The organism is Sphingomonas asaccharolytica NBRC 15499, assembly GCF_001598355.1.
In the GTDB taxonomy this organism is placed as follows: Bacteria; Pseudomonadota; Alphaproteobacteria; order Sphingomonadales; family Sphingomonadaceae; genus Sphingomonas; species Sphingomonas asaccharolytica.
Genome location: NZ_BCYU01000013.1, coordinates 1 through 53,643, shown reverse-complemented (window position 1 = coordinate 53,643; position 53,643 = coordinate 1). Strand labels below are relative to the sequence as shown.

Below are 53,643 nucleotides of genomic sequence, written 5' to 3'. Positions count from 1 at the left end.
CCAGCGCTTCGGGTGACGGAAATCGCACGGCTGGCGGTTGGCGGCGCGCACGGGATCTAAGTCGCGCATCCCGCAGGTCGGCAACGGCGCCCCGGATGAATTCCGCCGACGCGTCGTCGATCAAGTTTCCAGCCACCATCGCAAACGCCACCACTGTTTAACAAGGGAAGCGGCCCGGCTGCTGGGGAACGGCCGGGCCGCAGTTTGTGTCCAGGGAGCGGACCGCCTCTATCTAATTCATAGTGTTTTGATGGGAAATACAGCTCTGCTTGCCATCGCCCAAGGATCGCTTGTGCGGTGCGGGGATTCCTCCGGCCACGCGATGGGATAACATTGCCCCCGTCCCTCGCCGTCATTATCGTGCCGCCATGCGCCAGCGAATCCTGATCGGTCTTGCCCTCGTCCTCATCCTGGTGGGCGGTCTCTATCTCTATTTTGCCCAACCCGATGAAGCGCGGCTCAGCATCGCCGCGGTCAGCGGCGGCAGACCCGATATTACGCCCGCGCGGGCGCAGATCTGGCCGACGATCAAGGTCGCCAATGCGGTGGGATGGAAACAAGGGGAGACGCCGACCGCGGCGGCCGGGCTCAAGGTCAACGCCTTCGCCTCCGGACTCGACCATCCCCGCTGGCTTTACCGCCTGCCCAATGGCGACGTGCTGGTTGCCGAAACCAATTCGCCGCCACGCAAGGGCGGCGGGATCGCCGGCTGGGTGATGAACTATCTGCTCGACAAAGGCGGCGCCGGGGTTCCCTCGGCCAACCGCATCACTTTGTTGCGCGACGCGAACGGCGACGGTGTGGCCGAGGTGAAACAGACGTTCCTGACCGGGCTCAACTCGCCTTACGGCATGGCGCTGCTCGGGCAGTATCTCTACGTCGCCAATACCGATGCGCTGGTGCGCTATCCCTTCACGCCAGGGCAGACCAGGATCGACGCCAAGCCCGAAACGGTGATCAAATATCCCGGCGGCGGCAACCATTGGGCGCGCAACGTGATCGTCGCCGAGGACGGCAAGACGCTGTATTTGGCGGTCGGCTCCTCGAGCAACATCGCCGACAACGGCCTGGACGCGGAGAAATTCCGCGCTAACATCCTTCAGGTCTTCCCCGATACCAAGACCTTCCGCGTTTATGCCGCGGGCACGCGCAATCCCAACGGACTGGCGCTCGAACCCAAGACCAAGGCGTTGTGGACGGTGGTCAACGAACGCGACATGCTAGGATCCGACAGCCCGCCCGATTATCTGAGTGCGGTGGAAGCCGGCGACAATTTCGGCTGGCCGTGGTTCTATTGGGGCGGCTATCCCGATCATCGCGTGAAGCCGGAAAATCCCGGGCTGCAGGAATATGTGAAGCGCCCCGATTACGCTTTGGGCCCGCATGTGGCGGCGCTGGGGCTGGCCTTCGCCGACGAGGCCCGGCTTGGCCCGCAATTCGCCGACGGCGCCTTTATCGGCGAACACGGGTCGTGGAACCGGCAGCCGGTGTCGGGTTACCGCGTCATCTATGTGCCGTTCGGCGATAATGGCTTTCCCACCAAGGGAGCGAAAGCGGTCGACGTGCTGTCGGGATTCCTCGACGCCAAGGGGCAGGCACGCGGCCGTCCGGTCGGCGTGATCTTCGATACCACCGGCTCGTTGCTGGTGGCGGACGATGTCGGCAATGTCATCTGGCGGGTGAGTTCGGCGACGCCGGCTCCGGCGCCCGCCCCGTCGCCAAGCGCGGCTGCGACTCCGAAGGCGTCTCGCTAAATCCTGTTTCAGCAGAGCTGAAACGGCTGCGGTACCGGCCCGCTCCCGCGCCCGGGCGCCCAACCCCAACAGGGTGTTCTATTGGGGCCGGGTGGGGAGCGGGCCAGCACCGATTCAGCGAAGCTGCCAAGGCCTTTAAGGGGCGGGCTGCAACTGGCCCCCCGACCGCGCAGCCCGCACACCCGTACGACACCGAAGGGTCCACGCTTCGACGCGTATCTTTTCCCTCGATTCCGTTGCTTTACACCAACTTGCTCGATTCATGCGTTGACGATTTCATTTTAACTGCCCAAAATGGGTCACTTGCGGGGGCGGGAGTGAGTCATATGGCTGCTGGCGACCGCGTCGCGACGGTTCCCGAGGGTATGAGCGATCATTGGCGCACCGCCATGTTCGCGCTAACCAACCTGTTCCTGTCGATGCACCGCACCTTCACCGGACATGATGGCGAAAGCCCCACGGCCGTGCTGATTTATTGCACGGTATCGGTCGGCAACATCCAGAAATTGATGCGCGAACGCAGCGTGCCGCGCGAATTCACGGCAACTGCCATATTGCCGCGCGAATGGGTCGTGCCGATGTCGCGCAGCGCGATCGCCGCCGCGACCGGACTGGCGAGGGAAACGGTGCGCCGCCACGTCGCGCAAATGATCGAGACGGGGCTGTTGATCGAGGATCCGCGCGGCGGCGTGACGGTCGTGCCCGGCGCCATTCAGACTCGCGCGCTCGAGCCCTTGCTCGAAACGTTGGTCACCGAATTCTCGCGCACCGCGGACGCGTTGCTGCGCGCCGGGGTGATCGAAGTGCAGACGTCGTGACGAGCAAGCTTATTCAAGCAATTTGGGCGCTTCCTTGGCGAGCTTCGCGCGGATGCGGTCGGCGAACAGCGCCAGGAATGGCGGCAGGTCGACGGTCGCGACTATGCGGTCGCCGCGTACATCCAGGCTGGAGGCGACGCGCTGCCCCATCGCTGCAATGGTGAAATGGAGCACGTCGGCCGTCCAATGATGCTCGACCTCGGCTCCGCCGGGAAACCAGCCTGACAATTTGCCGATGCCAGCATCGACTCGCCGCCGCGCCTCTGCCAGTCCCAATTTGTGCGGCACCTCGACAACGATCGGATCGCTCATGCCGTAAAGAACCCCGTCGTAATCATGTTACAAACAATTGCGCGTCATCGGCGAACGCCTTGAACTCCAGCGCGTTCCCCGATGGGTCGAGGAAGAACATCGTGGCTTGCTCGCCCGGTTGGCCGACGAAGCGGATATGCGGCTCGATTCCGAAGGTGATTCCCGCCGCCTTTACGCGGTCGGCCAGCGCCCGCCAGTCGTCCATCGTCAGCACGACGCCGAAATGCGGCACCGGCACGTCGTGACCGTCCACCGGGTTGGACACCGCGACCGGTTTCGCCGCGGGATCGAGATGCGCCACGATCTGATGCCCGAACAAGTCGAAGTCGATCCAGCTATCCGAACTACGCCCCTCCGGACACCCGAGCGTGCCGCCGTAAAAGGCGCGCGCGGCGGCGAGATCGTGGACGGGAAAGGCGAGATGGAAAGGTCGAAGCATAATTCCTAGCTACTGCCCGTAGAACCAAACGTCACCCCGGGCGTGTTCCGGGGTCCAACCATCCCATCGGAATTAAGTCGTGGTTGCACGTTGGTGTTCGAGCGAGGTCGTGCCCCCCGGACACGATTTTTGCTTGCCGGGGGCAAGCCAAAGCTCGAGCACGGAACAAGCCCGGCATGACGATTGGGGCTAGCGCGCTTCGTCATTTCGCAGCCATAGCGCGAGGCGATGCGTCGTCTCCTCCCGCTCCTGCCACTCGCGCTTGGTGCCATATCCGCGCTCGGCTTCGCGCCATGGAACTGGTGGCCGCTGACCTTGGCCGGGTTTGCGGTCTGGCTGCTCCTCATCCATGGTGGCGGCTCGATCAGACAAGTCTTGGGAATGGGCTGGCTGTTCGGGCTCGGCCACTTCGCCGTCGCCAACTTGTGGATTCAGCAGCCGTTCGAATTTCAGGACGCGATGCCGCCTTGGCTCGGCTATGTGGCGGTAGTCCTTGTCGCTGCCTATCTCGCGCTCTTCCCGATGCTTGCCGCCGGGCTGGCCTGGCGACTCGCGAGCCCAGCAGCAAAGGGCGATCCGGCACCTCGCGTCGATACCGCCTTCGTGCTGGTCGCGGGCGTTGCCTGGATCGCGACCGAATATCTTCGCGGGACGATGTTCACGGGCTATCCTTGGGACCCGCTCGCGGCAGCCTGGGTGTCGATCCCTGTGGCAGGCCTCGCCGCCTATGTCGGCAGCTATGCTCTGTCGGGGATCGTCGTGATCGCGGGCGGTTGTCTCCTGGTCATCGCCAGCGACCGTCGTGCTTATCTGCCCATGCTCATCCTGATCGCCTTGGTCGGCTATTCGTCCGTCCCGGCTGAACATCTTTCCCGCGCGCCCGACCTCGCCACCCATGTGCGCATCGTCCAACCCAACCTGGCCGAAGAGGCCAAACCGACCGCCGATTACGCCGAAGCCAATTTCCAGGCACTCGCGCGGCTGTCGGGAAAACCCGACGCCAACCATCCCCGCCTGATACTGTGGCCGGAGGGCGCGATCCGCTTTCCGGTCGAAGACGGCTATCCGCGCTATGTCTACGACCTGATGGGCAGCGCGCAGACCGCGCGCATCCGGATGGCTTTGCTGCTTGGCGACCACGACGCGATCCTGACCGGCACGCAGGGGATGTATTTCGACAAGCGCACCGAGAATATGATCGCGGCGACCAATTCGATCGCGGTGATCGGCCCCGATGCGCAACTCCACGGTCGCTACGACAAGGCGCATCTGGTTCCCTATGGCGAATATCTGCCGATGCGCCCCGTATTGGAAGCGATCGGCCTGTCGCGCCTCGTTCCTGGCGATGTCGATTTCATTCCCGGCCCCGGCCCGCGCACGATGGTCATTCCCGGCTTCGGCAAGGTCGGCATGCTGATCTGCTACGAAGTGATCTTCTCCGGCCATGTCGTCGACCCCGCCCATCGACCCGACTTCATCTTCAACCCATCGAACGACGCGTGGTTCGGCACGCTGGGTCCGCCCGCGCATCTCGCCCAGGCGCGGCTGCGCGCGATCGAGGAAGGTCTGTCGATCGTCCGTGCGACGCCGACCGGTATCTCAGCGATCATCGACCCTGACGGCGTGGTACGCCAGAGCATCCCGATGGGCCGCGCCAGCGCGATCGAAGGCTCGGTAATGCGCGGCTCCCCCACCCTCTTCTCGCGCCTCGGCAACTGGCTGGCGGGAATCGCCTCGGCGATTCTGCTGATTTGCGCGATTGCCATCCGGCGGCTCGCTCGCTAGGACCCGCAGCCTCATATAAGGAAAGCTTTATATGGGCATGGCAACGGCCCGGCTTTCCGCCAGACCCCAGAGGAAACTCAATGCGTTCCAATTATCTCTTCACGTCCGAATCGGTCTCCGAAGGCCATCCCGACAAGGTCGCCGACCAGATTTCCGACGCCATCGTCGACCTGTTCCTGTCGAAAGACCCCGAAGCGCGCATCGCCTGCGAGACGCTGACCACTACCCAGCTCGTCGTGCTGGCCGGTGAAATCCGCGGCAAGGGCATCATGGACGAGGCCGGCAACTGGGCGCCCGGCGTCCGCGACGAGGTCGAGAAGGCGGTGCGCGATACCGTGAAGCGGATCGGCTATGAGCAGGACGGCTTCCACTGGGAAACCTTCCGCTTCGAGAACAATCTGCACCCGCAATCGGCGCATATCGCACAGGGCGTGGACGCCAGCGGCAACAAGGACGAAGGCGCCGGCGACCAGGGCATCATGTTCGGCTATGCCGCCAACGATACGCCGGATCTTATGCCAGCGACGCTCTATTACAGCCACAAGATCCTCGAGCAGATGGCCGCCGACCGCCACTCCGGCAAGGCGCCGTTTCTGGAGCCGGACGCCAAGAGTCAGGTCACGTTGCGCTACGAGGGCAGCAAGCCTGTCGCCGCCACTGCGATCGTCGTCTCGACCCAGCATGGCAAGGGCTATGACGAAGGCGACAAGGAAGCCGAGCTTCACGCTTATGTGAAGCAAGTCGTCGCCGACGTGATCCCCTCGGCCTTGCTCAGCGACGAGACCGTCTATCACATCAACCCGACCGGCAGCTTCGAGATCGGCGGCCCTGATGGCGACGCCGGCGTGACTGGCCGCAAGATCATCGTCGACACCTATGGCGGTGCGTCGCCCCACGGCGGTGGCGCGTTCAGCGGCAAGGACCCGACCAAGGTCGACCGTTCGGCGGCCTATATCACCCGCTATCTGGCGAAGAACATCGTCGCGGCCGGCCTCGCCCAGCGCGTGACGATCCAGCTGGCCTATGCGATCGGCGTTTCGAAGCCGCTGTCGCTCTATGTCGATACGCATGGCACCGGCACGGTCGGTGACGACGAACTGGAAGCGGCAATCGGCAAGATCGAGAAGCTGGGCGGCCTGACCCCACGGGGCATCCGCACGCATCTCGGCCTCAACAAGCCGATTTATGCGCGCACTGCGGCATACGGTCACTTCGGCCGCAAGCCCGAAGGCGACTTCTTTCCGTGGGAGCGCACCGACCTGGTCGACGATCTCAAGGCCGCTCTGGCCTGATCTCGATCATATCGGTTGAAATGGCGAAGGGCCGGGGAGCGATCTCCGGCCCTTCTTCGTTGGCCGCGATTGGCTTTCGGCGGATCACGCTATAGTCGGTCGCACGATGAACGATCCGACGACCATCCGGCGCCTCTATGGCCGGCGCCAGGGACATAAATTGCGCCAGGGCCAGTCCGCCCTGGTCGAAGAGCTGCTGCCCGCCGTCGAGGTACCGGAAACCGGCCCGCTCGATGCGCGGGCCTTGTTCGGCGACGCCGAAAATTCTGGGCGCCCGCTCGAGCTGGAGATCGGCTTCGGCGCCGGCGAGCATCTTGCGGGACAGGCGACGGCGCGGCGCGATCATGGCTTTATCGGCTGCGAACCATTCCTCAACGGGGTTGTCGGCGCGCTCGGTCATATCCGCGATCAGGGACTGGAGAATGTCCGCCTGCACATGGGCGACGCGCTCGACGTGGCCGAGCGGTTGCCCGATGCCAGCCTGAACCGCGTCTACCTCCTCCATCCCGATCCCTGGCCCAAGGCGCGGCATGCCAAGCGGCGGATGGTCAATGACGGTCCGCTCGATCTGATCGCCGCCAAGCTCAAGCCCGGCTGCGAGTTCCGGCTGGGCACCGACGATCCGACCTATTGTCGCTGGGCGATGATGGTGATGAACCGCCGCCGCGACTTCGTCTGGACCGCGCAGACGCCGCGCGACTTTTTGACGCGCCCCGACGACTGGCCCGAGACGCGCTACGAGCGCAAAGCACGGCGACAAGGGCATGAGGTCTGGTATTTCCGCTATTTACGGGTCTGACCATTGCTGGCCGTCCGGAACGCTGGCGGCGGCGTCAAACCCGGACTATCGTGGCGCGCAATGACCGAGCGTCGCGACAAGCCCAGCTTTGCCAGCCTGTTCAACCGCGCGCGCGCCGAGGCTGACGGGACGGCGTCCATTCCCTCCCCACCGCCCGCCGAGCCGGCGGTCGTTCAGTCGGCGGAGCCGCCGCCGGTCGAACCGCGTCGCCGCGACGAATGGGCCTATGAGGCGATGCAATTCCTGGTCGATCCGGCCCGCGTCCGCATCTGGCCGGGCAATGCGCGCATCTATCACGACCTCAATCCCGACAATTGCCGCGATCTGATCCAGTCGATCGCGACCGAGGGAATGCAGAAGGTCGCGGCTGTCGTGCGTCCGGTGTTCGACGATGCGCTGTACGAATATGAAGTGATCGCCGGCACGCGGCGCCATTTCGCGGTGTCGTATCTGCGTGCGACCAGTATGCCGTCGCTGCGCTTCCTGATCCAGGTCGAGATTCTCGACGATGAGGCCGCCTTCCGCCTCGCCGATCTGGAAAATCGCGCGCGCAAGGACGTGTCCGACATCGAACGCGCGCGCAATTACGCGGCCGCGCTTCACGACCATTATGACGGCCATCTGACGCGGATGGCCGAGCGGCTGGCGCTGTCCAAATCCTGGCTGTCCAAGATGATCCGGGTCTCGGCCCTGCCCGATCAGTTGCTCGCGGCGTTCGGGTCGCCGGGCGATCTCCATCTCAAGCCCGCCTATACGCTGGCGCAGAAGCTCGACGGACCGGCCGGGCCGGTGATCATGGCGACCGCGATCCAGATCGCCCGCGCGCAGATGGCCCGCCGTACCGACGGCCTCGCGCCCTATCCGGCGGCGGAAGTGCTGCGGCAGTTGAACGACGCGTCGAGTCCCGCGCCGGAACAATCCGCCGAACTACGCGGCCCCACCGGCCGGTTGGCGATGAGCGCGAACGCCAACAAGAACAGTTTGACCCTGAAGCTGCACGCCGGCTCCGGCGTCACCCGCAAGGCAATCACCGAGGCGGTGCGCGCTGCGCTCGATGCCGCCGAGGCGAAGGGATTCTCGCTGGGTCTGTCGTCGCGCGACGACGAGAGCGATTAATCGGCGGTGTCGGTCAGCCTGGGCGGCTGGTCCGGCGCCTGTCCGCTCCGCCGCCACATCCCTTGGAGCACGCGGCCGAGCATCGATGGCGCACCGGGCCGGAGCAATAGCCAGTCGCGGATCACCGGTCCCGGTTCGGCGCCGATCGTGCTCTTGTAGCCGCTGTCGCCCGCACCCCAATCGACCTTGGTCATACCCTGCTGCAACGCCCGGACGAGATTGCGATAGTAGAGCAGCCGGCCCGGCGAATGTTTGGCAAAGGCGGGGTCGTAGCTGTTGGCGACGGCGTATTTCAGCGCCCCCAAATTGAGATCGAACGAAAAGGCGGCAGGAGCCCCGTCGACCGTCAACAACGCCGCCGACATCATCTCGGCGATCACCGGATCGGCGGCGGCCTGGCGCCAGAACGCACCATGACCGCGCTTGGTGAATTTGGCGTCGCTGCCATCGGTGCGTGCGGCGATCCAGCTTTTCTGTTCGACCGCGGCCAGCTGATCGAACCCTCCCGCGGCTAGGTCGGCGCCACTCATGAAACGCCAGTCGAGCGCGCCGCGATCCGCTAGATGCTTTTGGTGGAACCGGTTCTTCTTGAGCGTCGACGCGCGTGGCCAGGCGGCCTGGCTTTGTGCCGCGGCCATGTCGAGCAGATAGGAATCGGCCACGAAGCGGTCCAGCACGACCCAGCGCCGCCGCCTCGCCGCCGCGATCAGCCCGCTAAGTGCAGGATCGCCATCATAAGACGGGCCGATGCGCAGACCGTTGACCTCTTGCCCCAGTCGATCGACCAGCACGTCGAACGCGGCGTCGGAGGCATCGGTGCAGGCCGGAAAGCCGCGAAACGGCCAATAGCAGCCGGGGATCGCGGCGAGCCTCGCCGCCTCAGGCCCGAACCCGGCCAGCGGCAGCGCGATGACCGGATAGCCGTCGCGTTCGACGATCAAGGTCCGCGCGCGACCGCCATAAGCGGCCAGCGATGCGGCGAACCATTGATAGCGGAGGAATCGATGCCCCTCATCCGCCTGCTCCGCGACGGCATCGATCAACGCCGACAGCCCGTCGAACGCAGTGGCGCGCATCGCGGGGGGCAGGCGTGTGAACTCGCTGAGCAGCATCGGCTTGGTCATGATCGCCGGCTATACCGGTCAGCCGTTACCAAGCCGTTTTTAGCCGGCGCGCCTCGCGAACTAGGCGCTTACTCCTACCGCTTCCCTAATCGCCGATAGCCCGCCATGATATCAGACGATGCAACCCAATACCGTCTCGACGATCGCCCAGACAATCCAGCTCTCGCTGTCGCCGGTGTTCATGCTGACCGGCATCGGCGCCTTGCTCAACGTGCTGGTCGGCCGGATGGCGCGCGTGGTCGACCGGGTGCGGGATCTCGAGAAGCTCCATCCTTTGTCCAGCGGTCCGGACCGCGACCGCTATGTCTCGGAGCTGCGGATCCTCGACCGCCGCATCCGGGTGATAAATTTCGGGCTGTTCCTGGCCGTATCGAGCGCGGTGATGACGTGCCTGGTCGTCGCGCAATTATTCGTCGCCGAACTGATCGGGCTGCGCATTGCGACGATCGTCGCCCTCACCTTCACGCTTGCGATGCTTCTGTTGATCGCGGCTTTGGTCAGCTTCATCGTCGAGGTCCGCACCTCGCTGCTCGCGGTCAAGGTGCGCGAGGAATTGCTCGAGGAGCGATGAAAGCTAAAGGCTGATTGAGTTGGGTTGGCAAAGGCGACTCAGCGCGCGCCCTCGACCCTCTCCCCCGCATCGGCCGTCACGGCATAATTCGGGGCCACCCGCGCCTTCGACGCCTGCTCATAGACATACCCCGCCTCGAGCAGCTTGCCGTCGCTATAGGCCGGGCCGATGAACGACAGCCCGGTCGGCAACCCGCGCACCAGTCCCATCGGCACCGTCAGATTGGGATAGCCGGAAATCGCCGGCAGTTCGGACGAGCTCGGCCCGTTATATTGATCGCCATAGATCGGGTCGCTCAGCCAGGCCGGGCCATAAGTCGGCTGCACCAGGATCGTCGCATCGGCCTGTTTGAGCATGCCGTCGATCGCCCCCTTGGCGAGAGCCAAGGATTTGTCGCGCTGCGCCTGATAGGTCGGCTCGTCCGTCCCCTTCGACTTCGCCGCCATGTCGAAAATCTCCTGCGCGAAATACGGCATTTCGGCATCGGCATTGGCGGTGTCGAACGCGATCACGTCGTCGATCGTGCGGGTCTTCACGCCCGGCGGGGTCGAGGCGAGATATTTGTTGAGGTCAGTCTTCAGCTCGAACTTGAACACGTCGAACTCGGCATCGCCCATGCCGTCGGTCTTGGGCCGCTGGACGTCGACCAGCACCGCGCCTTGCGCCTTGAGCACCGCCAACGCTTGATCGAACCGCACGGCGACCAGCGGTGACATGTCGGGGCGATAAACCGCGATCCGCACGCCCTTGAGCGATGCGGCCGTCAGTCCGCCGGTGAAGTCCTTGCGGTATTTGCCGGCATCCTTGGTCGCCGCATCGGCCGGGTCGCTGCCGACCATCGCCGAGAACAAGGTCGCGACATCGCGGACGCTGCGCGCCATCGGCCCGGGCGTATCCTGGCTATGACTGATCGGCACGACATAAGTGCGGCTGACCAGCCCAAGCGTCGGCTTGAGCCCGACCAGTCCGTTGATTGACGAGGGGCAGACCACCGATCCGTCGGTCTCGGTCCCCAGCCCCGCCGCGGCAAAACTCGCCGCCACCGCCGCACCAGTCCCGCTCGACGAGCCGCAAGCTGTACGGTCAAGCCCATAAGGATTGCGCACCAGCCCGCCTATGCCGCTCCATCCGCTCATCGCCTTGGTCGAGCGGATATTGGCCCATTCGCTGAGGTTGGTCTTGCCCAAGATCACCGCACCCTGCGCGCGGAGCAAAGCGATCACCGGTGCGTCGCGATGGGTCAGATTGTCCCTCAGCGCCAGGCTGCCCGCGGTGGTCGGCACCGGGTCTTTCGTCTCGATATTGTCCTTGATCAGGATCGGGATGCCGTCGAGCGGGCCTAGCAGCTTCTTCGCCTTGCGCCGCGCGTCGCTCGCCTTAGCCTGGGCCAGCGCATCGGAATTGAGCGCGATGATTGCGCGCAACGCCGGGCCCTTGCGGTCCATCTCCGCGATGCGATCGAGATAGGCGCGCGTGATGTCGGCGCTGGTGTCCTGTCCCTTGTCCATGCGCGATCGCAACTGATCGATCGAGACCTCGGTCACGGCATGCTGCGCCGGCGCATCCTTCGCGATCGCGGGCAACGGTGTGGCGAGCAGGATCAGAGCGGCGAAGCGGCGCATGGTGGTCCCCTTTTATGGCGCGCCTTCATCGTCCAACTCCTCCCCTTCGACAAGCGGGATGCGCACGTTATGCTATCGTCATGGCTGCCCCGCTAGAAACCCAGGCGATCATCATCGGTGCCGGCATGTCGGGGCTGCTCGCCGCTATCCGACTGAAACAGGCAGAGGTCGATTTCGCCGTGCTCGAAAAGAGCCTGGAGGTCGGCGGAACCTGGCTCGACAATTGTTATCCGGGGTCGGGTTGCGACGTCCCCAGCCACCTCTACAGCTATAGCTTCGCCGGCAATCCGCATTGGTCGCGCATGTTCGCGCGCCAGCCCGAGATTCTCGATTATTTCCGCGACCAGGCGAACCGTTTTCGCTTGCGACCGCACCTTTGCCTGGGCGTCGAGGTCACGAGCGCCGATTGGGATGAGGCGAGCGCGCGGTGGACGGTCACCTCGACCGACGGCAATCGCTGGCGCGCGCCGGTGCTGATCGTTGCGACCGGCCAGCTCAACCGCCCGCGCACGCCCGATTTACCCGGGCGCAAGAGTTTTGCCGGCACCCAGATCCATACCGCGCGCTGGCATGAAGACGCCCCGATTGCCGGCAAGCGCGTCGGAGTGATCGGCACCGGCGCCAGCGCTATCCAGATCGTGCCCGAAATCGCCCGCGAAGCCGCGCATCTCACCGTGTTCCAACGATCTCCGCACTGGATCATTCCGCGCATGGACGCGCCGATCGCACCAATGGTGAAGCGGCTCTTCGCGAACGTCCCGTTGCTGAGAAAGGCGTTTCGCGCGCTGATCTGGCGACGGCTCGAGGCGATCCATCCGGCAATCGCCAATCCGGGTGGCGCCAAGGCACGCGAGGTCGAAAAGATCGCGCTAGATTATCTCGCCGCGACCATTCCCGATCCCGCCTTGCGCCAGGTGCTGACGCCGGACTTTCCTATCGGTTGCAAGCGCACGCTCGTATCCGACGATTATTATCCGGCGCTGCTGCGCGACAACGTCACGCTCGAAACGCGCGCGATCGACCGGGTCGAACCGGCCGGCGCGCGGCTTACCGACGGCACGCTGATAGAGCTCGATACGATCGTCTGGGCAACCGGGTTCGAAACGCACGGCTTCGTCGCGCCGATCGCAATCAACGGACCGAACGGGAGCCTGGCGCAGACCTGGACGAACGGCGCCAGCGCGTATCGCGGCACCACTGTCTCCGGCTTCCCAAACCTGTTTCTGCTCTATGGCCCCAACACCAATCTCGGGCACAATTCGATCATCTTCATGGTCGAGCGCCAGATGGAATATGCGCTGCCCGCGATCCTCAAGCTGGCACGCGGCGATGCACGCCGGATCGCGGTCAAGCCCGATGCGCACCACGCCTATAACCGGACGCTACAGGCACGGCTGGCGACCACCTCCTGGGCAGCGGGATGCGGCAGCTGGTACAAGACCGATAACGGCGTGATGCCCAACAACTGGGCCGGGAACACCGCCGAATTCGCTCGAATGATGAAGCGCTTTGACAGCGAAGCGTACGAGATCGCCTGAGCGATTCGGGGCGAACCGTAAGACCTCAGCCGGACGTGTAGCCCAGTGCGGCAAACGTGTGCTGCAGCCACCAGAAGCTCAGCCCGGAAATCACGGCCACCACTGCCATCAAGGCCCAGCCAGCTGCGGTCAGCTTTCGGTTCTCGGCGTCGCGATAGCTCCAGCGTGCGCCGCCGATCAGGAAGAACAGCCCAAACACCAGCAAGGCGGGGACGAGCACGAAGATCTTGAGCGAATAACGGACTTCGGCGGCGTGCGCCTGCGCCGCCTGCAGCGGCAGCCAGATACCCCACCAGCCAAAGCCGACAAAGGCGATCAGGCAGAGCAACCCGCCCAGGCGATATTTCACATCCGCGGTCATGACGTCCCCGTTTTTACCGTTCGATAGGCTATTAAATGAAAAGAGGCTGCCGGGGATTCCCATCCCCGGCAACCTCCTAACATGGTCAGCGGCCGGAAGCTCCAGCCCGGAGGACCATGCGGACCGCTATTCCTGTGACCCTAAGCGTTGATTGAGGGAGGATACCCCCCGCAAAGGATCGGCGGACTTAGCGGCGCGTCCCCCGAACGAACTGAACCGACCCCACTGCTGAACCATGAGACATCGGATCACCTCCTTTCGCTTGTTGAAACACCGTGACCAACACTGGCCACGACCTCAATGTGAATCGTACGGACTCGTAATTCAAGTCTTGTAATGTTCGAGAAAATCGACGATTCTCTTCGGCCTGTTGCTTGTCAGCGCCCGAACGCGGCGCGGAGCTCTTCTTTTGCCTTTTCCAGCACCTTTTTCTGCTTCGCCGGCAGGTCCTTGCCCGCGCGGTTGATATAGAAAGTCAGCATCGACATCGCCGATTGGAACGGCGACCCCTTTCGGCGATGGCTATGCTCGGCGGAGCGCTTGAGCGAGAGCGCGATCAATTTTGGGTCGTCGCGCGTAAAAACGTCCCGCTCGAGGTCGAGCGCGTTCGAATGTTTGGTGACGTCCTGCGACCACTTCTTTGCGGCTGCCATCGCATCAATGCCGCTTGAAATATTGCACTTCACGTTCGTGCTTCTCGGCGCCCTCACGCGTGTCGAACGTGCCGAGGTTGCGGCGCTTATGCGTCTTGGGATCGACCTTGCGTGAGTAGAGCCGGTATTCGCCCGATTTGAGCTTGCGGATCATGTGTCATCTCCTCGCGCTAAAAACGTGCGAGGCGACGAACTTATCCCCGGCAATCCTCGATCACACGACCAAGTTCGGCATAAGGCGGCACGACCAAAGGTGCTCCGCCAACGCGATCGACGACGAACCGCCCGCGGCTGAACACCATCGCGTCCAGCATGGCATCGCTCGGTGCGAACTGGCTAGCGACATAGCCGGCATCGCCGCCGGTCGCGCGCAACGGGATCGAGCGCGTCAACGTCGTCGTGCGGATCGTCGCCGCATCGCCAGCGCCCTGGACCGACAGATACATCGCCCCCCGCGTGCGGTCGCAGCGCAGCGTCAACAACGCGTCGGCGCCGACCGGCCCGAACAAGGCGATCGAACCCACGCCGTCCTTGCGATAGGCCCAGTCGCCCGGCGTGAACGGCCATTGGTTCCAGTCGGACGCGAGCGGCGGCGTAACCGCCGGTGACGGGCTCGGCCGACCCACGGGCGGCGGTGCAGGCCGCGAGACCGGCGGCGGCGCGGGCGGCGGGACGCAGCCGGCGAGCAAGAGGGCGGCAGACGTTGCGACGGCGGCGAACTTGTAGCGCATCGCCCGACCATGGCCGCGAGCGCTGCGCGCCTCAACCCCAAAGCGCCATTCGGGCGTGGATCGGCGACGTACGTCGCGCTACGATCGTTTCGCATTCAACCGCGAAAGGGCAAAAGTGGCCGAGACGAGCATCCAACCCCTGGTGGCGGCGAGCCTGGATACGACGATGAAGGTCAGGGGCCGCGACGGCGGCAAGACGATCGGCACGCTCCACGCCTTCATGGTGCACAAGAGATCGGGCCGGGCGATGTACGCGGTGCTGAGCCTTGGTGGCTTCCTCGGCGTCGGCAAGCATTTCTACGCGGTGCCGATCCAGCTCCTCGCCTATGACCTCGCCGCCGACGCCTATGTCGCCAGCGTCGAACCCAAGACCTTGGAGGGCGGCCCCAATTGGTCCGGCGCCGCGCCCGATTTCGATCAGGCCTATGCCGACCGGCTGGCCAGCTATTACGGAGCGGACAAGCAGGACCTGACGGTCGGCTGACTCAACCGGTCAGGCTTTTCGCAAAGGCCTGCCAGGCGGGCGTCATGTTGAGCACGATGCGGATAACCTGGGTGAGCAGGAAGAATGCCCCACCCCATTTGGTTGCCGCGTGCAGCTTGCCCGTCGTGCGCAGATCGTAGGCTACCAGCACCAGCAATAGGAGGTCGGTCAGCACCATCCCGCCCAAGGGCGGGGTAAGCGGCAAATGCGACATCCGAGTCACCCGCGCCAACGGCGTCGTCAGCAGCGCGAGCGTGCCGAGCAGCATCAGACGCTTGTGCCAGGCGGCGCGCCGGCGCATCGCCACGGCCCAGCCGGTCAGCACCGCGAAGGTCAGCACCGCGCCGAGCGGGAAGGCCAACGGCGGACCCGATGGCGGCAAATGCGCCGCGGCGGCGGCCTGCTTGGTGATGATCGCGGTAGCGATGCCCAGCGGCACCATCGCCACGGCGACCAGCACTGCCGCCGACCCGACGATGCGATGCACGTCGGTGCGTCCGGCGGAGATCAGACCGGTCTGGACCACGTAGAGCAGCATCCACAGCGTGAAGATGGCGCCATGGACATGGACGAGGAGCGACAGGCGCGGGCCGGCGAAGATGGTGGATAGGTAGTACGATGGTGCAAAACCGATGAAAGTCAGGACTGCCATCGCCGCCGCCATGCCTAAGAAGAATCGCCTTTCGGCGACTAGCCGTCCGCCCACCCGTCCCGCGATTGTCGCCATATCGACCTTCCCTCATTTTCGGGCAGGAATCGGACGACGGGCGATAGATCGACAGGACGGAAACGACGCAGCTGGCCAAATTACCGCTAAGCTGATTCGAAATCAGCGATCTACCGCCGACTCCCGCTCCCGAACTTCTTCTGCACTTTCCCGTAGCGCGTCTTGCGCGTGCCGGGCTTGCCCTCGTTCGAGCGTCCCATCACGGGCGGCAACACGCGATCGTCCGCGGGCAGTCCGAGCTCCTCCGCCTCCAGCGCGCGGATTTCGTCGCGCAGGCGCCCGGCTTCCTCGAACTCGAGGTCGGACGCGGCCTTGCGCATTTTCTTCTCGAGATCCTCGATATAGGCGCGCAGATTGTGCCCGACCATGTGCGGTCGGGCCTCGTCGATCGGGACGGTGACCTGATCCTTTGACGCGACATGCGCGATAATGTCGCCGATGTTGCGCTTGATCGTCGTCGGCGTGATGCCGTGTTCGAGATTATACGCTTCCTGCTTCTCGCGGCGGCGATTGGTCTCGTTGAGCGCGCGTTCCATGCTGCCGGTCATGCGATCGGCGTAGAGGATCACCCGGCCTTCGACGTTGCGCGCGGCACGGCCGATCGTCTGGATCAGTGAGGTTTCCGAGCGCAGGAACCCTTCCTTGTCGGCGTCTAGAATCGCGACCAATCCGCATTCGGGAATGTCGAGCCCTTCGCGAAGCAGGTTAATGCCTATCAGGACGTCATAGACACCAAGCCTAAGATCGCGAATCAGCTCGATTCTCTCCAGCGTCTCGACGTCGGAATGCATGTAGCGGACCTTGACCCCGGCCTCGTGCATATATTCGGTCAGATCCTCGGCCATCCGCTTGGTCAGCGTGGTGATCAGCGTGCGATAGCCCATCGCCGTGGTCTTGTTGCATTCCTGAATGACGTCCTGGACCTGCTCCTCGACCGGGCGGATTTCGACCGGCGGGTCGATCAGGCCAGTCGGGCGGATGACCTGTTCGGCGAAAACGCCGCCGGTCTGCTCCATTTCCCAACCGCCGGGAGTCGCCGAGACATAAGTCGTCTGCGGGCGCATAGCGTCCCATTCGTTGAACCTGAGCGGCCGGTTGTCGATGCACGACGGCAGACGGAACCCATATTCGGCGAGCGTGATCTTCCGGCGATGGTCGCCTCGCGCCATGCCGTTGATCTGACCGATCGTCTGGTGGCTCTCATCGACGAACAGCAAGGCATTTTCGGGCAGATATTCGAACAGAGTGGGCGGCGGCTCGCCCGGGAGGCGTCCGGTCAGGAAGCGCGAGTAATTCTCGATACCCGCACAAGATCCCGTCGCCGCAATCATTTCCAGGTCGAAGTTCGTGCGCTGTTCGAGCCGCTGCGCCTCGAGCAATTTACCTTCGATCTGTAGCTCCTTGAGCCGCTCGGCAAGCTCGTGCTTGATCGCTTCCATCGCCTGTTTGAGCGTCGGGCCCGGCGTCACATAGTGCGAGTTAGCAAACACGCGGACGTAATTGAGACTGGCGACCTTCTTCCCGGTCAGCGGATCGAACTCGGTGATATCCTCGATATCGTCGCCGAAGAACGACACCCGCCAGGCGGTGTCCTCATAATGCGACGGGAAGATTTCGAGCGTGTCGCCTTTCACCCGGAAATTACCGCGCTGGAACGCCGCGTCGTTGCGCTTGTACTGGAGCGCGACCAGCTTGCGCACGATCTCGCGCTGATCGACCGTCTGGCCTTTCTTGAGGTCGAAGATCATCGCCGAATAGGTCTCGACCGAGCCGATACCATAGAGGCAGCTGACCGAGGCGACGATGATCACATCGTCCCGCTCGAGCAGCGACCGCGTCGCCGAGTGGCGCATGCGGTCGATCGATTCGTTCACCGAGCTTTCCTTCTCGATGTACGTATCCGACCGCGGCACATAGGCTTCGGGCTGGTAATAATCGTAATAGCTGACGAAATATTCGACCGCATTGTCGGGGAAGAAGCTTTTGAACTCGCCATAAAGCTGCGCGGCGAGAATCTTGTTGGGCGCGAGGATCAGCGCCGGCCGCTGCAGCGTCTCGATCACCTTGGCCATGGTGAAGGTCTTGCCCGACCCCGTCACGCCCAGCAGCACCTGATCGCGCTCGCCGGACAGTGCCGCTTCGGTCAGTTCCTTGATCGCGCTGGGTTGGTCGCCGGAGGGCTCGTAATCGCTGACCAGCTTGAACGCCTTGCCGCCTTCGACCTTTTCCGGCCGTTCGGGACGGTGCGGAACGAAGGACTGACCGGTTTCGGGCTCGGCCAAGCTGGTGCGAATCTGGATTGCCATAGAACGTGAATATGGTGACTCTCGCGCCAACCCGCAACAAAGCGGGAACGGGCAGCATAAAGTCTATAACAGGAGAAAAAGCGATGCGAACCAACACCCTTATCCTGATCACTGCCGCGTTGGCGCTTGCTGCCTGCGGGCAAAAGACCAGTTCGACCACCGTCACCACCAATTCCGCCACCGGCGCCGTGACCACCACGGGCGATGCCCCACCGTCCGCTACCGCATTGGGCCTCCAACCGGGCAAATGGGAGACCAAGATCGAAGTCACCGATCTCAAGATGAGCGGAATGCCCGCAGGGATGACCGTGCCCAAGCCGGCGCCGATGACCACCACCACCTGTATGACTCCCGAACAGGCGTCGAAGGGTCCGGGTGATTTGCTCAAACAGGTCAAGGCCGACTGCACGATCAACAGCAGCACCTATGCCGGAGGCAAGATCGCCATGGAGATGAACTGCAAGCTGCCAACCGGCACGATGACGACGAAGACTACCGGCACCTATTCGGCGACGTCGATGAGTTCGGACGCCGAGGTCAGCATGACTGGCAAGACGTCGATGACGCAGAAGGTGCATACCGAGGCGCATCGCGTCGGCGAGTGCAGCTGATCTGATTGTCACGGACCCGTGGCACGGCGATTTTCCGCATTGCTACGGGTCGCGATCCGGTGAAGTACATACGCAACCCGCAATGACGGGAAGAATACGGTCGCATCATTCCAGTCGAGAGGACCAACATGCGCCGTGCTTTCTATTTTTGCCTGATCACCCTGCCCCTCGCCGCCTGCAATTCGGGTGGCCCGACCGTCACCGCCACCAACGCCAGCAGTGCCGAGGTCGGCGCCAAAGTCGCCGCCGCGACCGACAATGGCGCGATGGTTCAGCCAGGTCGCTGGGAAGGCACCACCACGATCGCCGACATGAAGATGCCGCTGCTACCTGCGGATCAGCAGGCGTCGCTGGCGGGCAAGATGGGCAAGCCCGACAAGATCGTCTCCTGCATCACGCCGGAAGACGCCAAGGCCAACAGGGCGTTCTTCACCGGCAATGACGACAAGAGCTGCAAGTATGATCATTTCACCATGTCGGGCGGCAAGCTCGATGCAGCAATGAGCTGCGCGCAGGCGGACGGCAGGATGTCGGCTACGATGACCGGCACTTATAGCGCGACCAGCTATCACATGACGATGGCGTCGAACACAGAGGGCCGCAAAGACAATCCTTATGGGACGATGTCGGTGAAGGTGACGGTGGATGCCCAGCGCGTCGGCGAATGCCGCGGTACCGAGAGCAAGGAATGAGCAGGCGACTGCGCTGACGGTTATGCCGGCTCCGCGACCAACGACGCGGAGCCGACTAATCCAAACGCCGATACGCGACGCGCCACATCACCACTGCGATACCGGCCGACATCATGGCCATGACCAGAGCGGTGGCGACGCCGCTCGCCCAGCGGAACAGCAAGGTCCGCGCGTCCATCGCCGGCATTGCGACCAGGCCGTAGATCCAGGTTTGCCCGCCCAGGAATACGACGAAGCCGATTGCCGCCCCGAGCAAAGCCGCGCTGACGGGCCCGCGGCGGCCGGCCGCGTGGAGCAGCATCCAGGGAAAGGCTGCCAGCGCGGTGACGGCGAGCGCCGTCAGCACCGATCCGATGACCAAGGCGATAGCCAGCGTACCGATCGCAAAGGTGCCGCCGAATAGCATTAGCAGCACGGCAATTGCGCCCCCCATCAGCCCACCGGCACCGATCGCCAGGCCGATGCGATCGAGCGACGTTTCGTAGCGGCGTCGTTGCGCCATTGTTCGGGACATTGCGACACCCCCTCCCCGGCGCCTCATAGCATCGGGTGCGGCCGACCCCAAGCGGTCACGCAACCCATTGCGATGCATCAGCGGAGCGCCGAAACCGCAGGCGTGTCGAGGCAGCGCAACAGGTCGCTGCGCGCCATCGCCGGCCGCGCGGGCTGTGGCGCAAAGGCGGGCACGTCCAGGGTCCGGCCGATCCGCACTGCGGAGAATCCGTGTTGCCCGGTGCACGCCTCAGCCGCTGCAAGCAGCCGCGGCGGCGTGTCCCAGCCTTCATAGGACAATCGAAACGTTCCCCAGTGAATCGCGATCGCCTGCGCCGCGCCGAGTCGGCGATACACCTCGACGGCGTCGACCGGGCCGATATGGCTGCCCGCCGCCATCTGCCCGTCGGTGAAGCGGAACGCGCCGATCGGGATGAGGGCTAGCCGGATCGGACCATAGGACGCCGCCTGCTCTGCCCATTTGAGATCGCCCGCGCCGGTATCGCCGGCGAAGAACAGATTGCCGCCGGGCAGTCGCACGACCAATCCCGACCAGAGCGCGCGATTGCGATCGGCGAACCAGCGGCTGTCCCAGTGATGGCTGCGATTGACGACGACGCTCACGCCCGGCCGCACCGCGACTTCGCCACCCCAATCGAGCGCACGCGCCGGCACGCCGGCCTGGCCGATCACGCTGTCATTGCCCAGGCTGGTGACGATTAGCGGATGGTCGCGGTCCCACAGTTTTTTGAGCGTCGCCAGGTCCATATGGTCGTAATGATCGTGACTGACGAGGATCAGGTCGATCTTGGGCAGGTCCGCGAACCGGATACCAGGCTCGGCGACGCGCGTCGGCCCGATCCCGAACGGCCCCGCGCTCTTGCTCCACACCGGATCGGTCAGGATGTTGAGCCCGTTGGTCTGGACCAGCACCGTCGCGTGTCCCACCCAGGTCGCAAACATCCGCTCGCCCTCGACTCGTGCCGGGGGCTTGGTGGGCGTCACCGCGACGCGATCGGGCCAGACGGGGCGATTGTCGCGCGCCGTCACATAACGCAGCAGCGTGCCGGTACCGCCCGGCGGCGACAGCGCATCGTCGGCGCCATCGGGATTGAAGAAATGCTCGCCGTCGAAATGGCCGCTGACCGGCCCGCGATAATAACGCGCGTCGAGGAACTCGGGGATGATCGCGATCGGGAGGCACAGCGCGACCACCAGCCACAGCAACCCGGCGCCCGCACGTTTCACCCATCGCATCCGCGCCCTCTATCGCATGAAGCGCGGCGTACAAGCCTTATTGACTCTTTCGAGTTTTTGTTGTGTTTACACAATATATGATAACGCAAACCGACTCATGATGCTCTATAACCGAATCGGGCTGTTCCGCGCCGAACGCGGCATCTCGCGCAAGGCGCTGGCTGAAGCGGTCGGCGTCAATCCGCAGACGATCGGCTATCTCGAGCGCGGCGACTATAAGCCGAGTCTCGAGCTCGCGATGAAGATCGCCGCCGAGTTCGACGTCGCGATCGAGCATCTGTTTTCGTTCAGACCTTTCGAGCCCGTGGCCGCCGTTCTGCGCCGGGCGGGAGAAACCGCATGACGACCAAGCCGCTCGTTCAACGCCTCGACGATATCGCCAATCGTACCGGCGTGCCCGGTCTGGTGTTGCATCCGCCACGGCGCCGTCCGTTGCGCGGGCTCGCGGTGGTGTCGTTTGCGCTGGGCACCGCTGGGATGGCGATGGCGTGCATCAAGCCTGGCTGGCTATGGATCGGCGAGATGGTGCTGATGGCGTGCTTCCTCCTGTCGATCTGGCTCCCGCTCAAGGGCCCGATCAAACCCTGGATGTCGGTCAACGAACGCGTCGACGAGCGCGACGCCGAAATCCGCGACAAAGCCTATCTGACGCTGCTGCCGATCATCCTGATCGTCGCGCTTCTCGGACTGTGCGGCATTCCGGCGATCGCCTGGCTGCAGCAGCGCTCGGCGCCTGAAACGGTCGCGCTCGGGGGATTCGGCGCGATCTATCTGCTGACCTTGTGGAACACGATCCCGACGCTGCACGCGAGTTGGCAGGACGAGCCAGCCGACGAGGAAGACGACGAAGACTGACCCTCAGCCCTGATCCTCATACGCGAATTGCAGGATGCCCCAATGGCGGCCCTCGACCGCGATCGAGGCGATCACCTGCTTGAGCAGCAGGACGCTTCCATCGGCGACCTGACGTCGATAGGCCTTGAGGCAGAACGGGTCGGTGATCTTGCACTGTTGCTGCGTCTCGGTGAACTCGAACATCATGCCGCACCGTGCATATTCCACATTCCAGGCATCGTCGCCGGGACGCTGCGCGTGCGAGCGTTCGGGCATCGCGACCGCGCCGAAACCGTTGCGGTCGGAGAAGCTCATCCCGAAAAAGCCCTTATAGCTCCGCGCCCGTTCCTGATACGGCCGCGCCGCGGGAATGATGAACGGCTGGACCGGGTGGGTGTAGAGTGGCGGGTTGGTGCCGGGGATCTGATCATAAGTGTCGCGGAACAGATCGGCGATCGATATCCTGCCATCGGCCACCGCACGGGTAAGCGCGTCCGATACCTGTTTCGCCGCATCCAGGCCGAACGCGATATAGGGCGAATCGATCATCTCGACCCCGCTCTCGGCGAAATGCTGGAGGAGGGTGTTTGTGTCGTCGCTCACCGTGGTGACGCGCCCCGACAAACGCTGCAGACCATCGGCATTGGCGCCCGACGTGGTCGACAGAGCGCCCAAGCCGGTGCGGATGTTACCCACCGATTCAACCATCGAGCCGATCCGGTCGCTGACACGCTCGCTCGACATCGATAGATCGCGCATCAGCGCACTCAAGCGGTCGACCAGTTCCTCGATATCCTTGCTGCCCTGATGCGCCGTCTTGGCGGTCTCGACGCCATGCGCGACGCGATCGAGCATGCCCGCCGCCTCACCTGCTAGCGCCCCGATCGAGCGTTCGATCGTCTGCGTCGCCGCGGCGGTTTCCTGCGCCAGTTTCTTGACCTCGCCGGCGACCACCGCGAAGCCGCGCCCGGCATCGCCTGCGCGCGCCGCTTCGATCGTCGCGTTGAGCGCGAGTAGATTGGTCTGGCTGGCGATCCCGCTGATCACTTGCGTCACATGGCTGACCGAAGCGAGGGCCTCGTTGAACGCGCCCAGGCTGGCATGAATCCGGCTGACCTGGTCGATCAGGTCGACGACATTGATCGAGGCGTCGGACAGTTGTCGCGTCGAATCCTCGATCACCAGCCGCGCCGCCGCCGTGCTGCGCCGTGCTTCCTCCGCCGCGCGCGCGACGTCGGTGCCGTCATCGGCCAGCCGCACGGCTTCGCCGCCGATCGTGTCGATCGTCGTCGCCTGCGCGGTCACGCGCTCGGCCAGTTCGGTAATGTCTGCTTGCAGGTCGAGCGTCCGGATGCCGAGCTCGCCCGACATCTTCGCCGCCTTCCGTACCGTTGCTGCGATGTCCAACCGCGTTGCCCCCTGAATCCCGCTGCTTTCAGCAACTAAACGGCCAAGGTTAACGAAGCTTTAGGCTCGTTTCGCAGGGACCGAAAACCAGCCGGCGACGCCAGCGATCACCGCCACCGCCGCGGCCAACCACAAAGCGGCATGAAAAGCCTCGATCGACACGCCGCGGCCGCCGCCGGTCAGCACCAGCCCGATCAGCGCGACCGCGACCATCCCGCCGATCCTGGCAGTAGCATTGTTCACCCCCGACGCTGCGCCGGCATGGTGGCGATCGACCGATGCCATCACCGCATTGGTCAGCGGCGCGACCGCGGCGGTCATGCCGATGCCGATCAACAGCATCGACGGCAGGATATGCGGGACGAACGCGATCGCTGTGCCGGGAATGATCCGCATCGCGACGAAGCCGGCCGCGACCAGCAACGGCCCCGCGGCCAGCATCCAACGCGCGCCGATCCGCTCGGCCAGAGCGCCTGCCGCGCGCGATCCGGCGCCCATGATCAACGGCAAGGGCAGGATCGCCGCGCCCGCCGCGGTTGCCCGCCACCCGGTCGAGATCAACAGATAGGGGAGCAACAACAGCACGCCGCTCAGCGCTGCGTAGAGCAGGAAGGTCAGCACGGTGATCGCGCTGAAGCTCCGCGTACCGAACAGGCCGAGCGGCACCATCGCCCTCTCGCCGCATCGGCTTTCCCACCACAGGAACACCGCCGACGCCGCCACGCCGCCGGCAATATAATATACCGCACCTTGCCCGCCGGACGTCGCGATCGTCAGCCCCCAGACCAGCAGGCCGAGCCCTATCGTCGCGAACGCGCCGCCCGGCCAGTCGGGTTTCGCCGCTTCCGGATCGTGCCCGCCTTCGACCGCGACCACGGCCAGGATCGCGGCGGCAACCGCGATCGGCACGATCAGGCCGAACACCCAGCGCCAGCCGGCGGCGTCGACTAGCCAGCCACCGACGATCGGCCCGATCGCCGCCCCGATCGCGCCCGCAGCCGCCCAGGTCCCGATCGCCTTGGCGCGCGCCTCGCCATCGAAATCGGCGCCCAGGATCGCCAGGCTCGCCGGAGTCAGTAGCGCCGCGCCGACACCCTGCGCGACGCGCGCGGCGATCAGCCAGCCGAGCGTCGGCGCCGCCATGCAGCCGATCGAGGCGAGCGCGAACAGCAACAGCCCGGCCAGGAACACCGCCTTGCGCCCAAGCGAATCCGCCAGCGCGCCGCCGATCAGGACCAGCGCCGACAAAGGCAGCATATAGCCATTGACGATCCACTGGATTCCCGCCGCGTCCGCATCGAGCGCTTTCGCCATCGCGGGCAAGGCAACATTGACCACCGATCCGTCGATCATCGCGACGCTCGATCCCAGCACCGTCGCCCACAAGGCACCGGCGCCGGCGCGGCTGGGGGCTGCGCCGGTCATGCCCGCCAATATCCCGCCATCAGTTCGCCGGCCCAATCGGGCTGGCGGATTTCGCCGCGCGGTAGGAACTCACGCAGCACCGGCTTGATGTCGATCACTGGCGTGCCGTCGATCGCATCGAGCCCACGGACGTGAAGACGCGTGCCCTCCACTTTCTCGATCCGGCACACCGTAATGCCGATCCGGTTGGGTCGGTTCTTGCCGCGCTGCGCGAAGATGCCGACCAGCGGCCAATCGGCGCGGTTGCGCGGGTGACGCGCGCCGGTCTCGATCTTGTCCGGCGACACGCGATCGAACACGAAGGCGATCTCGGCATGGCTGAAATCGCCCAGCCCGGCTAGTGCCTCCGGCCCGAACCGCGGCTCGAGTTCGATCACCGCGGTCTCGTGGTCCCAATCGTCGTCGACCGCTTCCGCGCGGCCGCCGCGTACATAAGCGATCGCTTCGATATCGAACGCCATGCCTGTCTCCCTACCACGCGCCGGCAAGCGCCAGCACTACGCCGATCGCGACCAGCAGCAACCCCGCGACTTCGCTTTTGGCGGTCTTCTCGCCCAGATATAAATGCGCGAACGCCATGGTGAAGGCGACCTCCACCTGGCCGACGATCCGGACCAATGCGACCGGCGCCGAGGCGAAGCCGGTGAACCAGCAAGCCGAAGCGATCGACGACATCAGGCCCACTTGTGCTGCCGTACGCCATTCGGCGAACACCCTCGCCACCTGATCGCGTTCGCGCCAGACCAGATATCCGCCCTGCATCAGCGTCTGCAGCGTGACGGTCATCGCGAGCACGATCAGTGCAGCGCGGATATGATCGGGCGTCGCGACTTCCATCGTCGCGCGACGGATCGCGATCGTCGTCAGCGCGAACACGAAGCCTGAGGCAATGCCGTAACGCGCCGCCGGCTGGCCGAGCGACCGCAGCAGCTCTCCCAGCCCCATCCTCTTTCCGCCGGTCGACAGACCATCACGCCGACCACACCGAACCCGATCCCGATCCAGGTGAGAATGCTCAGATGATCGCCGAGCAGTACCACCGACAGGATGGCGCTCTGAACCGCCTCGGTCTTCGAATAAGCGGTGCCGACAACGAAATTGCGCTCGCCGAAAGCCATTAGTAGCAGATTGGTGGCGATGATCTGCGCCAGCCCGCCGGCGGCGCAAAACAACACGAACCAGTGCCCCAACGCCGGAAGTGTCGCAGGCGCGATCACAAACTGATAGGCCAGCATCATCGCCGCCGCGACCGGCAGGCCATAGAGATAGCGGACCAGCCCGGCGGCATTGACCGACAGAGTCCGCGACATGCGCCGCTGCACCGCCGTGCGCCAAGCCTGGAGCGCGCCCGCGAGCAAGGTCGCGGGCAGCCAGATCGGGAAGTTCACGCCTCCCGTGCCTGGACGGTGCGCGCGAGGAAATCGAGGATCGCCTTCTCGTCCTTTCCTTTGGGACCCCGACCGACGCGGAACAGCAATGCGCCGAACACCATCATCGCCAGCGGAATGCCGCCGAACATCCCCCAGAATTCGAACGGTGCGCCACTATAAGCCGCGAAACCGGCGACGATCAGAAAGATCGACAGGAACCCGAACCAGAAGATCATGAAACCCGTTACGCTGCTGGCGGGTCCGATCTTTCCCTCGATCCGCGTCCCGCTGCCGTCAGGTCGCATCGTCGCGGTCAGCCGGACATTCATGTTGGTCTGGATATTGGGCCGATAAACGAACAGCATCATGTCCTGTTCGCTGCCATGTCCGGTGACGCCCTTTTTGGGCTTGGCCTTCTCACCACCTAACACGTCGCGCAGCTTTGTCGCCAGCGCCACCGGATCGAGTGGCGAATGGAGGACGATCTTCCTACTCATTGAGGCGCACGGTCTAATCTGATCGGAAAGCTCATTCGGGGTGCACCTGCGCCGCAATCGTCGCCCCGGCGGAGGCCGGGGCCGCCGGGTTGTCGAGCGCAACGCTCACCTCGGCCCCGCCATTCAGCTGATCCCAAAGATCATCCCAATTAGGGTTCTGCTCCGAAATCAGCCGACATTTCCACACGCGGTTCCAGCTCTTCAAGCGTTTCTCGCGAAGGATCGCATCGTCGATCGAATCATGCGCTTCGATCAGCACCAACCGCGTGCAATCCCATTTCGCCGCGAAGGATGATCCGCGCTTCTGACGATGGGCCTCGATCCGAGCGAGGCTCGACGTCACACCGATATACAACACGCCGAACGGCTTGTTCGCCACGATGTAGGTATAGCCGCCCCGCATAATCCCCCGTCGCCCGGCGGAGGCCAGGCCGTTACGTTATCTGGCCAATGCTTCGCGTCAAACCCGGCGGCCCCGGCCTCCGCCGGGGCGACGAATCAAACCTTCTCCAGCAAATGTTCCCTGGCGATCTTCTCGCGCCACACCAACGGCGCCAATTGATGAACGTTGTTCCCCTCGCTGTCGACGGCGACGGTCACCGGGAAATCCGCGACCTCGAATTCGTAAATCGCTTCCATCCCCAGATCTTCGAAACCGACGACCTTCGACCCCTTGATCGCGCGCGCCACCAGATAGGCCGCTCCGCCGACCGCCATCAGGTACGCCGATTTCGCCTCCTTGATCGCCTCGGTCGCGGCCGGACCGCGCTCGGCCTTGCCGACGCAGGCGAGCAGGCCCTGATCGAGCATCATGCGCATGAACTTGTCCATCCGCGTTGCGGTGGTGGGGCCTGCGGGCCCGACGATCTCCTCGCCGACCGGATCGACCGGGCCGACATAATAGATCACCCGACCCTTGAAGCTGACCGGAAGCTCCTCGCCCTTCGCCAGCATGTCGGCGATCCGCTTGTGCGCGGCATCGCGACCGGTCAGCATCTTGCCGTTGAGCAACAACCGGTCGCCCTGCTTCCAGCTCTGCACCACCTCAGGCGTCAGCGTGTCGAGATCGACGCGGATCGCCGCTTTGTCGGGCGTCCAGTTGACGTCGGGCCATTCGTCGAGCTTGGGCGCCTCGAGAAAAGCCGGCCCCGAGCCATCGAGCGTGAAATGCGCGTGGCGCGTCGCGGCGCAATTGGGGATCATCGCCACCGGCTTGCCCGCGGCATGGCAGGGCGCGTCCATGATCTTGACGTCGAGGATGGTCGAGAGCCCGCCCAGCCCCTGCGCGCCGATACCGAGCGCGTTGACCTTGTCGAAAATCTCGATGCGTAGCGCCTCGATGTCGGTCTTCGGCCCACGCTCCTTGAGCGTCGCCATGTCGATCTGTTCCATCAGCGCCTTCTTGGCGAGCAGCACGCAATGCTCCGCCGTGCCGCCGATGCCGATCCCCAACATGCCCGGCGGGCACCAGCCGGCGCCCATTTGTGGCAGCATCTCGAGCACCCAGTCGACGATCGAATCCGACGGGTTCATCATCTTGAACTTGGACTTGTTCTCCGACCCGCCGCCCTTGGCCGCGACGTCGACATGCACCTTGTCGCCCGGCACCAGTTCGACATGGAGCACGCAGGGCGTGTTGTCCTTGGTGTTGCGCCGCGTGAAGGCGGGGTCGGTCAGCACCGAGGCGCGCAGCTTGTTCTCCGGATTGAGATAGGCGCGGCGCACGCCCTCATCGACGACCTCCTGCATCGAGCGCGAAATATCGTCGAGGCGGCAATCCATGCCCCATTTGACGAACACGTTGACGATGCCGGTGTCCTGGCAGATCGGCCGGTGCCCTTCGGCACACATCCGGCTGTTGGTCAGGATCTGCGCGATCGCATCCTTCGCGGCTGGCGACTGCTCCGCCTCGTACGCGGTCCCGAGCGCGCGGATATAATCCATCGGGTGGTAGTAAGAGATGAACTGGAGCGCGTCGGCGACGCTCTCGATCAGATCGGCTGCGCGAATGGTCGTGGTCATGAGCGGGCCCTCTAGCGCCGAGCGCGACGATGAAACAAGAAGGCATGGATGATCCTGCCCAAAGTCCTAGCCTTCGACGTGTTCGGCACGGTGGTGGATTGGCGCAGCGGAATCGCTCGCGAGGCCGCGCTGTTGCTCGACAGCTTGGGCCGTAGCGACATCACGCCAGAGGGGTTCGCCGACGGCTGGCGCGCGCGGTATCAGCCCGCGATGGGGCGCGTGCGATCGGGCGAGCGTCCGTTCGTCATTCTCGACACGCTCCACCGCGAAACGCTCGAAGACTTGCTGGTCAGTCTGGAGATCGACCCCGACGCGATCGGCGACGGGCGGCTGCACGATTTGACGCTCGCCTGGCACCGGCTCGATCCCTGGCCAGACGCGGTCGCCGGACTGACCCGGCTGAAGCGGCGTTTTCCGATCGTTACCCTGTCGAACGGCAATATCGCGTTGATGCTCGACATGGCGCGCCGCGCGGGCCTTCCCTGGGATGCGATCCTCGGGGCCGAGGTCAGTGGTCACTACAAGCCCGACCCGGAGGCATATCTCGCTACTGTTCGGACGCTCGCTATCCGACCCGACGAGCTCTGCCTTGTAGCCGCACATCACAGCGATCTCGCCGCGGCGCGTGGTGCCGGTCTGACGACGGCTTATGTCGACCGCCCGATGGAATATGGCGGTCGCGCCGCGCCGGATGTCCGTCTTGCGTCCGATTGGGAATGGAGCGTCGCCAGCCTGGTCGAGTTGGCCGAATTGCTCGGCGCCTGATCCCTTCCACCGTCACCCCGGCCTTGTGCCGGGGTCTGCCTTGCCTCCATCGATGGCCCGGAGCTTCTTGTCTTTCGCCTGCCGCCCGGCGGATCCCGGCTCAAGGCCGGGATGACGACGGTACTATCAGGCCCGCGTCCGCAGCCGACCCTCATAGTCGCGCTTGCCGATCGGTACACCGCGCGTGCGCAGGATGTCGTAGGCGGTGACGGCGTGGAAATGGAAGTTCGGCAGCGAAAAGGAGAGGATGAAGGTCTCCGCCGTGAAAGCAAGCCGGCGCGGTCCGATATCGAGGTCCAGCTCCCTGCCTGCGCAACGATTGACCTCGTCCGGCATGAATGCCGCCAGCTCGATCTCTGCTCGCCTCACCATCGCCTGCAACTCGGCGAACGGCATGGTCCCCACGAGCGGCGGTGGATCGAACACGCCCCTGATCAGCGCTTCCACGCCCCAAACGGCATGATGCGTCAGCGCCTCGATCTGGAAATGGAACGGCGCCATGTCGGGGAAGAGGCGGGCATCGACGAACTGGTCCGGGTCGGCGCCATTCTCTTCGCAATGCCTGACCGCGCGGTCGAGGAAGCCCGCAACGGCGCTCACCGTCTGTTGGAAGGTCGGCACGCTGAGATCGTAGAGCGATATTGCCATGGCTGTTCCTCCCCGACCGCCGGGCTAGTCCCGCCCCTCGGGCGCGCCGAGCGGGAAATAGTGGCGGAACGGGCGAGCCTCATCGAGCGCGCGGGCATAGCTAGGCCGCGCGAGCAGGCGGTCACGATAGGCCCATAGATTTTCGAAATGCTTCGGAATTGAATGGGTCCAATCGGCATAGAGCAACGCTGGCGCCGCCGAGCAGTCGGCCAGGCTGAAATCGTCGCCTGCCGCCCATTCGCGCCCCGCCATCCGGCGGTCGAGATAGGCATAGGCCGTGTCGAGCTGCGCTTTCCATTTCGCACCGCCCTCGCCATCATCGGGCTCTCGATTGATCGCCTGATAAACAACGCGTTGCTGTGGATAATTGACGTAATTGTCGAAGAAGCGGTCCCACATGCGGACGTCGACCGCCACGTCGGGATCTGCCGGAACCAACGACTTGCCCGGATATTTAACGTCGAGATATTCGATGATCGTGGTGGTGTCGAACACCAGGCGATCGCCGTCGGTCAGCGCGGGGAAGCGCCCGATCGGCCAAAGCGCCGCGAACTCGCTCGCGACCGGATCGCTGCCGTCGAGCATAAGTTCCTCGAACGGCACATCCTTTTCGTAGAAAGCGGTCTTGGCCTTCTGACAATAAGATGACAGCGGATGGGCGTAGAGCTTCAACGTCATTTCGCATCTCCTTTGGAAAGCACGACGTGCAGCGCACGCTCGCCCATCACCTGCTCGGTCGGGGCGTAGCCGAGCGCGCGCAGGTCGATTCCCTGGAACATCGCCTCACCCTGCCCCAGCACAACCGGCGACACCGCGTAATGGAGTTCGTCGATCAATCCGGCCTGAAGATATTGCCGCACGGTCGACACGCCGCCGCCGATCTTGACGTCGAGATCGCCCGCCGCCGCGCGCGCCTGCTCGAGCGCGCTCTCGATTCCGTCGGTGACAAAAATGAAGGTCGTGCCGCCTTCCATCTCGATCGGCGGATGCGGATGATGCGTCAGGATATAGGTCGGCGCATGATAGGGCGGATTGTCGCCCCACCAGCCTTTCCAGTCGGTTCCGTCCCACTCGCCGCGGATCGGGCCGTACATGTTGCGACCGAGGATGAAGGCACCAAAGCCGGTCATTGCGCGCGTGCCGAAATCGTTGTCGATCCCGGTCTCGCCGTCCTCTTTCCCGATCATGGTCCGGAAGAACCGTGTCGGGAAGAACCAGCCGTGCATCTGCTCGCCATTCTTGCCGAGCGGGTCGTCCAGGCTCTGGTCGGGTCCAGCACCGAACCCATCGACCGATACCGAAAACGCACCAACACGTACCTTACCCATTATCTCTCTCCCAATCTCAGCTGTTCGACGAACTCGATCGCGTCGGCGCGGCTAAACGCGCTGATTCGTAATGGCATAAGCACAGGAACTTCATTGCATCCTCCTGGCAAAACTGCTTGCAATTCGCAAGCGGTATCTGCCTCGACTAAATTAAGCAGTTGCATTTTGCAAGCAGTTTTTTTACATTACCAACATGGCTGAGACGATGCGGTCGGGATGTCCGATCAATCTATCGATGGAGACCTTGGGGGATCGCTGGAGCCTGGTGATCATCCGCGACATCATGTTCGGCAATCGCCGCCACTATCGCGAGCTGCTCTCGCGATCGGAGGAGGGAATCGCCTCCAACATCCTGGCCGACCGTTTGAAAAAGCTGATGGAGCGCGGGCTGCTGACGCGCGCCGACGATCCCAGCCACAAGCAGAAGGCAATCTACAGCCTGACCGAACCGGCGATCCAATTGCTGCCGGTGCTCGCCCAGATCGGCGCCTGGGGCCGCCGCCATTTGCCGACCACGCCCGAGCTCGCGATTCGCGCGCAATTGCTCGAGGAAGGTGGGCTGCCTTTGTGGGAGACGTTCATGGCCGAGCTACGCCATGAACATCTCGGCACGCCATTGCCGCCGAACCACGAACCGGTATTGCCGCGATTGACCGCCGCGTACGAAGCGTTGGCTAATTGCGCCTGACCGGCGATACAGCGCGCCCAGAATATTTGGAGAGACTCGCATGCCGACCGGCCGATCGTTGCGGATGATGAGCGCGGCCCTGGCGCTGCTCGCGATCGGCGCCACCGATCGGCCGCAACGCGTGTACAACACGCTCGATAATCGCAACCTGTCCGAATCGACGGTCGATCGCATCGTCCAGCGGATGATGACGGAGAACCAGGTCACCGGGCTTGGCGTCGCAATCATTCGCAAGGGGAAGATCGTCTTCATCAAGAGCTATGGTTATGCTTCGCTGGAGAACAAGGCGCCGCTGACGCCGGCGACGATCATGCCCGGCGCGTCGCTGACCAAGGCGACCTTCGCCTGGATGCTGATGCAATTGGTCGCTGAAGGGAAAGTCGATCTCGACAGGCCGATCGACCAATATCTGGCCAAACCGCTGCCCGACTACGCCGCTTATGCCGATCTCAAGGGCGACGAGCGCTGGCGCAAGCTGACCTTGCGGATATTGATGAATCACAGCAGCGGCTTCGCCAATTTCCGCTTCTTCGAAGACGACAAGAAGCTGCGCTTCCACCGCGACCCGGGCACCCGCTACGGCTATTCGGGCGAAGGCGTCCATTTGGCGCAGTTCGTCCTCGAACAGGGCCTGGGGCTGGACGTCGGCAAGGAAATCCAGGCGCGTGTCTTCGACCGCTTCCGGATGGGCGACACGTCGATGACGTGGCGCGACAGCTATGACGGCCGCTTTGCCTATGGCTACACCGCGGACGGCCAGCGCCAGTCCTTTGCGCACCGGCGCAAAGTCGACGTTGCCGGATCAATGGCGACGACCCTGGCCGACTGGGCACGCTTTCTCGCGTCGGTGTCGCGCAGCGACGGGCTAGGGCTCGCCGCGCACAGGGCAATGGTCCGTCCCACGATCTGGATCGACAGCCCCACCCAGTTTCCCACGTTGCGGGACGATCGCACCAACCGCTGGAAGGCCATGAAGCTGGGCTATGGCGTCGGCTGGGGCACGTTCGAAAGCCGGTTCGGCCATGCTTATTTCAAGGAAGGGCATGACGACGGTACCGAGAATTACGCGATGTGCGTCGACACGCGGCAGAGCTGCATCCTGCTGATGGCTAACGACAATCGCGCGGCGGCGATCTTCGTGTCGTTGACCAATCAGTTGCTTGGGCCGGTCGGCCTTCCCGCCGAATGGGAAGGCTACCGGCCCTAGGGTTTTTTCAGTTTCGCTGTCACGGTGCCGGCCCGCTCCCCCACCCGGCCGCCCAACAGGATATTCTATGGGAGGCCGGGTGGAGCGGGCCGGCACCGCAACCGTTTCAGCCGCGCTCGCTGTCGAGCGAGGCCATGCCCTGTGCCGGATAGCGATCGCCCCTAACTGCGTCGCGCGGCACCGCTGCCTCGATCGCGGCAAGTTCCTCGGCGCTGAGCGTCACGTCGAGCGCGCCCAGCGCTTCCTGCAATCGCGTGCGGGTCTTGGCGCCGACCAGCGGCACGATGTCTTGCCCCTGCGCCGCGACCCAGGCGATGGCGAGCTGCGCGGTGGTGATGCCCTTGGCATCCGCAATCGCCTTGAGCCGGTCCGCAATCTGAAGATTGGCCTCGACATTGCCCGACTGGAACCGCGGCGAATGCGCGCGGAAATCTCCTTGTCTAGCGTTGCTCGACGCCTGCCAGTGCCCGCTGATCAACCCGCGCGACAGCACGCCATAAGCAGTGACGCCGATGCCTAGTTCGCGCAGCGTCGGGAAGATGCTGTCCTCGGGCCCACGGCTGATCAGGGCATATTCGATCTGCAAGTCGACGATCGGGTGCACGGCGGCGGCGCGACGGATCGTCTCCGATCCCATTTCGGACAGGCCGATATGGCGGACATAGCCGGCCTGCACCATCTCGGCGATCGCGCCGATCGTCTCCTCGATCGGTACATCGGGGTCGAGCCGCGCGGGGCGGTAGATGTCGATATGATCCACCCGCAGCCGCTGCAGCGTGTAATGGAGGAAGTTCTTGGTCGAGCGCGGGCTCGCATCGAAGCCGATAAACGCCCCCGCCGGGTCGCGCAGTCCGCCATATTTTACGCTAAGTTGATAAGCGTCGCGCGGCAGGCCGGCGACCGCATCGCCGATCAGCATCTCGTTATGGCCCTGGCCATAAAAGTCGCCGGTATCGAGCAACGTCATCCCGGCGTCGAGCGCGGCATGGATCGTCGCGATAGCCTCGTCGCGATCCGCCGGCCCGTACGCGCCCGACATGCCCATGCACCCAAGTCCGATTGCCGAGGTCACTGGTCCACTCTTGCCTAGCTTGCGCTGTTCCATCGTCTGTCTCCTTTGTGCCCGGCATATGGCGAATTGGCGATCGTACGATAAGCCATGACAAGCGAAACGCCCCGTGCGAAAAACCGCACAATGGCGACACCCAATCTCGATGACTTCGCACACTTCGCGACGGTGGCTGCAGCGGGTGGATTTCGCGCCGCGGCGCAGAACAAAAACCTGTCGGCATCATCGCTGTCGGAAGCGGTGCGCCGACTCGAAAGCGATCTCGGCGTCCGCCTGCTCAATCGCACCACGCGCAGCGTCACCCCGACCGAGGCGGGGCAACGGCTGCTCGATCGACTGACGCCGGCATTGGAGGAACTTGCCCACGCGGCAGACGATCTGGTCACCGAAAGCGGCCAGGTCAGCGGCACCTTGCGCCTCAATGTTCCCGGCATCGTCGCCTGGCACATCCTGCCGCCGATCGCTGCGCGGTTCCTTGTCGCGCATCCCGGCATCCGGATGGAAGTGACCACTCAGGACGAATTGGTCGACGTTCTCGCGGCCGGGTTCGACGCCGGAGTCCGGTACGATGAATGCATCGACCGCGACATGATCGCGGTGCCGATCGGCCCGCGACGACAGCGCTTCGCCTGCGTTGCCGCCCCTGCCTATCTCGATCGCCACGGCACGCCCCGACACCCGCAAGACCTCGCCGGACACCAAAGGCTCGGCCACCGCTTCGCGAGCGGCAGGCTCGCGGCGTGGGACTTTGAGCGCGGCAATCGCCGCTACCGCATCGCGCCTGATGGACCGCTCATCGCAACATCGATGCAGATGGAGATCGCAGCAGCGGTCGCGGGGTTGGGCATCGCAGCGGGATTCGAGGAATTCTTCGCCGCCGAATTGACGCGCGGCACGCTAGTCGAGGTGCTGAGCGACTGGATGGAGCCGTTTCCCGGTCCCTCGCTTTACTATCACAGCCGCCGCCTGATGCCGGCGCCGCTGCGCGCCTTCATCGATTTCATTCGAACCGACGACGCGAACTGACCGCGCCGTTCGCCTCGACTCGGCCATCTCTTTTAGGTCCGGCTGAAAGCACTTCCTAACATCTTCGCGCTACGGGCATGGTCATGTCCGTTCGTCCGAGCCGATCTGTGGCCGATGCGACGCGTTCCACCTGGGGCGCGCTGGCGCTCGACGTCGACGCCACGCCGGAGACGATCGAGGCGCGATTACAGCGCATTGGCGAGCTGGCCGCGGTCTGGCCGTTCGTGCTGTTCGCCCAGTTGCTCGCGCCGCTCGTCGTCGGCGTGATCGCGCATTATACCGGGCATGACGATCTGATCCGCCTGGCGGCGCTTCGCGGCGGCGTGATCGCCGCGGCATCGTTCGCCGCTCTCGCCCAGCTCAAGCTCAACTTCGCGCGGTTCTGGCCGACCCATGTCCAAATCCGAACCCTGACGCTCTGTTCGGGCGCGCTCGGCGTCGGGCTGCTGTCGCTGCTGCCGCTGATCGCGGTGCTACCGATGGGCGAATATCACCTCGCCGGGTTCATTGCGGTCTTCGCCGGCGTGACGATCACCGCGGTCGCAATCCATCCGCTGCGCGCCGCGACTTTGGTCTTTGCCGCCGCACTCGCCGGCATGGTGCTGATCAATACCGGGCTCGGCCTGCCCACGGCGATCGCTTTCCTGGCGCTCGCCAGCCTGGGCATCTCGACCGTGCGGCTGGCCCGCAACGACGTCGAGCGCAACCGGCGCGACGAGGCCGAGAGCAGTTCGGGCCGTCTGGCTGCGCAATTGGTGCGCGAAGTCGAGGATCATGGCGATGGCTGGTTCTGGCAGACCGACCGCCACGGCCTGATCACCTATTTGTCGGCCAAGGTCGGACGCGAATTCGCCCGGCTGGGGGTCGAGCCGATCGCGGGCAGGCTCACCGACATCTTTCGCATGGATACCGAAGCCGGCGACACCGAGCGCACGCTGAGCTTTCACTTGTCCTCGCGCACCAGCTTTTCCGACTATTCGGTGTGCCCCGCCGTCGATGAGGATAGCGAACGTTGGTGGTCGATTTCCGGTCGGCCGATGATCGATGAGCTCGGCCGGTTCCAGGGCTTTGTCGGGTGTGGCCGCGACCTGACCGAAAAACGCCGGTCCGAAGCCGAGATTACGCGCCTCGCTTTGTTCGACGGCCTGACTGGGCTTGCCAACCGCCAGCGCATGCGCGCCTCGCTCGACAAGACGCTGGCGCCGCAATCGGGCCATGCCATCACCTCGCTGCTGCTGCTCGACCTCGATCGCTTCAAGGCGGTCAACGACACACTTGGCCACCAGATGGGCGACGCCTTGCTGAAGCAGGTGGCGCAGCGGCTGCAGCGGTCGGTCGGCGACGCCGGACTGGTTGGCCGGCTGGGCGGCGACGAATTCCAGGTCGTGGTGCCTGGCGAAGGCAATCGCGACCGCCTGGGGGATTTGGCGAAGGGCATGATCGCGGCGCTCTCGCAGCCCTATTTCATCGATGGGTCGTCGATCTCGATCGGCTGCTCGGTCGGTATCGCGATCTCGCCGGAGGATGGCAACGACTCCGAGACATTGATCCGCAATGCCGACCTCGCGCTGTACGAGGCGAAGGGCGACGGCCGGGGCGTCCATCGCTTCTTCCGCAGCGAACTCCTCGCCGGCGCCCAATCCAAGAAACAGCTCGAAGACGATCTGCGGCACGCCCTGGTCGGCAACCAATTCTACGTCGCCTATCAGCCAGTCGTGTCGACCGAGGGCGAGCAGATCGTCGGCTATGAAGCGCTGATCCGTTGGGACCACCCGACACGCGGCGCGATCAGCCCGGCCGAATTCATCCCGATCGCCGAGGAATGCGGGATGATCGAGACGATCGGCGAATGGGTATTGCGGACCGCGTGCCGCGAGGCGGCGGGCTGGCCCAGTCACGTCCGGGTCGCGGTCAACGTCTCCCCGATCCAGTTCGCCAATCCGGCACTGCCAGCAATCGTCACCTCCGCGCTGGCGAATTCGGGCCTGGCGCCGCACCGGCTGGAGCTCGAGATCACTGAAGGCGTATTCGTCAACGAAAACGCCAGTTCGGAAAAGATGTTCAAGTCGCTGAAAGGGATCGGCGTGCGCCTGGCGCTCGACGATTTCGGCACCGGCTATTCATCGCTCGGCTATCTCAAGAAGGCGCCGTTCGACAAGATCAAGATCGACCAGAGCTTCGTGCGCGGCGCCGCCGTGCCCGGCAACCGCAACGCCGCGATCATCAAGGCGATCGTGACGCTCGCCAACACGCTCTACATGGAAACCACCGCCGAAGGGGTCGAACACCAGGACGAAGTCGAACTGATCCGCGAACTCGGCTGCAGCCACATCCAGGGCTATGTCTATGGCAAGCCCGCGCGCAGCGAGGAAGTCATCCGCCAGCTCCAGGCCGCCGGAGGCCACGCGACCCCGCTCGGCTACAAGGTCAGCCGGAGTCCGCGATCGACGATGCTGCGCTCGGCCATTCTCGACCTCGGCGTCACCAAGGGCGAGGTCCGCATCCGCAACATCTCGTCGACCGGCGCGCTGATCGACGGCATCGAATTTCCCATCGATCCGTCGGGCGTCGACGTCCAGATCGAATTGCTCGAAGGCCAGATGTTCCCGGCAACCGTCCGCTGGGCCAAGGACGGCCGCGCAGGCCTGGAATTCGCGCAGAATTTCAACCTCGAGCGGCTCAACGCGTCAGTCCCGGCACGCAAGGTCCGCAAAGCGAGCTGAGGACGCGCGCCATCGGACCCAGGCGCTACAGCCAGGGCCGCTGGTCGGGCCAGTGCATCGGATAATGGTTCACATAGTGCGCCAGCCTCGGCCGGTCGGCTCGATTGGCGCTGGCGCCGTGGGGGATTTCGTGGCGCCAGATCACGAGATCGCCCGCTCCTGCCGGCACCGTCACGGCCTCGGACGACAGGTCGACGGTCCGCGGATCCGCGCCGTTCAGGCGCGCGATCCAGCCATCCGCCAGACGATGGTGAAAACCCGGCACGACCTGCAACGCGCCCTGATCGGCGGCGGTGTCGGTCAGATAGAGGATCGCCTGGGTTTCGAGCGCGATCGGCGGCGTCAGATTGCCGTCCCAGTGCAGATGCGGCCCGGGAAAGGTGTAGCCGGGCCTGATCGGCGGATTGAAGCTCAGCCGGTCGGTCGACACGATCAGATCGGCATGGCCGTAGAGCTCGGCAAAACCCTTCGCCATGCGCAGCGAGCGACGCGGCACGTCCATCGTCGGATGCTGGAAATGCTGGATCATGATGCCGTTGGTGCGCGGCCCGTACCAGGTCGCGGGATCGGCCGGATCGGCATCGAGGATCGACCAGAGATGATCCGCAATCGCCGCCGCCTGGTCGCTTGTGATCGCCTCTCGCAGCACGACCACCCCGTCGCGGTCCCATCGCGCCAGATCGTCGGCGTCGAATACCGGCGCCATCGCCATCACCGCCGCCTGGCGCGCGACTTCCTCGGCGGGCGGCTCGGCGCCATCATACCAGGCGGTGTAGCGCGCCAGTCGCGCCGCGTCGGGCAGACCCGCGGTCGCCTCGATCCACGCGGCGAACGCCGGCCAATCTGGTCGCTCCTGTCCCAGCATCGACATCGTCTGTTCGAGCCCGAGACCGAGGGTGTCGAGCAGCGTCCGGATCGGCACGGGATGCGCTTCGGCCGGCGAATCGCGACGTGTCCCCCGCGCCCATAGCGCCCGGAGTCCGCGAATCTGATCAAATAGAACGATCGGATCGGTCATGACTCGACCCGACCACAACCCGTTGATACGGTCCAGCAGTCGACCACAATATTTTTGTGTGTTCCGTGTTCGTTCCCTTGCCTTCGCGGAAGCCCGCGGAAACCCGCGCGTCGCGGCGAATGGACCGGATCGGACCTTCCGTGAGTCGAGTCAAAATAGCGACGAACTGAGTCATGAATTCGTCATTTACGGTATTGCGTCCGGAGCCGGATGGGCACAATCTGTTGTAGTTCGGTTCGGGGGCGACCCAAGCACTGGTGGAAATCCAGTCGCGATCTTATATCGCGGCAGGACCCCTCGCGTGCTTTTTGAACAGGCTGTGGACTATTTTTGTTCTCACCTGTTGGGCCCGGATGGTAGGATGGGGGTTCGTTCCCCCGAGTCGATTTGTGCGAGCGGAAAGCAGGGGCGGATGATGGATTTCAGAGACACCGAAGGAACGGGCGAGAATATGGCGACCGATGCGATCGAGGCGGCAGCGGCGACGGTGCAGGCGAATACGGCACCCCAGACGAAGAAGCGCGATTCGAAGTCGATCGCCAAGCCATACCCAGTCGAGGTCGATCATTCGCGCGACGACCTCCTGACCGATTTCGGCAAGGACACGCTCAACGACCGCTATCTGCTCCCGGGCGAATCGTACCAGGACCTCTTCGTCCGCGTGGCGTCGGCTTATGCCGATGACGGCGCGCATGCGCAGCGCCTCTACGATTATATCTCGCGGCTATGGTTCATGCCGGCGACCCCCGTGCTGTCGAACGGCGGCACCGGACGCGGCCTACCGATCTCGTGCTTCCTCAACTCGGTGCCCGACAGCCTCAACGGCATCGTCGACACCTGGAATGAGAATGTCTGGCTCGCCTCGCGCGGCGGCGGTATCGGCACCTATTGGGGCAATGTCCGCGGCATCGGCGAGCCGGTCGGCCTTAACGGCAAGACCAGCGGCATCATTCCGTTCGTTCGCGTGATGGACAGCCTGACGCTGGCGATCAGCCAGGGCTCGCTGCGCCGCGGCTCGGCCGCCTGCTATCTCGACATCTCGCACCCGGAGATCGAGGAATTCCTCGAGATCCGCAAACCGTCGGGCGACTTCAACCGCAAGGCGCTCAACCTGCACCACGGCGTGCTGATCCCCGACGCCTTCATGGAAGCGGTGCGCGACGGTTCCGAATGGTCGCTCAAGTCGCCCAAGGACGGCAGCGAGCGCGGCAAGGTCGATGCCCGTGCGCTGTTCCAGAAGCTGGTCGAGACCCGTCTCGCCACTGGCGAGCCGTACATCATCTTCGCCGATCACGTGAACTCGACGATGCCCAAGCATCATCGCGATCTGGGCTTGAAGGTCTCGACCTCGAACCTGTGCTCGGAAATCACCCTGCCGACCGGCAAGGATCACCTCGGCAAGGATCGCACCGCGGTGTGCTGCCTCAGCTCGCTCAACCTTGAGACCTGGGATCAGTGGAACAAGGACGAGCATTTCATCGAGGACATCATGCGGTTCCTCGACAATGTGCTGCAGGATTTCATCGACCGCGCCGAACCCGGCATGGAGCGCGCCGCTTATTCGGCGATGCGTGAGCGGTCGGTCGGCTTGGGCGTGATGGGGTTCCACTCGTTCCTTCAGGCGCGCGGCCTGCCGTTCGAAGGCGCGATGGCGAAGTCGTGGAACATGAAGATGTTCAAGCAGATCCGCGCCCAGGTCGACGCCGCGTCGATGGCGCTGGCGGTCGAGCGCGGCCCCTGCCCCGACGCCGCCGACATGGGCGTGATGGAGCGCTTCAGCTGCAAGATGGCGATCGCGCCGACCGCGTCGATCTCGATCATCTGCGGCGGCACCAGCGCGTGCATCGAGCCGATCCCGGCCAACATCTACACCCACAAGACGCTGTCGGGGTCGTTCTCGGTCAAGAACCCGTATCTCGAGAAGATCTTCATCGAGAAATCGAAGAACAGCGATGCGGTGTGGAATTCGATCCTCGAGCGCGGCGGCTCGGTCCAGCATCTCGACTTCCTGAGCCAGGAGGAAAAGGACTGCTACAAGACCAGCTTCGAGATCGACCAGCGCTGGCTGATCGAGCTCCAGGCCGACCGCACGCCCTATATCGACCAGTCGACCAGCCTCAACCTGTTCATCCCGGCCGATGTCGAGAAGTGGGACCTGCTGATGCTCCACTTCCGCGCCTGGGAATTGGGCGTGAAGTCGCTTTACTACCTCCGCTCGAAATCGGTGCAGCGCGCCGGGTTCGCCGGCGGGGTCGAGGCCGACAACACGATCGAGGCGCCCAAGTTCGAACTGGGCGAAACGACGGATTACGATGAATGCCTGGCGTGCCAGTGAGGTAGGCTAATTCCCTCTCCCTTCGGGAGAGGGAGGGAGGCGCGAAGCGCCGGAAGGGTGAGGGCAGTGCGCCTTTACGCGAACAAACCGATCGGAACCGTTCCCCGCGCGCGACAGCTACGTCGCGACGCGGCCTCGCCCGAGCGTCGGTTGTTGCGTGCGCTGCGTGAAGCACTCCCGGAGCTGAAGTGGCGGCACCAAACGCCGATCGGTCCGTTTTTTGCGGACTTCATGTGCTTCTCGGAAGCGCTGGTGATCGAAGTCGATGGCGACACGCACGCCAACACCGCAGAATATGACGCGGCACGGACAAAAGTGATCGAAAGCGAGGGCTTTTATGTCCAGCGCTTTTCAAATGAGGACGTGATGGAGAATATCGATGGCGTAGTGGCCGCCGTGGCCGCAACGCTGGATAAGAGGAAGAGGGGCAGCGCGGCGTGAACCGTTCTGCCCTCACCCTTCCGGCGCTTCGCGCCTCCCTCCCTCTCCCGACGGGAGAGGGAGTTATCGCGTCACGCCTGCTCTTCCTCCTCAAACGACACCGCGACATCAGCGTTGGCGCTCAGCCGCACCTTGTCGCCCTCGATACCGGCGATCAGGCCCTGCGAGATGTAATGGTGGTGCCCGGCATGGCTGCCCTGCCCTTCCTCGACATCCGCGCCCGAATCCTTCTTGGTCAGCTTGATGCGGTCCCCTTCGACATGGTCGACGGTGCCGACATGGACGCCGTCGGCGCCGATGACTTCCATATGTTCCTTGATCTGGCTGAGGTCGGTCACGGTCATTCTCCTGTGATGGTTTCGGCAGCAGAACGCACGACCGCGGAGTTGGTCGCATGAACCGTGCCCCGTTGATCATGTATGCGGTAGCCGGCGTCGCCGGCGCAGGCGGCATCGTCGTCCTCACCCGCCGCGTGACGAGTGAAGGCGCGGTCTATGCCCAGCGCATCGGCGCGACGATGCTGCTCGCGCTGGCCGCGATCCTGACCGTCTTCGCCAGCGCGATGGCGAGCTGGGGGACGGGGGCATGAACGGCGCCTATTTCCTCGGCATCGTGACGCTGATCCTGGTCGCCGACCTGTTCGTCGCGCTGCGCTTCCGTCGCATGGCCGATCGCGCTGAAAATGACGTGGGCGCCGCGCCCAAAGTCGGCAGCCTCGATCCCGCCGCCGCACGTCGCGTCGCGCGCCTCATGCTCATCGGCGCGCCGCTGCTGTGGCTCTTCCTCGCTGCTTTTTCGTTCGGCCTGTTCGGGCCGACCGGCAACATCATCCCAATCAAATTCTAGTCCGAAAGGTCACTCCATGTCGCTTCTCAAGGCCTCCAAACAGTACAAGCCCTTCGAATATCCCTGGGCGTTCGAATTCTGGAAGCGCCAGCAACAGCTCCACTGGCTGCCCGAAGAGGTGCCGCTGGGCGAGGATTGCCGCGACTGGGCGCAGAAGCTGTCGGACCACGAGCGCAACCTGCTGACCCAGATCTTCCGCTTCTTCACCCAGGCGGATGTCGAGGTGCAGGATTGCTATCACGAGAAATATGGCCGCGTGTTCAAGCCGACCGAGGTCAAGATGATGCTGACCGCGTTCAGCAACATGGAGACGGTGCACATCGCGGCGTACAGCCACCTGCTCGACACGATCGGCATGCCCGAGAGCGAATATGGCATGTTCCTCGAATATGCCGAGATGAAGGACAAGCACGACTATCTGCAGCAATTCGGCGTCGACACCGATGAGGATATCGCCCGCACGCTGGCGATGTTCGGCGGCTTCACCGAGGGTGTGCAGCTGTTCGCCAGCTTCGCGATGCTGATGAACTTCCCGCGCTTCAACAAGATGAAGGGCATGGGCCAGATCGTGTCCTGGTCGGTCCGCGATGAGAGCCTGCATTGCGAAGGCATCATCCGCCTGTTCCACGCCTTCGTGCAGGAACGCGACTGCCTGACCAAGGCGGTGCGCGACGATATCGGCGACGTGTGCCAGACGACGATCCGGCTGGAAGACGCGTTCATCGATCTCGCGTTCGAGCAGGGCCCGGTCAACGGCATGTCGCCCAAGGAGATCAAGAAGTACATCCGCTACATCGCCGACTGGCGCCTGGGCCAGCTCGGCATGAAGCCGATCTACATGATCGACGAGCATCCCCTGCCCTGGCTGACCCCGATGCTCAACGGCGTCGAGCATGCCAACTTCTTCGAAACCCGCGCGACGGAATATTCGAAGGCGGCGACGCGCGGTCAGTGGAACGACGTGTGGGACAGCTTCGACAAGCGGCAGAAGGCGAAGGCCGGGCCGGCGGCCAACGAGGATGTCGGGAGTGGCGAAGGGGATATGTTCGATAAGGCGGGGATTGCGGCGGAATGAGACAGCGAAATGTCGTCCTTCAAGCCGCTGCGCCCCAAATATGCAAAAGGGCAATCTTCTCTCGGTTTTACTGTTCGAGAACGAGGGTTGCCCTTTCATAGGGCCAGAATGACATACTCCAGCGCCGGCAATTTAAGAGATCAAACCCAGCGAGCGGTAGCATCCATTTGCTATACGATGAGCAGTGAATTTTCGATTCCGGACAATTTAATTTATCACTACACGGATTATCAAGCGTTCGCATCAATGATGTCTACTGGAGAGTTATGGGCTAGTCATCACACTTCAATGAATGATTTTAAGGAAATAGATCATGCTTGGGATGTTTTAGCAATACAAACATCAAATCTACTTCATAGAAAAGAATACGTTGGAGACATTTTTTGTGAAGTTGAAAAGATATTTAAAGAAGATGTGAATATATTCATCTGCTCGTTCACGAGGGAAGAGAATGCTCTGAGTCAGTGGCGCGCGTACGCAGGGCCAGACGGGGTCGCCATCTCATTCTCCGAAGACTTGTTCTCATACTCCGCATTAGAACCTACTTACGATCTTGGAGCCGTGGTATACGATGAACAAGAAAAAGCAGAGCTAGCGCTTCCAATAGCAAAAAAGCTTGCAGCAGCGTTCAACGAAGGAAAATCGCGGGAGCAAATTGAAGGGGTCGCGCGCGGTTTGAAATCAGATTTTGCTAGAGTGGCCCCCTTCATGAAAAGCTCCGGGTTTTCAGAAGAAGAAGAAGTTCGCCTTGTCTCCTATGGACACGGTCATGAAATTTTCGAAAGGAAAGGAAAATTCGGAACAGTCAAATTTATAAAAATATCCTTCGATCAAGCCTTTAAATGTGTTGAGTCGCTAGATTTTAGCATTGTAAATATCTTATCCGGTCCGGCGCTAGACCAAGATCGCAGCGTCAAGCGAGTAAATGACGTGATGTCTCAGTATTGCCGAAAATTCAACGTCATATATAATTGTGGGATACCCTATCGCACTAGTTGAATAACCGGTCCCGAAGATAGAATTACCGTACCAAACGCGCTAATTTCCAGATCGGATCTCGGTGCCAGTTTACCAAATGCACCAAACTCCCCGTCAGTCCCCAACGCGAGGTCGCGGTAAGGGCTCAGTTGAACTCCAAGATGCCATCCAACGCTTGACGGCGGAGTGACTGATCAGCCGACCCGCTAACACATCCAGTTCCGCCCGCGCGTCCGCTGCCGCCTCAGCGACCGGATCGCAGATATCGAACAGGGACTTTTCGCTGGTCACTCGCACGAAATATACCCACGGCGCGAGTTCGCAAAGTTCGAAAGGCGCGCCATGCCCGAAGCCCATATCGATCCCACCCGCGAGCAGTTCGACGCCTTCAAGGCGCTTCCCCGCGACGCGCCGATCGCGATGCTCAACCTGGTCCGCTATCGCGAGCGCGCTGCCTATCCGGACGGCCATGACTGCGCCGCGCTCGGGCTGACCGGCGCCGAGGCCTATGCCCGTTACGGCACGGAAAGCGGGCCAATCTTTCGCCGCGTCGGCGGCAGCGTGATCTGGTCGGGCGCGCCGCGGCTGGTGCTGACCGGACCGGCGGACGAAGCGTGGGATACCGCGTTCGTCGCGCTCTACCCCTCGGCGCACACCTTTCTCGAGATGGTGACCGACCCCGCCTATCGCCTCGCGGTCGTCCATCGCCAGGCGGCGGTCGCGACCAGCCGCCTGATCCGCTGCGAGCCGCGCGAGGCGGGTGCCGGCTTCGCCTGACGGCGGCTCACGCCAGACCGGGTTCCTCGTCGAACGCCGCGCCCTTAGGATCCGGCGCCCGCGCCGACAGAATCTGAGTTGCGTTCACCAAGATGATGAACGGCCAGATGAAGACCCAAAAATCACTGGCTTGCTGCGGACGCGGGACAGGCCACCACGGCTGCCCCCAAATGAACATCATGGCCATCGCGACCCTGCCGAGATGGCCAAATCCGGATCGCCCTTGCCTTGCTACAACTGTGTTCCCGCCTGTGGCGAGCAAAACAAACACGCCCAAAATCATGAGCAGGGCCACGAAATCTTCCATCCGATTCCACGGCATGCCGAGGAACGGCATCGCGATGACGGCATAGGCACATAACAGCGCAACGAGCGCCAGCCATTGCACCCCACGCAGCTTGCGGAGCCAATCGATCCATCCGGTCATGACACGCTCCTCTTCCGGTACCATCCTACCATGTCGGCTAAGCACCGAAAGCCCTTGTCGAATGTCGTCATGGTCCGAGCCCAAATCTTGACGAACCCGCCGCCCAAAGGCACATCGGCGGCGTTCACCGCCCTTGAGGGAAGTATGAAGGAAATTGTCGCCCGCTGACCTGACGGCCTCGGTTTTGCCGGAGGCGCCGTCGTCATGCGCTCGACCCGCCGGGATGTCCCGGTCGGGCGGCGCGGTCGTTTTCTCGACTGACGGGCACAATCCACGTGAACATTTCCAAATACGAACAGCGCGTGCTGCACGCGCTCGCGCAGGGCGGCGCGATCCATCACCGCCGTGACACACAAGGGCGGATCGTCGAGGCGGTCTGCTTTACTCGCGAAGGCCATGTGCTGGCGGACGGCTCACTGCCGATATTCCGCAAGCTCAAGCGGCGCGGGCTGATCTTCAGCCAGAGCGGGCAGCCGTACCGGATCAGCCGGCTGGGGCTGGCCGCAGTCAGAAGTCAGCTCGACAATCGGTAAAAGCTATGGCGTTGAGCAAGGTGATCGTCATGCCGGCCTTGTGCCGGCATCCACCGTGCAGCACATTCTTTGGCGCCTGGGATTGCGGCCCGGTGGACCCCGCCACAAGGCCGGGGTGACGATTTAGCTTGGTCGCGTTGCGTCCTAGAAGAGGCTCGGGCGGCGCAGCGGCGAGGGGTTAGGACAGACACGAACTCCTGCCCTCACCTTCCGCCGCTCCGCGAGCGGCTGCCTCCCGCATGCGGGAGAGGGAATTTGCGTGCCGAGTCTGTCCTATCGCCAGTGTCGAAACGACCCTATGTCCCGGCCAAATCGGGGAGGGGAGCCCGCTTCATCCTGGGGCAAGCTTGTCCCGGCTAACCAGCCGCGAGCGCGTACCCCGTGCTCGCCTGCCAATTGAGGATTCGATGCGCTTCACTCCCCTGATCGTCCTGACCGCCGTCACCGCCATCGCGATCGCCACTCCCGCCGCGGCCAAGACCGAGAGCTTCCACGCGACGCTGAACGGCACCGCGATCCCGACGACCACCGGATCGCCCGCGCATGGACGCGTGACGATCAAGGTCGACACCAAGTCGCAACGCGTGTCGGTCGAACTCGACGTCCAGGGCATCACGCTGGACCAGCTCAACGACGCCCTGGTCGCCAAACCGATCGGCCCGGTCCATTTCCACCAATATCGCACCGCCGACGATGTCGAGGCGGTGCTGCCCGTGCCCTATGGCGCCAATTACCGCGCGACCAAGACCGGGTTCCATGTGTCGATGCGCAACTATGCCTATGCCGAGGGCGCGAAGCTGCTCAACGATCAGGATACGTTCGAGGAATTCGTCGACGCGCTGAATGCCGGCAAGATCGTGATCAACATCCACACCGACAAATTCCCGGATGGAGAGATCAGCGGCAAGGTGATGCCGAATTAGATCGTGCGTTCATAGACGGGGAAGTCCGGGAATGGTGGTTGGTTGCCGTTCCGCTGTTGGACCCCACCCCGCCGTTTCCAGACGCTATCGCGTGAGATTTAGCGCACGGTTGTGTCGCACGCGGTCTTCAAGCTCTTTTACAATCGCCGCCTCGCACCGAAGATCAGAATTGGACGTCAAGGAGCGGCGCTTGCAGCCTGCTTGAACGAGGTTCTTGTCGCTATCGTCGGCGTTCGCGAGAGCCCCAGTTACGTCGACATTCGATCCTGAATCGGCCATCAGCCATGCAGCTTTGCGCAGCCGAGCGCCCAGCCGTTTTCGATACTGCTCCACTGCGGGGATGAAACACCAATAGGATGCGTCGCGGGCGACGCGCATACCGTCTCGAACCAGGTCGGCGTCCGTCCTTAACCGGAGTGTTTCATTCACACATCCGGTAAGAAAAACGCCCAGGACAATTAGCAGGCTAGTCCGCATCGTGCGTGCGTGCCATGATATCGAAATGTCTGCAATTGGGTCGATTCCAGCCAGGCAGCTTTTTTAGTCTACCGCCTGACGCCTTGTAACTAGCGCCGCTCGGCGCCCCGCTTATCCCTTGGGCTTGTCGGGCACGCGATACTTATCATGGCAGGCCGAGCAGGCGCCACGCACGACGCCCCATTGCGTCGCGAAGCCCGGCTGATCGCCCGCCTTGGCGAGATCGGCGAGCTTGGCCGCCTCGGCCGCCAATGTCGCCGCCGCCTTTTCGAACCCGGCGCGGTCGCTCCACACGGTGGGCAGCGCCTTGGTCGTGCCGCCGTCGCTGCCCGCGGGGAACAGCCCCGGCAAGGCGCGCGCCCAAGCGGCGATCGCGCCGGCGGCAAAGGCCTGGGTCTTCACGTCGCCCTTGGCATCGATCACCCCTTTCATGCCGCCAAAGGCCGCGCCTTGCAGCTTGAACCCTGCTTGCCGCGCCGCGATCAATTGATCGGCGTCGTCACGCCGCGTCGCCGCTGCCGCGGTCAGCACGCTCGCGGCCATCACCAGCACCAGTGCCGACATCGTCCTGGTCATCGCGCCTCTCCCTTGGTTGAAGTCGCGCGATGCTATGACCGCGCGAGCGATCGGGCAATCCCGCCATTAACCGGCTTTGCGGAGCGCGCGTTAACGGTGCCGGGCTATCGTCCGGTGATGATCTCGACCAAAATCTTTCGCAGCCGATGGTCGGCGCTGTTCTGGGCGGCCGGGATCATCTGGACGGCGTATGACGTTGCGAGCGCCAATGCGCCGGATCCGGTGACCAACAATGCCACTGCCGCGGATACCGACGCGACCGGCATCGCGGTGGACAATGGCGACCTGGCGGTGCTCGCCAACGCGATGGGGAATTAAGGGGCCGTCGCCTACTTTCCCGCGAACAGAAACGCGACCGCACCGACCAGGCAGAGAAACGCCCCCAGATGCCGCCAGCCGAGCGGCTCGCCCAGCACGGTCACCATGAACACGCCGAACGCCGCGAGCGCGATCGCTTCCTGCGTCACCTTGAGCTGTCCGCCCGTCCAACCTGCGGCATAGCCGATGCGGTTGGCGGGCACCGCCAGGCAATATTCGAAAAAGGCGATGCCCCAGCTGATCGCGATGACGATCCACAGCGGCTTGGCCATGCCGCCCTTCAAATGCCAGTACCACGCGATCGTCATGAAACAATTGGACAGCGCGAGCAGGGCCACCGTCCACATGCCGGTCGATCTCTTTCGTTAGCGAATGACAGTGCACGCGATGGGCGGCTGGCCCGGCGTCGTCAAGGTCGCGGCATCGCCTTTGCCGCGCAACTCGTACGGGCCTTTCCTGTACCAGATGCCCGAGGCCGGCTTCTGCCCGTCGAGCGTCGCCAGCGGCCGACCGTTGCGGGTGATCGCGGCAGTGTCGCGTTGATTGTCGAACCGCACCGCGAACTTGCTGCCGTCCATGCAGCGATAGCGCGCGCTCACGACCGGCGGCGTGCCACTCGTGTCGGCGGCACCGGGGCCGTTATCGGCTCCCGGTTTCGCGCCCTTGCCCGGCGCGGGCTTCAGGTCGATCGAATAGATGTGCCATTTGCGCTGCTCGGGCGTGGCGCCATCGACCTCGGTGCGGCGCAGGACGATCTCGCCGGTCTGGTAATCGGGCCGGGCGTCCTTGAGCCGGGCATAGACTTGTACGGGGACCGAGACGTAGCGGCTTCCCGCCGCGCCCTCGATCTCACCGGGGCCACCGATATTGGCGTGATATTCCTTGTATTTGGCGAAGCTCGCCGCGAACGCGGCCGGGCTCAATTTACTGTCGGCGCCATTATTGCCCCACAAGGCGCGCGCCGCCGCATACCTGCCTCCTTCAATGCTGGCGAAATAGGTCTGGACGACGTTCGCCGCGCCCTGCGCACTGTCGGGGGTGAACTTGCCTTCGGAAACCGGAGTCTTGTCATCGGGCAACCCGCCCGGCTGGCCGGGCTCGGCAGGCGCCAGCGGTGGCTCGTCACCGGTCGCCGGCGCCACCGCGCCGTCGGTCGCAACCTCCGACACGTTATCCGTCGCATTATAGCTGTTGATGTCGCCCCGCGCGCGTTCGGCAGCATCGTTGATATCGACCTCGGTATTGCCGGTGGTGGCCGGCTGCGAACAGGCGGCAAGGCACAGGAACGGAACGAGCAGGACGACGCGCAAGATGGAACCCCCGGACAATGCGGTGATAGGGGATGTGAACGTTCCAATGCCCGCGTCGTTCCCGGTCAGAAGACGCCGTTGAACTGATCGTTGCCGACGAACCCGAGGCGCGTGACGCCGGCGCGCTTCACCGTCGCCAGCACGCGATCGAACGTCTCGTAGCGCGCGGCGGCATCGGCGCGGATCGTCAGCGTCGCGTCCTTGTCGGCCATCGTCGCGACCAGCTGATCGGGCAAGGCGCTCTCCGCAATGGCAGCGCCGTCGAGGCTGAGCGCCCCCGACGCGGCGATCTCGAGCCGGTGCATCTTCTGATCGGGCACCGTCCGTGGCGTGCCGTTGGGCAAGTCGACTGCCACCGTGTGCGTGGCGACCGGCAAGGTGAGGATCATCATGATGAGAAGGACAAGCAGCACGTCGATCAACGGCGTGATGTTCATCTCGGCGATCGGTTGGGAATGGGCGGTACGGCTGGCCATGAGCGTTCTCCCGTTCAGATACGTGATAACGTATCATATCGCGGGAAGAAGGCAAGCGTGTCCGTCGCGGACTCACTCGCCCGCTCGCCGCTCAGCAATTCTCGTATTTCCAGTTGAGTTTCTTGCCCGCGCGGATCTGTTCGATCGTCTGGGCGATCCGCTTGGCCCGCGTCTCGTCGCGCTTGGCGTCGGCCACCCATTCGCAATATTCGCGACGGCAACTCGGCGGAAAGGCGTTCCAAGTCGCCATCGCCTGCGCGTCCGCCGCCAGCGCGTCGGCGAGCGCGGGCGGAACCTCCACTTCGGGTTTGCTGCCGCGGGCAGGTCGCTTGGGCTTCTCGCCGGCATCGATCTTGGCCAGCGCCTGGTCGAGCCGGTCGAGCAACAGCGTGTCAGGCGGCAGGGTCGCGACGTCGGTCAAGCGGCCATATTGCCCCATCGCATCGCCTTCCTTGCCGGTCGCCAGGCCCAGCCGGTCCCAGAAACCGAACGCGGCATGTTGCTTCAACGCCGCCATATTGGCGAGCAATTCGCCTTTATAGGTGAAGAACGGCATGCTCCACTTGATCGTTTCCTCGACCGCCGGGGCGTGGCCATGGATCAGGTCACGCAGATGCGTGAGGATCGGCTTCGCGAAGTCGTTCTTGCTCGCGATATAGGTGTCGACGCGCGGATCCCTGGGCATCGGGTCTCCTTTCGGTTTCCGGTAGGAAAAACCTAGGGCGGCGGCTAATCGACGGTCAATGCCGACGCGATGCCGTCAGGAGTTGAGCGCCTCATCATTGGCGTCAGACAGATCGTCGTCATCGTCGGAATCGCCGTCGTCGAACTTGTCCTGGACCTCGTCCTCGTCGATATCGTCTTCCGATTGGTCGGCGTCGTCGTCTTCCTCGCCGATATCATCGTCGGACATCTCGATATCGTCCTCTTCGGGTTCGTCTCCCAGATCGGGATCGAGATCGGTCAGGATCGTCCCGTCGGTCGGTCCGTCGCGCGTCGCTTCCAAAATTTCGGCGCGCTGGCTTTCGTCATAGCCTTCCTCGTCATACCCATCGTCACCCGACCCTTGGCCCGGCACCTGATATCCGCCCATCTCCGTCTCCATGACTGATCAGTAAGCGAACGGCGGCGCGGGCTTTGGGTTCCGTCAGGCGCTATTCTAAGCGGGACGAAACAGGTGACCGCGCTCGACGATCGCCGCCAGCACCAATGCTACCACTCCGGCGGTCAGGAAGCCAAGGTGCAGCGGCGTGGTGGTACCGTCGAACGCCATGCCGATCAGGCCACCGATCGCGGCACCGCCGGTGGTGACGACGAAGCCCTGCAGGCTCGATGCCGTCCCCGCGATCTCGCCCATGTTCATCATCGCCATCGCCGAGCAATTCGATGCGGCGAGGCCGAAACACGCCATCGTCACCGCCTGGAGCGCGACGAAGGTCCACAGATTCTCCAGGCCGAGATGGCTGATCACCAGGCTGGCCGACGCCGCCACGATCAGCACGACCATCGCGCCATGCGAGATGCGCCGCATGCCGAGCCACATGACGATCCGCGAATTAAGCAGATTGCCGCAGGCCATCGTCACCGCGCAGGCGGCGAAGATCAGCCCCAGCCGATTGGGCTGATGGAACACTTTCTCGACGATCGGCTGGATGCTGGTAATGTAGCCGAACAGCGCGCCCTGCAGCCCAATCACCGCCGCTGCATAGCCGACCGACAGCCGATCCTGCAGCGTGCGCTTCCAATTGCCCAGCAGCAGCTTCGCCTCCAGCGGTACGCGGCGTTCCGGCGGCAAGGTCTCCGGCATGCGCGCCACGAACCACAGGACCGTCACCACGCTGACGACCGCGATCATGTTGAAGATCAGCCGCCACGATCCCATCAGCAGGATGAACTGTCCGATACTCGGTGCGATAATCGGAAAGATCATGAAGGTCATCACGGCCAGGCTGCTGACCCGCGCCATCGCCCGCCCCGAATAGCAGTCACGGATCAGCGCGATCGTCACTACGCGCGTCGCGGCGATCGCCACCCCCGCGCAAACGCGCGAAAGCAGCAGCAGGTCGAAGCTCTTCGCCATCGCGCAGACCAGATTCATCACGATGTACAGCACCATCGACCCGATCAGCACCGGTCGCCGGCCGTAGCGGTCGGCCAGCGGACCATGGATCAGCTGCGCCGCGCCGAAACCGCCGGAGAACATCACGACTACCAGGGGCAGATCGCGCGTGGCGGCATTCAGGTCCTCGCCGATCTCCGGCAGCGCGGGCAGCATGGTGTCGATGCCGAGCGCACCCAGCGCCATCAGCACGGCGATCAGCGCGACGAACTCCACGAAATGGATCGGCGACGAGGATTCGGCGCTAGGAGGGTCCCCAGGTTGCGGCATCCCGCCCCCATGCCCCAGCCGCGCGAACAAATCAGCCCCGAAAAAATTTTGTCACGCAACCGGAATAGGCTGCAGCAGCCGGACCGATCGCGGCCATTGCCGGTCGCGGGTACAGGTCCTAAGCCACTGTCCTTCGGGGGTGGAAACGTGAGGAGAATCGCATGAGCATCTTCGGTACGATCAAGGACGCCATTTTCGGCTCGGCCGCCGCGGCGCCCGCGCCGGCCCCTGCACCTGCTCCCGCCGAGGCA

At 63.8% G+C, this 53,643-nt stretch carries 62 protein-coding genes and 1 pseudogene (1 of these 63 only partly in view); 28 read left to right on the top strand and 35 right to left on the bottom strand.

All coding sequences use genetic code 11. The features are described 5' to 3' along the window. Positions 1-139 carry the start of a serine O-acetyltransferase EpsC gene (epsC, locus tag SAS01S_RS05345; protein ID WP_066805941.1) on the bottom strand. It extends 839 nt beyond the left edge of the window, so only the first 139 of its 978 coding nucleotides appear in the window; the start codon lies at positions 137-139; its stop codon lies off the left edge, out of view. Positions 140-368: 229 nt separating this feature from the next. Here epsC and SAS01S_RS05340 point away from each other — a divergent pair, with 229 nt between their 5' ends. Beyond that, positions 369-1,754, top strand: a complete 1,386-nt coding sequence (locus SAS01S_RS05340) for a PQQ-dependent sugar dehydrogenase (protein ID WP_066805939.1) — start codon at positions 369-371, stop codon at positions 1,752-1,754. A 326-nt stretch (positions 1,755-2,080) separates the two neighbouring features. Then, positions 2,081-2,572, top strand: a complete 492-nt coding sequence (locus tag SAS01S_RS05335; protein WP_066805937.1) for a helix-turn-helix domain-containing protein — start codon at positions 2,081-2,083, stop codon at positions 2,570-2,572. 9 nt (positions 2,573-2,581) lie between these two features. Here the strand turns inward: SAS01S_RS05335 and SAS01S_RS05330 are convergent, their stop codons facing one another. Together SAS01S_RS05330 and SAS01S_RS05325 are read right to left on the bottom strand one after the other, a co-directional pair. After that, positions 2,582-2,884, bottom strand: a complete 303-nt coding sequence (locus tag SAS01S_RS05330) for a polyhydroxyalkanoic acid system family protein (RefSeq protein WP_066805935.1) — start codon at positions 2,882-2,884, stop codon at positions 2,582-2,584. Between the two features lie 22 nt (positions 2,885-2,906). Continuing rightward, a complete protein-coding gene (locus SAS01S_RS05325; protein ID WP_066805933.1) occupies positions 2,907-3,323 on the bottom strand; it encodes a VOC family protein in 417 nt (138 codons plus the stop codon). Between the two features lie 228 nt (positions 3,324-3,551). Here SAS01S_RS05325 and lnt point away from each other — a divergent pair, with 228 nt between their 5' ends. The 4 genes from lnt to SAS01S_RS05305 all read left to right on the top strand — a co-directional run bounded on the left by lnt (position 3,552) and on the right by SAS01S_RS05305 (position 8,315). Beyond that, positions 3,552-5,108: an apolipoprotein N-acyltransferase gene (gene lnt / locus SAS01S_RS05320; protein ID WP_066805931.1), complete on the top strand. Its 1,557-nt coding sequence runs from the start codon at positions 3,552-3,554 to the stop codon at positions 5,106-5,108. An 80-nt stretch (positions 5,109-5,188) separates the two neighbouring features. Then, complete coding sequence (gene metK, locus SAS01S_RS05315) at positions 5,189-6,400, top strand: methionine adenosyltransferase (protein ID WP_066805929.1); 1,212 nt, start codon at positions 5,189-5,191, stop codon at positions 6,398-6,400. A 106-nt stretch (positions 6,401-6,506) separates the two neighbouring features. After that, positions 6,507-7,199, top strand: coding sequence for a tRNA (guanine(46)-N(7))-methyltransferase TrmB (gene trmB / locus SAS01S_RS05310; protein WP_066805927.1), 693 nt, complete (start codon positions 6,507-6,509; stop codon positions 7,197-7,199). Between the two features lie 60 nt (positions 7,200-7,259). Then, on the top strand, positions 7,260-8,315 hold the full coding sequence (locus SAS01S_RS05305; protein ID WP_084238544.1) for a ParB/RepB/Spo0J family partition protein: 1,056 nt from the start codon (positions 7,260-7,262) through the stop codon (positions 8,313-8,315). On the opposite strand, the gene SAS01S_RS05300 is transcribed toward SAS01S_RS05305, so the two are convergent. After that, on the bottom strand, positions 8,312-9,439 hold the full coding sequence (locus SAS01S_RS05300; RefSeq protein WP_066805925.1) for a GNAT family N-acetyltransferase: 1,128 nt from the start codon (positions 9,437-9,439) through the stop codon (positions 8,312-8,314). The two genes, SAS01S_RS05305 and SAS01S_RS05300, sit on opposite strands and share 4 nt — an antisense overlap. Positions 9,440-9,557: 118 nt before the next feature. On the opposite strand from SAS01S_RS05300, the gene SAS01S_RS05295 reads away from it, so the two are divergent. Next, positions 9,558-10,010, top strand: coding sequence for a DUF2721 domain-containing protein (locus SAS01S_RS05295; RefSeq protein WP_066805923.1), 453 nt, complete (start codon positions 9,558-9,560; stop codon positions 10,008-10,010). Positions 10,011-10,048: 38 nt separating this feature from the next. Here the strand turns inward: SAS01S_RS05295 and SAS01S_RS05290 are convergent, their stop codons facing one another. Continuing rightward, entirely contained in the window at positions 10,049-11,632 is a 1,584-nt protein-coding gene (locus SAS01S_RS05290) for an amidase (RefSeq protein WP_066805921.1), read from the bottom strand. A gap of 80 nt (positions 11,633-11,712) precedes the next feature. On the opposite strand from SAS01S_RS05290, the gene SAS01S_RS05285 reads away from it, so the two are divergent. Continuing rightward, complete coding sequence (locus tag SAS01S_RS05285; protein ID WP_066805920.1) at positions 11,713-13,170, top strand: flavin-containing monooxygenase; 1,458 nt, start codon at positions 11,713-11,715, stop codon at positions 13,168-13,170. 25 nt (positions 13,171-13,195) lie between these two features. Here SAS01S_RS05285 and SAS01S_RS05280 read toward each other — a convergent pair whose 3' ends face one another. From SAS01S_RS05280 to SAS01S_RS05270, 4 genes are all read right to left on the bottom strand, one after another. Beyond that, complete coding sequence (locus tag SAS01S_RS05280; protein ID WP_066805919.1) at positions 13,196-13,531, bottom strand: hypothetical protein; 336 nt, start codon at positions 13,529-13,531, stop codon at positions 13,196-13,198. Positions 13,532-13,908: 377 nt separating this feature from the next. Continuing rightward, positions 13,909-14,184 (bottom strand): DUF3175 domain-containing protein, encoded by a 276-nt coding sequence (locus SAS01S_RS05275; RefSeq protein WP_066805918.1) that lies wholly within the window; start codon positions 14,182-14,184, stop codon positions 13,909-13,911. A 4-nt stretch (positions 14,185-14,188) separates the two neighbouring features. Continuing rightward, positions 14,189-14,338, bottom strand: coding sequence for a hypothetical protein (locus tag SAS01S_RS22405; RefSeq protein WP_157082174.1), 150 nt, complete (start codon positions 14,336-14,338; stop codon positions 14,189-14,191). 40 nt (positions 14,339-14,378) lie between these two features. Beyond that, positions 14,379-14,915, bottom strand: coding sequence for a hypothetical protein (locus SAS01S_RS05270; protein WP_066805917.1), 537 nt, complete (start codon positions 14,913-14,915; stop codon positions 14,379-14,381). Positions 14,916-15,030: 115 nt separating this feature from the next. Between SAS01S_RS05270 and SAS01S_RS05265 the strand changes: the two genes are divergently transcribed. Beyond that, positions 15,031-15,399 carry a PRC-barrel domain-containing protein gene (locus SAS01S_RS05265; protein ID WP_066805916.1) on the top strand — a complete coding sequence of 123 codons (369 nt, stop codon included), beginning with the start codon at positions 15,031-15,033 and terminating at the stop codon, positions 15,397-15,399. A gap of 1 nt (position 15,400) precedes the next feature. Here SAS01S_RS05265 and SAS01S_RS05260 read toward each other — a convergent pair whose 3' ends face one another. Both SAS01S_RS05260 and uvrB read right to left on the bottom strand, forming a co-directional pair. Next, entirely contained in the window at positions 15,401-16,126 is a 726-nt protein-coding gene (locus SAS01S_RS05260; RefSeq protein ID WP_169804900.1) for a hypothetical protein, read from the bottom strand. Positions 16,127-16,236: 110 nt separating this feature from the next. Continuing rightward, complete coding sequence (uvrB, locus tag SAS01S_RS05255; protein ID WP_066805913.1) at positions 16,237-18,432, bottom strand: excinuclease ABC subunit UvrB; 2,196 nt, start codon at positions 18,430-18,432, stop codon at positions 16,237-16,239. A gap of 83 nt (positions 18,433-18,515) precedes the next feature. Between uvrB and SAS01S_RS05250 the strand changes: the two genes are divergently transcribed. Together SAS01S_RS05250 and SAS01S_RS05245 are read left to right on the top strand one after the other, a co-directional pair. After that, the gene (locus SAS01S_RS05250; protein WP_066805911.1) at positions 18,516-19,043 is read left to right on the top strand and encodes a DUF3617 domain-containing protein; all 528 of its coding nucleotides are present in this window, start codon (positions 18,516-18,518) and stop codon (positions 19,041-19,043) included. 128 nt (positions 19,044-19,171) lie between these two features. Further along, complete coding sequence (locus tag SAS01S_RS05245; protein ID WP_066805908.1) at positions 19,172-19,735, top strand: DUF3617 domain-containing protein; 564 nt, start codon at positions 19,172-19,174, stop codon at positions 19,733-19,735. 55 nt (positions 19,736-19,790) lie between these two features. On the opposite strand, the gene SAS01S_RS05240 is transcribed toward SAS01S_RS05245, so the two are convergent. Next, entirely contained in the window at positions 19,791-20,249 is a 459-nt protein-coding gene (locus SAS01S_RS05240; RefSeq protein ID WP_245656755.1) for a hypothetical protein, read from the bottom strand. 77 nt (positions 20,250-20,326) lie between these two features. Continuing rightward, positions 20,327-21,484, bottom strand: a complete 1,158-nt coding sequence (locus SAS01S_RS05235) for an MBL fold metallo-hydrolase (RefSeq protein WP_066805904.1) — start codon at positions 21,482-21,484, stop codon at positions 20,327-20,329. A 97-nt stretch (positions 21,485-21,581) separates the two neighbouring features. Between SAS01S_RS05235 and SAS01S_RS05230 the strand changes: the two genes are divergently transcribed. Continuing rightward, positions 21,582-21,827, top strand: coding sequence for a helix-turn-helix transcriptional regulator (locus SAS01S_RS05230; RefSeq protein ID WP_066805902.1), 246 nt, complete (start codon positions 21,582-21,584; stop codon positions 21,825-21,827). Then, a complete protein-coding gene (locus tag SAS01S_RS05225; RefSeq protein WP_066805900.1) occupies positions 21,824-22,339 on the top strand; it encodes a hypothetical protein in 516 nt (171 codons plus the stop codon). Before SAS01S_RS05230 ends, SAS01S_RS05225 begins: the two co-directional genes overlap by 4 nt. Before the next feature lie 3 nt (positions 22,340-22,342). Here the strand turns inward: SAS01S_RS05225 and SAS01S_RS05220 are convergent, their stop codons facing one another. The 7 genes and pseudogenes from SAS01S_RS05220 to SAS01S_RS05190 all read right to left on the bottom strand — a co-directional run bounded on the left by SAS01S_RS05220 (position 22,343) and on the right by SAS01S_RS05190 (position 29,039). After that, positions 22,343-23,689 carry a methyl-accepting chemotaxis protein gene (locus SAS01S_RS05220; RefSeq protein WP_066805995.1) on the bottom strand — a complete coding sequence of 449 codons (1,347 nt, stop codon included), beginning with the start codon at positions 23,687-23,689 and terminating at the stop codon, positions 22,343-22,345. A 96-nt stretch (positions 23,690-23,785) separates the two neighbouring features. After that, complete coding sequence (locus SAS01S_RS05215; protein ID WP_066805898.1) at positions 23,786-25,150, bottom strand: MFS transporter; 1,365 nt, start codon at positions 25,148-25,150, stop codon at positions 23,786-23,788. Beyond that, positions 25,147-25,611, bottom strand: coding sequence for an SAM-dependent methyltransferase (locus SAS01S_RS05210; RefSeq protein WP_066805896.1), 465 nt, complete (start codon positions 25,609-25,611; stop codon positions 25,147-25,149). The genes SAS01S_RS05215 and SAS01S_RS05210 overlap by 4 nt, the downstream gene beginning before the upstream one ends. Before the next feature lie 10 nt (positions 25,612-25,621). Beyond that, positions 25,622-26,538: pseudogene (locus SAS01S_RS05205) on the bottom strand (EamA family transporter). Then, positions 26,535-27,017 carry a hypothetical protein gene (locus SAS01S_RS05200; protein WP_066805894.1) on the bottom strand — a complete coding sequence of 161 codons (483 nt, stop codon included), beginning with the start codon at positions 27,015-27,017 and terminating at the stop codon, positions 26,535-26,537. Before SAS01S_RS05200 ends, SAS01S_RS05205 begins: the two are co-directional and overlap by 4 nt. 31 nt (positions 27,018-27,048) lie before the next feature. After that, positions 27,049-27,420 carry a GIY-YIG nuclease family protein gene (locus SAS01S_RS05195; protein ID WP_084238541.1) on the bottom strand — a complete coding sequence of 124 codons (372 nt, stop codon included), beginning with the start codon at positions 27,418-27,420 and terminating at the stop codon, positions 27,049-27,051. Between the two features lie 95 nt (positions 27,421-27,515). After that, complete coding sequence (locus SAS01S_RS05190; protein ID WP_066805892.1) at positions 27,516-29,039, bottom strand: fumarate hydratase; 1,524 nt, start codon at positions 29,037-29,039, stop codon at positions 27,516-27,518. Positions 29,040-29,087: 48 nt separating this feature from the next. On the opposite strand from SAS01S_RS05190, the gene SAS01S_RS05185 reads away from it, so the two are divergent. Next, positions 29,088-29,804 carry a haloacid dehalogenase type II gene (locus SAS01S_RS05185; protein ID WP_066805890.1) on the top strand — a complete coding sequence of 239 codons (717 nt, stop codon included), beginning with the start codon at positions 29,088-29,090 and terminating at the stop codon, positions 29,802-29,804. 126 nt (positions 29,805-29,930) lie between these two features. Here SAS01S_RS05185 and SAS01S_RS05180 read toward each other — a convergent pair whose 3' ends face one another. The 3 genes from SAS01S_RS05180 to SAS01S_RS05170 are packed head-to-tail and all read right to left on the bottom strand — an operon-like array spanning position 29,931 to position 31,780. Continuing rightward, on the bottom strand, positions 29,931-30,452 hold the full coding sequence (locus SAS01S_RS05180) for a DUF1993 domain-containing protein (protein WP_066805889.1): 522 nt from the start codon (positions 30,450-30,452) through the stop codon (positions 29,931-29,933). 24 nt (positions 30,453-30,476) lie between these two features. Then, positions 30,477-31,130, bottom strand: coding sequence for a glutathione S-transferase family protein (locus SAS01S_RS05175; RefSeq protein WP_066805888.1), 654 nt, complete (start codon positions 31,128-31,130; stop codon positions 30,477-30,479). Further along, a complete protein-coding gene (locus tag SAS01S_RS05170) occupies positions 31,127-31,780 on the bottom strand; it encodes a dihydrofolate reductase family protein (protein ID WP_066805886.1) in 654 nt (217 codons plus the stop codon). The genes SAS01S_RS05175 and SAS01S_RS05170 overlap by 4 nt, the downstream gene beginning before the upstream one ends. 193 nt (positions 31,781-31,973) lie before the next feature. Between SAS01S_RS05170 and SAS01S_RS05165 the strand changes: the two genes are divergently transcribed. Then, a complete protein-coding gene (locus SAS01S_RS05165; protein WP_066805884.1) occupies positions 31,974-32,468 on the top strand; it encodes a winged helix-turn-helix transcriptional regulator in 495 nt (164 codons plus the stop codon). Positions 32,469-32,508: 40 nt separating this feature from the next. Next, positions 32,509-33,675, top strand: coding sequence for a serine hydrolase domain-containing protein (locus tag SAS01S_RS05160; protein ID WP_066805883.1), 1,167 nt, complete (start codon positions 32,509-32,511; stop codon positions 33,673-33,675). A 106-nt stretch (positions 33,676-33,781) separates the two neighbouring features. On the opposite strand, the gene SAS01S_RS05155 is transcribed toward SAS01S_RS05160, so the two are convergent. Then, positions 33,782-34,780, bottom strand: coding sequence for an aldo/keto reductase (locus tag SAS01S_RS05155; RefSeq protein ID WP_066805880.1), 999 nt, complete (start codon positions 34,778-34,780; stop codon positions 33,782-33,784). 90 nt (positions 34,781-34,870) lie between these two features. On the opposite strand from SAS01S_RS05155, the gene SAS01S_RS05150 reads away from it, so the two are divergent. Beyond that, positions 34,871-35,770, top strand: coding sequence for a LysR family transcriptional regulator (locus SAS01S_RS05150; protein ID WP_066805877.1), 900 nt, complete (start codon positions 34,871-34,873; stop codon positions 35,768-35,770). A gap of 107 nt (positions 35,771-35,877) precedes the next feature. After that, entirely contained in the window at positions 35,878-38,493 is a 2,616-nt protein-coding gene (locus SAS01S_RS05145; protein WP_439646832.1) for a putative bifunctional diguanylate cyclase/phosphodiesterase, read from the top strand. A 25-nt stretch (positions 38,494-38,518) separates the two neighbouring features. Here SAS01S_RS05145 and SAS01S_RS05140 read toward each other — a convergent pair whose 3' ends face one another. Beyond that, a complete protein-coding gene (locus tag SAS01S_RS05140; protein WP_245656754.1) occupies positions 38,519-39,415 on the bottom strand; it encodes a phytanoyl-CoA dioxygenase family protein in 897 nt (298 codons plus the stop codon). 511 nt (positions 39,416-39,926) lie between these two features. On the opposite strand from SAS01S_RS05140, the gene SAS01S_RS05135 reads away from it, so the two are divergent. Both SAS01S_RS05135 and SAS01S_RS05130 read left to right on the top strand, forming a co-directional pair. Next, complete coding sequence (locus SAS01S_RS05135; RefSeq protein ID WP_066805871.1) at positions 39,927-41,846, top strand: ribonucleoside-diphosphate reductase subunit alpha; 1,920 nt, start codon at positions 39,927-39,929, stop codon at positions 41,844-41,846. Between the two features lie 66 nt (positions 41,847-41,912). Further along, complete coding sequence (locus SAS01S_RS05130) at positions 41,913-42,287, top strand: endonuclease domain-containing protein (protein ID WP_066805992.1); 375 nt, start codon at positions 41,913-41,915, stop codon at positions 42,285-42,287. Positions 42,288-42,358: 71 nt separating this feature from the next. On the opposite strand, the gene SAS01S_RS05125 is transcribed toward SAS01S_RS05130, so the two are convergent. Beyond that, the gene (locus SAS01S_RS05125) at positions 42,359-42,625 is read right to left on the bottom strand and encodes a DUF2171 domain-containing protein (protein ID WP_066805984.1); all 267 of its coding nucleotides are present in this window, start codon (positions 42,623-42,625) and stop codon (positions 42,359-42,361) included. Positions 42,626-42,681: 56 nt separating this feature from the next. Here SAS01S_RS05125 and SAS01S_RS05120 point away from each other — a divergent pair, with 56 nt between their 5' ends. From SAS01S_RS05120 to SAS01S_RS22100, 4 genes are read left to right on the top strand one after another with little or no spacing between them, the layout of a single operon-like run. Beyond that, the gene (locus SAS01S_RS05120; protein WP_066805868.1) at positions 42,682-42,876 is read left to right on the top strand and encodes a hypothetical protein; all 195 of its coding nucleotides are present in this window, start codon (positions 42,682-42,684) and stop codon (positions 42,874-42,876) included. Next, positions 42,873-43,133: a hypothetical protein gene (locus tag SAS01S_RS05115; RefSeq protein WP_066805864.1), complete on the top strand. Its 261-nt coding sequence runs from the start codon at positions 42,873-42,875 to the stop codon at positions 43,131-43,133. Before SAS01S_RS05120 ends, SAS01S_RS05115 begins: the two co-directional genes overlap by 4 nt. Positions 43,134-43,149: 16 nt before the next feature. Continuing rightward, positions 43,150-44,208: a ribonucleotide-diphosphate reductase subunit beta gene (locus tag SAS01S_RS05110; protein ID WP_066805861.1), complete on the top strand. Its 1,059-nt coding sequence runs from the start codon at positions 43,150-43,152 to the stop codon at positions 44,206-44,208. 9 nt (positions 44,209-44,217) lie between these two features. Further along, positions 44,218-45,207, top strand: a complete 990-nt coding sequence (locus tag SAS01S_RS22100; protein WP_084238538.1) for a DUF2971 domain-containing protein — start codon at positions 44,218-44,220, stop codon at positions 45,205-45,207. A 93-nt stretch (positions 45,208-45,300) separates the two neighbouring features. Here SAS01S_RS22100 and SAS01S_RS23415 read toward each other — a convergent pair whose 3' ends face one another. Next, positions 45,301-45,543, bottom strand: a complete 243-nt coding sequence (locus SAS01S_RS23415) for a hypothetical protein (RefSeq protein ID WP_500799073.1) — start codon at positions 45,541-45,543, stop codon at positions 45,301-45,303. Between SAS01S_RS23415 and SAS01S_RS05105 the strand changes: the two genes are divergently transcribed. Next, on the top strand, positions 45,529-45,963 hold the full coding sequence (locus SAS01S_RS05105) for a DUF1330 domain-containing protein (protein WP_066805858.1): 435 nt from the start codon (positions 45,529-45,531) through the stop codon (positions 45,961-45,963). The genes SAS01S_RS23415 and SAS01S_RS05105 overlap by 15 nt on opposite strands. Positions 45,964-45,970: 7 nt before the next feature. Here SAS01S_RS05105 and SAS01S_RS05100 read toward each other — a convergent pair whose 3' ends face one another. Continuing rightward, complete coding sequence (locus SAS01S_RS05100) at positions 45,971-46,390, bottom strand: hypothetical protein (protein WP_157082672.1); 420 nt, start codon at positions 46,388-46,390, stop codon at positions 45,971-45,973. Positions 46,391-46,665: 275 nt separating this feature from the next. Here SAS01S_RS05100 and SAS01S_RS05095 point away from each other — a divergent pair, with 275 nt between their 5' ends. Continuing rightward, entirely contained in the window at positions 46,666-46,923 is a 258-nt protein-coding gene (locus tag SAS01S_RS05095) for a YjhX family toxin (protein ID WP_066805853.1), read from the top strand. A gap of 407 nt (positions 46,924-47,330) precedes the next feature. After that, complete coding sequence (locus SAS01S_RS05090) at positions 47,331-47,846, top strand: CHRD domain-containing protein (RefSeq protein WP_066805850.1); 516 nt, start codon at positions 47,331-47,333, stop codon at positions 47,844-47,846. Between the two features lie 588 nt (positions 47,847-48,434). On the opposite strand, the gene SAS01S_RS05085 is transcribed toward SAS01S_RS05090, so the two are convergent. Continuing rightward, positions 48,435-48,899: a c-type cytochrome gene (locus tag SAS01S_RS05085; protein ID WP_066805847.1), complete on the bottom strand. Its 465-nt coding sequence runs from the start codon at positions 48,897-48,899 to the stop codon at positions 48,435-48,437. Between the two features lie 96 nt (positions 48,900-48,995). Here SAS01S_RS05085 and SAS01S_RS05080 point away from each other — a divergent pair, with 96 nt between their 5' ends. Beyond that, positions 48,996-49,217 carry a hypothetical protein gene (locus SAS01S_RS05080; RefSeq protein ID WP_245656753.1) on the top strand — a complete coding sequence of 74 codons (222 nt, stop codon included), beginning with the start codon at positions 48,996-48,998 and terminating at the stop codon, positions 49,215-49,217. An 11-nt stretch (positions 49,218-49,228) separates the two neighbouring features. Here SAS01S_RS05080 and SAS01S_RS05075 read toward each other — a convergent pair whose 3' ends face one another. From SAS01S_RS05075 to SAS01S_RS05050, 6 genes are all read right to left on the bottom strand, one after another. Continuing rightward, positions 49,229-49,564 (bottom strand): DMT family protein, encoded by a 336-nt coding sequence (locus SAS01S_RS05075; RefSeq protein ID WP_066805844.1) that lies wholly within the window; start codon positions 49,562-49,564, stop codon positions 49,229-49,231. A gap of 18 nt (positions 49,565-49,582) precedes the next feature. Continuing rightward, a complete protein-coding gene (locus SAS01S_RS05070; RefSeq protein WP_174544937.1) occupies positions 49,583-50,527 on the bottom strand; it encodes an MliC family protein in 945 nt (314 codons plus the stop codon). Between the two features lie 65 nt (positions 50,528-50,592). Continuing rightward, entirely contained in the window at positions 50,593-51,003 is a 411-nt protein-coding gene (locus SAS01S_RS05065; protein ID WP_066805841.1) for an ExbD/TolR family protein, read from the bottom strand. A gap of 91 nt (positions 51,004-51,094) precedes the next feature. Further along, a complete protein-coding gene (locus SAS01S_RS05060; RefSeq protein ID WP_066805838.1) occupies positions 51,095-51,688 on the bottom strand; it encodes a YdeI/OmpD-associated family protein in 594 nt (197 codons plus the stop codon). 75 nt (positions 51,689-51,763) lie between these two features. Then, positions 51,764-52,096 (bottom strand): DNA primase, encoded by a 333-nt coding sequence (locus SAS01S_RS05055; protein WP_066805980.1) that lies wholly within the window; start codon positions 52,094-52,096, stop codon positions 51,764-51,766. Positions 52,097-52,162: 66 nt separating this feature from the next. Then, positions 52,163-53,392: a multidrug effflux MFS transporter gene (locus SAS01S_RS05050; RefSeq protein ID WP_066805836.1), complete on the bottom strand. Its 1,230-nt coding sequence runs from the start codon at positions 53,390-53,392 to the stop codon at positions 52,163-52,165. Between the last annotated feature and the right edge of the window lie 251 nt (positions 53,393-53,643).

What these genes read in the sequence shown, in the direction of transcription:
- SAS01S_RS05340 (WP_066805939.1), top strand. Translation starts at nt 369, where the DNA reads ATGCGCCAGCGAATCCTGATCGGTCTTGCCCTCGTCCTCATCCTGGTG.
- SAS01S_RS05335 (WP_066805937.1), top strand. Translation starts at nt 2,081, where the DNA reads ATGGCTGCTGGCGACCGCGTCGCGACGGTTCCCGAGGGTATGAGCGAT.
- SAS01S_RS05330 (WP_066805935.1), bottom strand. Translation starts at nt 2,884, where the DNA reads ATGAGCGATCCGATCGTTGTCGAGGTGCCGCACAAATTGGGACTGGCA.
- SAS01S_RS05325 (WP_066805933.1), bottom strand. Translation starts at nt 3,323, where the DNA reads ATGCTTCGACCTTTCCATCTCGCCTTTCCCGTCCACGATCTCGCCGCC.
- lnt (WP_066805931.1), top strand. Translation starts at nt 3,552, where the DNA reads ATGCGTCGTCTCCTCCCGCTCCTGCCACTCGCGCTTGGTGCCATATCC.
- metK (WP_066805929.1), top strand. Translation starts at nt 5,189, where the DNA reads ATGCGTTCCAATTATCTCTTCACGTCCGAATCGGTCTCCGAAGGCCAT.
- trmB (WP_066805927.1), top strand. Translation starts at nt 6,507, where the DNA reads ATGAACGATCCGACGACCATCCGGCGCCTCTATGGCCGGCGCCAGGGA.
- SAS01S_RS05305 (WP_084238544.1), top strand. Translation starts at nt 7,260, where the DNA reads ATGACCGAGCGTCGCGACAAGCCCAGCTTTGCCAGCCTGTTCAACCGC.
- SAS01S_RS05300 (WP_066805925.1), bottom strand. Translation starts at nt 9,439, where the DNA reads ATGACCAAGCCGATGCTGCTCAGCGAGTTCACACGCCTGCCCCCCGCG.
- SAS01S_RS05295 (WP_066805923.1), top strand. Translation starts at nt 9,558, where the DNA reads ATGCAACCCAATACCGTCTCGACGATCGCCCAGACAATCCAGCTCTCG.
- SAS01S_RS05290 (WP_066805921.1), bottom strand. Translation starts at nt 11,632, where the DNA reads ATGCGCCGCTTCGCCGCTCTGATCCTGCTCGCCACACCGTTGCCCGCG.
- SAS01S_RS05285 (WP_066805920.1), top strand. Translation starts at nt 11,713, where the DNA reads ATGGCTGCCCCGCTAGAAACCCAGGCGATCATCATCGGTGCCGGCATG.
- SAS01S_RS05280 (WP_066805919.1), bottom strand. Translation starts at nt 13,531, where the DNA reads ATGACCGCGGATGTGAAATATCGCCTGGGCGGGTTGCTCTGCCTGATC.
- SAS01S_RS05275 (WP_066805918.1), bottom strand. Translation starts at nt 14,184, where the DNA reads ATGGCAGCCGCAAAGAAGTGGTCGCAGGACGTCACCAAACATTCGAAC.
- SAS01S_RS22405 (WP_157082174.1), bottom strand. Translation starts at nt 14,338, where the DNA reads ATGATCCGCAAGCTCAAATCGGGCGAATACCGGCTCTACTCACGCAAG.
- SAS01S_RS05270 (WP_066805917.1), bottom strand. Translation starts at nt 14,915, where the DNA reads ATGCGCTACAAGTTCGCCGCCGTCGCAACGTCTGCCGCCCTCTTGCTC.
- SAS01S_RS05260 (WP_169804900.1), bottom strand. Translation starts at nt 16,126, where the DNA reads ATGGCGACAATCGCGGGACGGGTGGGCGGACGGCTAGTCGCCGAAAGG.
- uvrB (WP_066805913.1), bottom strand. Translation starts at nt 18,432, where the DNA reads ATGGCAATCCAGATTCGCACCAGCTTGGCCGAGCCCGAAACCGGTCAG.
- SAS01S_RS05250 (WP_066805911.1), top strand. Translation starts at nt 18,516, where the DNA reads ATGCGAACCAACACCCTTATCCTGATCACTGCCGCGTTGGCGCTTGCT.
- SAS01S_RS05245 (WP_066805908.1), top strand. Translation starts at nt 19,172, where the DNA reads ATGCGCCGTGCTTTCTATTTTTGCCTGATCACCCTGCCCCTCGCCGCC.
- SAS01S_RS05240 (WP_245656755.1), bottom strand. Translation starts at nt 20,249, where the DNA reads ATGTCCCGAACAATGGCGCAACGACGCCGCTACGAAACGTCGCTCGAT.
- SAS01S_RS05235 (WP_066805904.1), bottom strand. Translation starts at nt 21,484, where the DNA reads ATGCGATGGGTGAAACGTGCGGGCGCCGGGTTGCTGTGGCTGGTGGTC.
- SAS01S_RS05230 (WP_066805902.1), top strand. Translation starts at nt 21,582, where the DNA reads ATGATGCTCTATAACCGAATCGGGCTGTTCCGCGCCGAACGCGGCATC.
- SAS01S_RS05225 (WP_066805900.1), top strand. Translation starts at nt 21,824, where the DNA reads ATGACGACCAAGCCGCTCGTTCAACGCCTCGACGATATCGCCAATCGT.
- SAS01S_RS05220 (WP_066805995.1), bottom strand. Translation starts at nt 23,689, where the DNA reads ATGTCGGGCGAGCTCGGCATCCGGACGCTCGACCTGCAAGCAGACATT.
- SAS01S_RS05215 (WP_066805898.1), bottom strand. Translation starts at nt 25,150, where the DNA reads ATGACCGGCGCAGCCCCCAGCCGCGCCGGCGCCGGTGCCTTGTGGGCG.
- SAS01S_RS05210 (WP_066805896.1), bottom strand. Translation starts at nt 25,611, where the DNA reads ATGGCGTTCGATATCGAAGCGATCGCTTATGTACGCGGCGGCCGCGCG.
- SAS01S_RS05200 (WP_066805894.1), bottom strand. Translation starts at nt 27,017, where the DNA reads ATGAGTAGGAAGATCGTCCTCCATTCGCCACTCGATCCGGTGGCGCTG.
- SAS01S_RS05195 (WP_084238541.1), bottom strand. Translation starts at nt 27,420, where the DNA reads ATGCGGGGCGGCTATACCTACATCGTGGCGAACAAGCCGTTCGGCGTG.
- SAS01S_RS05190 (WP_066805892.1), bottom strand. Translation starts at nt 29,039, where the DNA reads ATGACCACGACCATTCGCGCAGCCGATCTGATCGAGAGCGTCGCCGAC.
- SAS01S_RS05185 (WP_066805890.1), top strand. Translation starts at nt 29,088, where the DNA reads ATGATCCTGCCCAAAGTCCTAGCCTTCGACGTGTTCGGCACGGTGGTG.
- SAS01S_RS05180 (WP_066805889.1), bottom strand. Translation starts at nt 30,452, where the DNA reads ATGGCAATATCGCTCTACGATCTCAGCGTGCCGACCTTCCAACAGACG.
- SAS01S_RS05175 (WP_066805888.1), bottom strand. Translation starts at nt 31,130, where the DNA reads ATGACGTTGAAGCTCTACGCCCATCCGCTGTCATCTTATTGTCAGAAG.
- SAS01S_RS05170 (WP_066805886.1), bottom strand. Translation starts at nt 31,780, where the DNA reads ATGGGTAAGGTACGTGTTGGTGCGTTTTCGGTATCGGTCGATGGGTTC.
- SAS01S_RS05165 (WP_066805884.1), top strand. Translation starts at nt 31,974, where the DNA reads ATGGCTGAGACGATGCGGTCGGGATGTCCGATCAATCTATCGATGGAG.
- SAS01S_RS05160 (WP_066805883.1), top strand. Translation starts at nt 32,509, where the DNA reads ATGCCGACCGGCCGATCGTTGCGGATGATGAGCGCGGCCCTGGCGCTG.
- SAS01S_RS05155 (WP_066805880.1), bottom strand. Translation starts at nt 34,780, where the DNA reads ATGGAACAGCGCAAGCTAGGCAAGAGTGGACCAGTGACCTCGGCAATC.
- SAS01S_RS05150 (WP_066805877.1), top strand. Translation starts at nt 34,871, where the DNA reads ATGGCGACACCCAATCTCGATGACTTCGCACACTTCGCGACGGTGGCT.
- SAS01S_RS05135 (WP_066805871.1), top strand. Translation starts at nt 39,927, where the DNA reads ATGGATTTCAGAGACACCGAAGGAACGGGCGAGAATATGGCGACCGAT.
- SAS01S_RS05120 (WP_066805868.1), top strand. Translation starts at nt 42,682, where the DNA reads ATGAACCGTGCCCCGTTGATCATGTATGCGGTAGCCGGCGTCGCCGGC.
- SAS01S_RS05115 (WP_066805864.1), top strand. Translation starts at nt 42,873, where the DNA reads ATGAACGGCGCCTATTTCCTCGGCATCGTGACGCTGATCCTGGTCGCC.
- SAS01S_RS05110 (WP_066805861.1), top strand. Translation starts at nt 43,150, where the DNA reads ATGTCGCTTCTCAAGGCCTCCAAACAGTACAAGCCCTTCGAATATCCC.
- SAS01S_RS22100 (WP_084238538.1), top strand. Translation starts at nt 44,218, where the DNA reads ATGTCGTCCTTCAAGCCGCTGCGCCCCAAATATGCAAAAGGGCAATCT.
- SAS01S_RS05105 (WP_066805858.1), top strand. Translation starts at nt 45,529, where the DNA reads ATGCCCGAAGCCCATATCGATCCCACCCGCGAGCAGTTCGACGCCTTC.
- SAS01S_RS23415 (WP_500799073.1), bottom strand. Translation starts at nt 45,543, where the DNA reads ATGGGCTTCGGGCATGGCGCGCCTTTCGAACTTTGCGAACTCGCGCCG.
- SAS01S_RS05100 (WP_157082672.1), bottom strand. Translation starts at nt 46,390, where the DNA reads ATGACCGGATGGATCGATTGGCTCCGCAAGCTGCGTGGGGTGCAATGG.
- SAS01S_RS05090 (WP_066805850.1), top strand. Translation starts at nt 47,331, where the DNA reads ATGCGCTTCACTCCCCTGATCGTCCTGACCGCCGTCACCGCCATCGCG.
- SAS01S_RS05085 (WP_066805847.1), bottom strand. Translation starts at nt 48,899, where the DNA reads ATGACCAGGACGATGTCGGCACTGGTGCTGGTGATGGCCGCGAGCGTG.
- SAS01S_RS05075 (WP_066805844.1), bottom strand. Translation starts at nt 49,564, where the DNA reads ATGTGGACGGTGGCCCTGCTCGCGCTGTCCAATTGTTTCATGACGATC.
- SAS01S_RS05065 (WP_066805841.1), bottom strand. Translation starts at nt 51,003, where the DNA reads ATGGCCAGCCGTACCGCCCATTCCCAACCGATCGCCGAGATGAACATC.
- SAS01S_RS05060 (WP_066805838.1), bottom strand. Translation starts at nt 51,688, where the DNA reads ATGCCCAGGGATCCGCGCGTCGACACCTATATCGCGAGCAAGAACGAC.
- SAS01S_RS05055 (WP_066805980.1), bottom strand. Translation starts at nt 52,096, where the DNA reads ATGGGCGGATATCAGGTGCCGGGCCAAGGGTCGGGTGACGATGGGTAT.
- SAS01S_RS05050 (WP_066805836.1), bottom strand. Translation starts at nt 53,392, where the DNA reads ATGCCGCAACCTGGGGACCCTCCTAGCGCCGAATCCTCGTCGCCGATC.